Source organism: Clostridium rectalis (assembly GCF_900626095.1).
In the GTDB taxonomy this organism is placed as follows: Bacteria; Bacillota; Clostridia; order Clostridiales; family Clostridiaceae; genus Clostridium_AS; species Clostridium_AS rectalis.
Genome location: NZ_UYZZ01000013.1, coordinates 1 through 56038 on the forward strand (window position 1 = coordinate 1; position 56038 = coordinate 56038).

45 protein-coding genes are annotated in these 56038 nt (G+C 28.5%); 36 read left to right on the forward strand and 9 right to left on the reverse strand.

What is annotated here, in order from left to right:
* Positions 1 to 119: 119 nt before the first annotated feature.
* Positions 120 to 2870, reverse strand: coding sequence for a hypothetical protein (locus EJL03_RS14825; protein WP_125154755.1), 2751 nt, complete (start codon positions 2868 to 2870; stop codon positions 120 to 122).
* A gap of 385 nt (positions 2871 to 3255) precedes the next feature.
* On the opposite strand from EJL03_RS14825, the gene EJL03_RS14830 reads away from it, so the two are divergent.
* From EJL03_RS14830 to EJL03_RS16215, 3 genes are all read left to right on the forward strand, one after another.
* The gene (locus EJL03_RS14830) at positions 3256 to 5619 is read left to right on the forward strand and encodes a glycosyltransferase (protein WP_125154756.1); all 2364 of its coding nucleotides are present in this window, start codon (positions 3256 to 3258) and stop codon (positions 5617 to 5619) included.
* Between the two features lie 2 nt (positions 5620 to 5621).
* Entirely contained in the window at positions 5622 to 6086 is a 465-nt protein-coding gene (locus EJL03_RS14835; protein ID WP_243108731.1) for a class I SAM-dependent methyltransferase, read from the forward strand.
* Between the two features lie 560 nt (positions 6087 to 6646).
* Positions 6647 to 6802, forward strand: a complete 156-nt coding sequence (locus EJL03_RS16215) for a hypothetical protein (RefSeq protein WP_164509114.1) — start codon at positions 6647 to 6649, stop codon at positions 6800 to 6802.
* Positions 6803 to 7260: 458 nt separating this feature from the next.
* Here the strand turns inward: EJL03_RS16215 and EJL03_RS14840 are convergent, their stop codons facing one another.
* From EJL03_RS14840 to EJL03_RS14850, 3 genes are all read right to left on the reverse strand, one after another.
* Positions 7261 to 8895: an ABC transporter ATP-binding protein gene (locus EJL03_RS14840; protein ID WP_125154758.1), complete on the reverse strand. Its 1635-nt coding sequence runs from the start codon at positions 8893 to 8895 to the stop codon at positions 7261 to 7263.
* A 331-nt stretch (positions 8896 to 9226) separates the two neighbouring features.
* Positions 9227 to 9445, reverse strand: coding sequence for a DUF2922 domain-containing protein (locus tag EJL03_RS14845; protein ID WP_125154759.1), 219 nt, complete (start codon positions 9443 to 9445; stop codon positions 9227 to 9229).
* Positions 9446 to 9494: 49 nt separating this feature from the next.
* Complete coding sequence (locus EJL03_RS14850) at positions 9495 to 9716, reverse strand: DUF1659 domain-containing protein (RefSeq protein ID WP_164509115.1); 222 nt, start codon at positions 9714 to 9716, stop codon at positions 9495 to 9497.
* Positions 9717 to 9839: 123 nt separating this feature from the next.
* Here EJL03_RS14850 and EJL03_RS14855 point away from each other — a divergent pair, with 123 nt between their 5' ends.
* The 9 genes from EJL03_RS14855 (at position 9840) to EJL03_RS14895 (ending at position 24085) form a co-directional block, all read left to right on the forward strand.
* Positions 9840 to 11153, forward strand: coding sequence for an efflux RND transporter periplasmic adaptor subunit (locus tag EJL03_RS14855; RefSeq protein ID WP_125154761.1), 1314 nt, complete (start codon positions 9840 to 9842; stop codon positions 11151 to 11153).
* A gap of 12 nt (positions 11154 to 11165) precedes the next feature.
* Positions 11166 to 11873 carry an ABC transporter ATP-binding protein gene (locus EJL03_RS14860; protein ID WP_125154762.1) on the forward strand — a complete coding sequence of 236 codons (708 nt, stop codon included), beginning with the start codon at positions 11166 to 11168 and terminating at the stop codon, positions 11871 to 11873.
* Entirely contained in the window at positions 11874 to 13082 is a 1209-nt protein-coding gene (locus EJL03_RS14865; protein WP_125154763.1) for an ABC transporter permease, read from the forward strand.
* A gap of 21 nt (positions 13083 to 13103) precedes the next feature.
* Positions 13104 to 13871: a response regulator gene (locus tag EJL03_RS14870; protein ID WP_125154764.1), complete on the forward strand. Its 768-nt coding sequence runs from the start codon at positions 13104 to 13106 to the stop codon at positions 13869 to 13871.
* On the forward strand, positions 13858 to 15078 hold the full coding sequence (locus EJL03_RS14875; RefSeq protein ID WP_125154765.1) for a TolC family protein: 1221 nt from the start codon (positions 13858 to 13860) through the stop codon (positions 15076 to 15078). Before EJL03_RS14870 ends, EJL03_RS14875 begins: the two co-directional genes overlap by 14 nt.
* A gap of 13 nt (positions 15079 to 15091) precedes the next feature.
* Complete coding sequence (locus EJL03_RS14880; RefSeq protein ID WP_164509116.1) at positions 15092 to 16231, forward strand: TolC family protein; 1140 nt, start codon at positions 15092 to 15094, stop codon at positions 16229 to 16231.
* A gap of 564 nt (positions 16232 to 16795) precedes the next feature.
* Positions 16796 to 19810 (forward strand): YhgE/Pip domain-containing protein, encoded by a 3015-nt coding sequence (locus tag EJL03_RS14885; protein ID WP_125154767.1) that lies wholly within the window; start codon positions 16796 to 16798, stop codon positions 19808 to 19810.
* Between the two features lie 102 nt (positions 19811 to 19912).
* Positions 19913 to 21991: a leucine-rich repeat domain-containing protein gene (locus tag EJL03_RS14890; protein ID WP_125154768.1), complete on the forward strand. Its 2079-nt coding sequence runs from the start codon at positions 19913 to 19915 to the stop codon at positions 21989 to 21991.
* Between the two features lie 12 nt (positions 21992 to 22003).
* Entirely contained in the window at positions 22004 to 24085 is a 2082-nt protein-coding gene (locus tag EJL03_RS14895; protein ID WP_125154769.1) for a leucine-rich repeat domain-containing protein, read from the forward strand.
* Between the two features lie 417 nt (positions 24086 to 24502).
* On the opposite strand, the gene EJL03_RS16670 is transcribed toward EJL03_RS14895, so the two are convergent.
* The 3 genes from EJL03_RS16670 to EJL03_RS14910 all read right to left on the reverse strand — a co-directional run bounded on the left by EJL03_RS16670 (position 24503) and on the right by EJL03_RS14910 (position 28967).
* Positions 24503 to 25150 carry a collagen-like protein gene (locus EJL03_RS16670; protein WP_164509117.1) on the reverse strand — a complete coding sequence of 216 codons (648 nt, stop codon included), beginning with the start codon at positions 25148 to 25150 and terminating at the stop codon, positions 24503 to 24505.
* A gap of 521 nt (positions 25151 to 25671) precedes the next feature.
* The gene (locus tag EJL03_RS14905; protein WP_125154794.1) at positions 25672 to 27021 is read right to left on the reverse strand and encodes a sodium-dependent transporter; all 1350 of its coding nucleotides are present in this window, start codon (positions 27019 to 27021) and stop codon (positions 25672 to 25674) included.
* A gap of 563 nt (positions 27022 to 27584) precedes the next feature.
* On the reverse strand, positions 27585 to 28967 hold the full coding sequence (locus tag EJL03_RS14910) for a tryptophanase (protein WP_125154770.1): 1383 nt from the start codon (positions 28965 to 28967) through the stop codon (positions 27585 to 27587).
* 430 nt (positions 28968 to 29397) lie between these two features.
* Here EJL03_RS14910 and EJL03_RS14915 point away from each other — a divergent pair, with 430 nt between their 5' ends.
* From EJL03_RS14915 to EJL03_RS14975, 14 genes are all read left to right on the forward strand, one after another.
* Positions 29398 to 30081, forward strand: coding sequence for a helix-turn-helix transcriptional regulator (locus EJL03_RS14915; protein ID WP_125154771.1), 684 nt, complete (start codon positions 29398 to 29400; stop codon positions 30079 to 30081).
* 237 nt (positions 30082 to 30318) lie between these two features.
* Positions 30319 to 30477: a hypothetical protein gene (locus tag EJL03_RS16225; RefSeq protein WP_164509118.1), complete on the forward strand. Its 159-nt coding sequence runs from the start codon at positions 30319 to 30321 to the stop codon at positions 30475 to 30477.
* A 150-nt stretch (positions 30478 to 30627) separates the two neighbouring features.
* Positions 30628 to 31032, forward strand: a complete 405-nt coding sequence (locus EJL03_RS14920; protein ID WP_125154772.1) for a hypothetical protein — start codon at positions 30628 to 30630, stop codon at positions 31030 to 31032.
* Positions 31033 to 31097: 65 nt separating this feature from the next.
* Complete coding sequence (locus EJL03_RS14925) at positions 31098 to 32189, forward strand: ABC transporter permease (RefSeq protein WP_125154773.1); 1092 nt, start codon at positions 31098 to 31100, stop codon at positions 32187 to 32189.
* A gap of 7 nt (positions 32190 to 32196) precedes the next feature.
* Complete coding sequence (locus EJL03_RS14930; RefSeq protein WP_125154774.1) at positions 32197 to 33438, forward strand: FtsX-like permease family protein; 1242 nt, start codon at positions 32197 to 32199, stop codon at positions 33436 to 33438.
* 2 nt (positions 33439 to 33440) lie between these two features.
* Complete coding sequence (locus EJL03_RS14935; RefSeq protein WP_125154775.1) at positions 33441 to 34109, forward strand: ABC transporter ATP-binding protein; 669 nt, start codon at positions 33441 to 33443, stop codon at positions 34107 to 34109.
* A gap of 178 nt (positions 34110 to 34287) precedes the next feature.
* Entirely contained in the window at positions 34288 to 34899 is a 612-nt protein-coding gene (locus EJL03_RS14940) for a CPBP family intramembrane glutamic endopeptidase (RefSeq protein ID WP_125154776.1), read from the forward strand.
* Between the two features lie 293 nt (positions 34900 to 35192).
* The gene (locus EJL03_RS14945) at positions 35193 to 36245 is read left to right on the forward strand and encodes a BtrH N-terminal domain-containing protein (RefSeq protein ID WP_125154777.1); all 1053 of its coding nucleotides are present in this window, start codon (positions 35193 to 35195) and stop codon (positions 36243 to 36245) included.
* Between the two features lie 344 nt (positions 36246 to 36589).
* Positions 36590 to 36913: an ArsR/SmtB family transcription factor gene (locus EJL03_RS14950; protein ID WP_125154778.1), complete on the forward strand. Its 324-nt coding sequence runs from the start codon at positions 36590 to 36592 to the stop codon at positions 36911 to 36913.
* A gap of 45 nt (positions 36914 to 36958) precedes the next feature.
* Positions 36959 to 37330: an arsenite efflux transporter metallochaperone ArsD gene (gene arsD / locus EJL03_RS14955; protein WP_125154779.1), complete on the forward strand. Its 372-nt coding sequence runs from the start codon at positions 36959 to 36961 to the stop codon at positions 37328 to 37330.
* Between the two features lie 182 nt (positions 37331 to 37512).
* On the forward strand, positions 37513 to 39258 hold the full coding sequence (arsA, locus tag EJL03_RS14960; protein ID WP_125154780.1) for an arsenical pump-driving ATPase: 1746 nt from the start codon (positions 37513 to 37515) through the stop codon (positions 39256 to 39258).
* Between the two features lie 90 nt (positions 39259 to 39348).
* Positions 39349 to 39765 (forward strand): arsenate reductase/protein-tyrosine-phosphatase family protein, encoded by a 417-nt coding sequence (locus EJL03_RS14965; RefSeq protein ID WP_125154781.1) that lies wholly within the window; start codon positions 39349 to 39351, stop codon positions 39763 to 39765.
* 44 nt (positions 39766 to 39809) lie between these two features.
* Complete coding sequence (gene arsB, locus EJL03_RS14970; RefSeq protein ID WP_125154782.1) at positions 39810 to 40871, forward strand: ACR3 family arsenite efflux transporter; 1062 nt, start codon at positions 39810 to 39812, stop codon at positions 40869 to 40871.
* Between the two features lie 585 nt (positions 40872 to 41456).
* The gene (locus EJL03_RS14975; protein WP_125154783.1) at positions 41457 to 41993 is read left to right on the forward strand and encodes a DUF7010 family protein; all 537 of its coding nucleotides are present in this window, start codon (positions 41457 to 41459) and stop codon (positions 41991 to 41993) included.
* Positions 41994 to 42239: 246 nt separating this feature from the next.
* On the opposite strand, the gene EJL03_RS14980 is transcribed toward EJL03_RS14975, so the two are convergent.
* Both EJL03_RS14980 and EJL03_RS14985 read right to left on the reverse strand, forming a co-directional pair.
* A complete protein-coding gene (locus EJL03_RS14980) occupies positions 42240 to 43535 on the reverse strand; it encodes a hypothetical protein (RefSeq protein WP_125154784.1) in 1296 nt (431 codons plus the stop codon).
* A gap of 221 nt (positions 43536 to 43756) precedes the next feature.
* The gene (locus EJL03_RS14985; RefSeq protein WP_125154785.1) at positions 43757 to 45052 is read right to left on the reverse strand and encodes a hypothetical protein; all 1296 of its coding nucleotides are present in this window, start codon (positions 45050 to 45052) and stop codon (positions 43757 to 43759) included.
* 193 nt (positions 45053 to 45245) lie between these two features.
* On the opposite strand from EJL03_RS14985, the gene EJL03_RS14990 reads away from it, so the two are divergent.
* The 10 genes from EJL03_RS14990 (at position 45246) to EJL03_RS15035 (ending at position 55906) form a co-directional block, all read left to right on the forward strand.
* Positions 45246 to 45443 carry a hypothetical protein gene (locus EJL03_RS14990; RefSeq protein WP_125154786.1) on the forward strand — a complete coding sequence of 66 codons (198 nt, stop codon included), beginning with the start codon at positions 45246 to 45248 and terminating at the stop codon, positions 45441 to 45443.
* Positions 45418 to 46434: a LytTR family transcriptional regulator DNA-binding domain-containing protein gene (locus tag EJL03_RS14995; protein WP_125154787.1), complete on the forward strand. Its 1017-nt coding sequence runs from the start codon at positions 45418 to 45420 to the stop codon at positions 46432 to 46434. The genes EJL03_RS14990 and EJL03_RS14995 overlap by 26 nt, the downstream gene beginning before the upstream one ends.
* 248 nt (positions 46435 to 46682) lie before the next feature.
* Entirely contained in the window at positions 46683 to 47528 is an 846-nt protein-coding gene (locus tag EJL03_RS15000) for an ABC transporter ATP-binding protein (RefSeq protein WP_125154788.1), read from the forward strand.
* Positions 47528 to 48259 (forward strand): ABC transporter permease, encoded by a 732-nt coding sequence (locus EJL03_RS15005; protein WP_125154789.1) that lies wholly within the window; start codon positions 47528 to 47530, stop codon positions 48257 to 48259. The genes EJL03_RS15000 and EJL03_RS15005 overlap by 1 nt, the downstream gene beginning before the upstream one ends.
* Positions 48260 to 48616: 357 nt before the next feature.
* Entirely contained in the window at positions 48617 to 49285 is a 669-nt protein-coding gene (hypB, locus tag EJL03_RS15010) for a hydrogenase nickel incorporation protein HypB (protein ID WP_125154790.1), read from the forward strand.
* A gap of 28 nt (positions 49286 to 49313) precedes the next feature.
* The gene (locus EJL03_RS15015) at positions 49314 to 51977 is read left to right on the forward strand and encodes an FAD-dependent oxidoreductase (RefSeq protein ID WP_125154791.1); all 2664 of its coding nucleotides are present in this window, start codon (positions 49314 to 49316) and stop codon (positions 51975 to 51977) included.
* A 9-nt stretch (positions 51978 to 51986) separates the two neighbouring features.
* Positions 51987 to 52346, forward strand: a complete 360-nt coding sequence (locus EJL03_RS15020) for a hydrogenase maturation nickel metallochaperone HypA/HybF (RefSeq protein WP_125154792.1) — start codon at positions 51987 to 51989, stop codon at positions 52344 to 52346.
* Between the two features lie 339 nt (positions 52347 to 52685).
* Positions 52686 to 53585, forward strand: a complete 900-nt coding sequence (locus tag EJL03_RS16675; protein WP_279222091.1) for a collagen-like domain-containing protein — start codon at positions 52686 to 52688, stop codon at positions 53583 to 53585.
* Between the two features lie 178 nt (positions 53586 to 53763).
* Positions 53764 to 54894, forward strand: a complete 1131-nt coding sequence (locus tag EJL03_RS15030) for an ABC transporter permease (RefSeq protein WP_125154793.1) — start codon at positions 53764 to 53766, stop codon at positions 54892 to 54894.
* Between the two features lies 1 nt (position 54895).
* The gene (locus EJL03_RS15035) at positions 54896 to 55906 is read left to right on the forward strand and encodes an ABC transporter permease (RefSeq protein ID WP_206427382.1); all 1011 of its coding nucleotides are present in this window, start codon (positions 54896 to 54898) and stop codon (positions 55904 to 55906) included.
* The last annotated feature ends 132 nt before the right edge of the window (positions 55907 to 56038 follow it).

The following is a 56038-nucleotide window of genomic DNA, read 5'->3' on the forward strand; positions in this document are numbered from 1 at the left end:
ATATGACTCCTAATGAATTTTACCACCTCTATTCTGGAGAACAGCTAACTGATATTGAGGTAAGGGTGTAATTATAAGAAAAGGCGAGAATTAATTAGATATTGTCCAAAATAAAGGGGTTAATCCGCTAAAGTAGCATATGCAGCTTTATTTGCACCTGCACTTAGTGTATATATAGTAACAGTTACAACCTTATTCGTTGCAGTATTATTAAATAATCTAGTTGTAAATCTGTCTGCCGATCCGTATAAAGCCACTGGTCCCGTTGTTTTATTTGGAGATAAACCTAAGGCAATTTCAATAGCAGCAATTTCAGATTTAATCTCTGCTAGACCAAAAGTTGGACTTAAAACAGTAGTTTCTATATTAGCTACTTCTGTTTTGATTTCAGCTAAACCAAAAGTAGGGCTTAACACAGCATTTCCTATATTTGCTAAGCCATTAGTTGAGTTTATTACAGCATTTTCAATAGCAAATACTTCAGATTTTATCTCAGCTAAACCAAATGTAGGACTTAACACAGCGCTTCCAATGTCAGCTAAGTTATTAGTTGAATTTAATACAGCATTTTCGATAGCAAATACTTCAGATTTTATCTCAGCTAAACCAAAAGTAGGGCTTAAAACAGCGCTTCCTATATTTGCTAAGCTATTAGTTGAGTTTATTACAGCATTTTCGATAGCAAATACTTCAGATTTTATCTCAGCTAACCCAAAAGTAGGACTTAACACAGCGTTTCCTATATTTGATAAGCTATTAGTTGAATTTAATACAGCATTTTCAATAGCAAATACTTCTGTTTTCATTTCAGCTAACCCAAAAGTAGGGCTTAATAGAGTATTTTCAATAGCAGCGACTTCGGATTTTATTTCGGCTAAACCAAATGTAGGACTTAATACAGCGTTTCCTATATTTGCTAAGCTATTAGTTGAGTTTATTACAGCATTTTCAATAGCAAATACTTCAGATTTTATTTCGGCTAACCCAAATGTAGGACTTAACACAGCGTTTCCTATATTTGATAAGTTATTAGTTGAATTTAATACAGCATTTTCAATAGCAAATACTTCTGTTTTCATTTCAGCTAACCCAAAAGTAGGGCTTAATAGAGTATTTTCAATAGCAGCGACTTCGGATTTTATTTCGGCTAAACCAAATGTAGGACTTAATACAGCGTTTCCTATATTTGCTAAGTTATTAGTTGAATTTAATACAGCATTTTCAATAGCGGCAACTTCAGATTTTATCTCAGCTAAACCAAATGTAGGACTTAACACAGCGCTTCCAATGTCAGCTAAGCTATTAGTTGAGTTTAATACGGCGTTTTCAATAGCAGATACTTCAGATTTTATTTCGGCTAACCCAAATGTAGGACTTAACACAGCGTTTCCTATGTCAGCTAAGCTATTAGTTGAGTTTAATACGGCGTTTTCAATAGCAGATACTTCAGATTTTATTTCGGCTAACCCAAATGTAGGACTTAACACAGCGTTTCCTATGTCAGCTAAGTTATTAGTTGAATTTATTACGGCGTTTTCAATAGCAGATACTTCAGATTTTATCTCGGCTAACCCAAATGTAGGACTTAACACAGCGTTTCCAATGTCCGCTAAGTTATTAGTTGAATTTAATACAGCATTTTCAATAGCAAATACTTCAGATTTAATTTCGGCTAAACCAAATGTAGGGCTTAACACAGCGTTTCCAATGTCAGCTAAGTTATTAGTTGAATTTATTACGGCGTTTTCAATAGCAGATACTTCGGATTTTATCTCGGCTAACCCAAATGTAGGACTTAACACAGCGTTTCCAATGTCCGCTAAGTTATTAGTTGAATTTAATACAGCATTTTCAATAGCAAATACTTCAGATTTAATTTCGGCTAAACCAAATGTAGGGCTTAACACAGCGTTTCCTATGTCAGATAAGTTATTAGTTGAGTTTATTACAGCATTTTCAATAGCGGCAACTTCGGATTTTATCTCAGCTAATCCAAATGTAGGGCTTAAAACAGCGCTTCCAATGTCAGCTAAGTTATTAGTTGAATTTAATACAGCATTTTCGATAGCAGCGACTTCGGATTTTATTTCGGCTAAACCAAATGTTGGACTTAACACAGCATTTCCAATGTCTGCTAAGCTATTAGTTGAGTTTAAAACAACGTTTTCAATAGCAGCGACTTCGGATTTGATCTCAGCTAACCCAAATGTAGGGCTTAAAACAGCGCTTCCAATGTCAGCTAAGTTATTAGTTGAATTTAATACAGCATTTTCAATAGCGGCAACTTCGGATTTGATCTCAGCTAACCCAAATGTAGGGCTTAAAACAGCGCTTCCAATGTCAGCTAAGTTATTAGTTGAATTTAATACAGCATTTTCGATAGCAGCGACTTCGGATTTTATTTCAGCTAAACCGCATGTAGGACTTAAAACAGCATTTCCAATGTCTGCTAAGTTATTAGTTGAATTTAATACAGCATTTTCAATAGCGGCAACTTCGGATTTTATCTCAGCTAAACCAAATGTAGGGCTTAAAACAGCATTTCCAATGTCTGCTAAGCTATTAGTTGAATTTATTACGGCGTTTTCAATAGCGGCGACTTCGGATTTTATTTCAGCTAACCCAAATGTAGGGCTTAAAACAGCATTTCCAATGTCTGCTAAGCTATTAGTTGAATTTATTACAGCATTTTCGATAGCAGCAACTTCAGTTTTAATTTCAGCTAACCCAAAAGTGGGATTATTTAAAATATATTTTAGAAGACACTGAATATATTGCAATTCTCTTAATAGTTTACATGGAAAGCAATTTTTATTACTATGGTTTAAGCAATCATTTTTTGTTGAGGAGTTTTTATCGTTATTTATCATTATATATCGCCAACTTTCATTAATTATAAATTTATTTATATACTCATAATATGTACCATGAATAAATTTGCCAGTATATTTATAAAAAAATTGCAAACAGCCAATATTTATTTAATAGTACAAAATATAATTTGCTATTACAATTTAACTATAATAAAGAAACAAAAATTTGATTGAAACATATAATGTTTTATGTATATGGTAAAAAACAAAGGACTTAAATATATTTTGTATAAAAATTGGGAGTTTTTATTGAAATACTATAACAGTAAAAAGAGTTTGAGACTTTACTAATATTAGATAAGTATTGGGGATGTGTTGAATTATTCAAGTTGTTACAAATAAGTCTTTGGTATCATAATATTATAAATTCTGAGGTGATAAAATGAAAGGTTTAGAACAATATAGATTAAAAACAAAAAAAAAAATAGAAGAACTTATTAATAGTAACGAATTGGATGAAGCAGAGAAGGTAATTTTAGAATATGAAGAAAGTATAGAAGAAGATGTTGATATAATTTCTATGAAGTCAATAATATTAATTATGAAAGGAGATTTAAATAAAGCTGAAAAATTGTTGATTAAATCTCTAAATAAATATGGTGAGACTTATTCTTTGTTATTTAATTTAGCTTATCTTTATGAGATGAAAGATAATTATCAAAAAGCATATTATTATTATGTTAAAGCAGATAAAAAATGTAACAACAAAGAGATACGAAATAATATTGAAAACAATTTAGATAAACTAAAATTTAATTATAATATTTGTGAATATATATGTCAAAGGCAAGTTTTAGTAATATCTCATATATTTCCGCCAATGAGTGGTTCAGGAGTTCAAAGAACATTAAAATTTGTGAAATATTTGAGGGATTTTAATTGGGAACCAGTTGTAGTTACTGTTGGTGATACAGTATACAATTATTTAAAAGATGCTACATTGGAAAATGAGATACCTAAAGATTTACAAATAGTAAAATTTGATGAAAAACTAAATTTTAATGGAAGAGAAGTAACTAACATAATTGAAAATTATACAAAATTAATTAAAAATGAAGATATAATATTACAATACAAAAGTATAATAAATAAATTTAGTGAAGAAAATGACTATGAAAACATATTTAAAACACTTCTATTACCAGACCACTTAAGCTTTTGGTCTATGGATGTTATTAATAAAATCGATGAATTTGTAGATTTTAATTCCATAGATATTATATATTCCACATCTGGACCATATTCAGACCATATTATAGCATATTTTCTAAAAGAAAAATATGATAAACCATGGGTTTGTGATTTCAGAGATGAGTGGACTAATAATCCATATGCTAACTTTGATAAAAATTATTTGGGTTATAAAATGATTTTACAAATGGAGAAGAGTATATTAGAAAAGTCAAACAAAATAATAACAAATAGCCCATTAGCTCGAAAAAACTATATAGAAATCTTAAATGTACCAAAGGAAAAAATAATTACTATAACCAATGGATATGATGAAGAGGATTTTAAAAATATACAACTAACTAAAGAAAAAAATAATAAGTTTACAATTACTCATAACGGAATGTTGTATATGGTGAGAACACCAGATACATTTTTGATGGCAGTAAAAAAATTAATTGATGAATCAAGAATTAATAAAGACAAAATTGAAATAATATTTTCTTATATAGAAAATAAAGATAGTTGGGTAAACTACTTAAAAGAAAATAATATGGACTCTATTGTTACTTTTAAGGATTATATGAGTCATAAAGATAGTATAAATTTGTCAATGAATTCAGATATGTTATTGTTAATAGTTGGATTAGATGAAGAAAATAAAAGAATCTATACTGGAAAAATTTTTGAATATTTGAGAATGAATAAACCTATACTTTCATTATCTCCCAAACATAGTGTAGTAGAAGAATTATTAAATGAGAATCAATGTGGTGAAAATTTTGAATTTAAAGATATCATTGGTATCAGTGAATATATTTTTAAAAAGTATAAAGAATGGGAAAATGGCATTGAAAGTAAAAATAATAATAATCAGCTAATAAAAAAATATGAAAGAAGAGAATTGACACAGCAATTATCCAGTGTATTTGAAGAAGTACTATTAAGTGAAAAGTACGATATAAATAAGGAGATTTCATTATTATATTCATCAAAAAAATATAAGGATATATTTGATTGGATAAATAGAAATTATACTAATAGTGAGATGTATTTAGAAGTTATTGAAGTGTGTAGATTTTGGATAAATAAAATAGATAATAAAACTGGATCTATATATTTTATAATGGGATATATATATAATAATTTGAAGGAATTTGACAAGGCAATTAAATATCATAAAATGTCATTAAAATTGGATAGTAAATTAGCAGATATAAAATATAATGAGTACCAGTACAAAATAAATTATGATGAAACATATACAAATTGTATTGGATGCAATTGTAAAGAGTACGAAATTATAAATGTGGTTAACCAGTCTTTATTGGAAACAAATTTAGGATTGATTAATCCTTTAAGAATATGGGTTAAGTGTAAAAAGTGTGGTTTGATTTATACAAACTTAATGCCAAGTGAAAAGAGTATGGACGAATTTTATTTTAAAGTATGGAAAGAAAGAAGGAGAGGTGGTAAATATACTAACGTTGAAAACTCTATAGAATTTTTAATTTCCATGTCAAACAAGAGATTAGAAAAATTAGAAAATATATATAAAAAAAGGGGACTATTTTAGATATTGGAACTGGTGTAGGAGTATTTACAGGTGTAGCTAAAGAAAGAGGATGGCAAGTAGAGGGATTAGAGTTTAATAAAAATGATTGTAAGTTTGCTAAGAAAAATTTTGGAATAACATTACTTCAGGAAAACTTTTATGATTTTTCTTATGATAGAAAATACGATGTTGTCACTATGTTTGAGGTAATAGAACATTTAAGGACTCCATTAAAGGACTTTAAAAAAATAGGAGAATTAGTTAAAAAAGATGGAATGTTTGTTATAGCAACACCAATTGTTGATTCATTACATGCCAAAAAACAGGGTTTAAATGCTGCTAACTGGTATGTAGTAGCACATCTTTCTTATTTCTCTTTTGATGTTTTAAAGAATTATCTTAACTTAGCAGGATTTAAGATAATTGAAATAAATTATTCACCAGAGGGGTTTGGAAGACTTGAGTTTTATTGTAGCAAATTGTATTAATTACTCTGATAATAAATACTATTATATTAAAATAAGTGCTTTTCTATTTAATAAAACATAATATAAAACAATTAGAAAACTAAATAAGAATTAACTTTATAGGGGACGTGTGTAAAAAGGGATAGTAGATTTATGCATTTTAAAAATTAAAAAAATGGTAAAAACTAAAAGGGAAAATTAACTCCTTATAGAAATATAAAATAGAGTGCAAAATAAATTAAGTTTTTATTCCACAGATGCATTAAAAAAATTAGAAATTATTTTTTATTCCATGACTATCATCCCTAAAACTTATGTATTTTATAGTGAAAGTAAGGAACGAATGATAAGAATTTTTAAATCTTTAGAGGGTGAGTCTTTGATAAAGTGTTAGAATTTTTTATAACCAAGCTTAGTCTTAGTTATATATTTAAAAGGTGAAGACATTTAAATAGTTAGTTATGGCATAGAAGCTGCAGAAAGAAAGGTGGTGAGATAAAAGTTTTAAACTAATGGTGAGTAAAGCTATTACTTATAAAAAATTTAGTGGAAAATTATTATAAAAATATGGGGGGAATAAATTGATTAAGAAAGTAATAGTGGTGATGTTATGTTCACTACTGTTAGTAGGAGGCACAATAAATGTTAAAGCGGGAAGTAGAATGTCAAATAGAAGCAAAAATACTACTCGTAAGGAATTGTCTATAAATAATATATGGTATGATGATATGAAATAAATAGTTATAGGGTTTACTAGTGGTAGTATTAATTTTTATTGGGTTAAATTAAAGACTACTATGAGTAAGTAAAAATACTATGGGTTAAATTAGAGACTACTATGGGTAAGTTAGAAATAACTATGGGTTAAACTAAAGACTATTATGAGATATAAGTTTATGAAATAAACTTAAAGCATTTTATAAATAGAAAGAAAATGAAAAATACATTTTGTAAAGCTTTTTATAAAATTATTATAAGAAAATAGGAATTATATGTATAGTTATTATAAAAGTACACTGTAATAAAATTTGAAGATAATAAAAGACAGTGTTATAAACCAACGTTTAATATATTATAATTATAGCTTCATTTTAATTAGATATTTTTATATGATTAATAGTTTAAAAAGTTAGAGGAACATTTGAGTACCTCTAACTTTTTTAGTTTAAGATAATGTTTTTGTGATTTTTTTGTATTATATTTCTATAATTTTATCTATAAAATCAATTCCCTCGGTAATATGAGAGATGATGATTAGTATTCCGTCAGTTTTTTTGTTTCTTAAGACATTTAGTATTATCTCTCGTGTTTCTGTATCCACATTTGATATAGGCTCATCTAAAATAATTACATCTTTATTTGAAACCATTGCTCTTATAAAGGATATTACTTGAGCTTGTCCACCTGAAACTCCTACGGTGTTTTGACTTATTTCTGTATCCAAGCCTTTAGGGAGTTTATTAATATATTCCGTTAATTTAAGGTCTTTTATAACCCTTTTTACATCTTCACGATTTTTATTTTCTTCACCGTATAATATATTTTCAAGCACTGTCCCTTTGAACAAAAATATATTTTGGGATACAATTCCTATTTTACTTCTTAAACTATGAGTATTAATCTTCATTATATCTAAATTATTATAAAATATATTACCTTCTGTGGGGTTATATAATCCAAGTAAGAGTTTTATAAAGGTTGATTTTCCAGAACCATTTTCCCCTTTAATAAGTAGTTTATTTCCTCTTTGTATTTTTAGGTTTAGATTTTTAAGTATAAGTTTTTCAGAGTTTTTGTAAGAGAATGTTAGGTTGTTTATAGTAATACCTTGAATTGTTTCATTTAAACAGATATTTTTACCGCCTTGTTCATCTTCCATGTTAAGTAGTTCGTATATTCTTTCAATGCTTAAACATACTGGCTTTATTGTAGTACCTAAAGTGGCTAAGGATTGAGTGCTAGAAAAGACTTTAGCTATGTATAGTGAAAAGGAAGTATATAGTCCTACAGTAAATTTTCCTTTTAAAATTAAAAGTCCTGATAAAAATAGTATTAGAAGAGTTCCGAAATTATTAATAATTGTAATGTTTTCTATAAACATTAATATAGATTTACTTTGTTTTGTACTATCTTTTATAAGATTATGTAATTTATTTTTAAATTTTGAAAGGGTAGTATTTTTCCCGTTAAGTATTTTTATATCTTCAATTCCATTTAGGATTTCAAAAGTATCCCCATTTAAAACTGCACTAGATTCTAAAAGTTTTTCTGTGTTTTTCATAAAGCCATCTGCGGATTTTTTTGATGCAATAAAGAAAATTGGAGTTAATAATAAAACTATTATAGATAACTTATAATTAATAATAAACATAGTTATTAAAGCTAAAATCGTATCAATTAAGCTTAAAAAAATGCCCACAATTTGTGGAGAAAATATGCTTCCTACAGAACTACATTCTGATATTCTAGCTTCAATATAGCCTTTTTGTGTAGTTGATAAATAATCCATTGGTAAATCCATTACTTTACTCATTACAGAATATCTCATTTCATTGACAACTAAATTGCTAATTTTAACAAACATGTACTGTGAAACAATAGAAATAATGTATCTTAATATATAAAGTATTGCAATTATAAAAATTAGTTTATAAAATTCATTATAACTTCCTTTAACTATAAGGACCTTGTCCATTATTCGTCCTATTATATAGGGTATTGGGGTAGATATAATTGAGCTAAAAATCATACCAATAATCCCTAAAGTGAAAATTGTAGAGTATTTTTTTATAAAAGGTATTAACTTTTTTAAACTGCTAAATTTGCCCATATCATTTCTCCTTACATTTATTTTCAAACTTATATTTTATTTATAATCTATTAAAATTAATGTTATCTAGGCTAAATTAAAACCTATGTATTTACTTTAATAAATTAAGTTATATGTAACATGGGATTATTTTACTAATGCTATCCTGTTTAATTATACTGTATATAAATTTATATGGCAAAAGTTAAAGTCAACCTTATTTTATGAAGAATAAATTTTTTTATATAAATGATGGTTTTATTATTTAAGTATTAAAGGCTGCTTTTACTGAATTTAAAAGCAGCCTTTAAAGTTATTATAATGAATTTTTCATTTAAGAAGTTTTAGATTTTTATTTAAGCTGAAATTCTTCTATAGTTCTATGGACTAATCTAGCAGAATCCTTTACTAAAAGATCTCCGCCCTTTGAAGTAAATACATTTTTAGCTATTATTTCATCCATTGCTTTATTTATTTCATCTATGTTTATTTCAGCTTTTACATTATTTAAAGTTAAATTTGTTTTTTTACCTTCCCCATTTAAAAATGACATTACTAAATTTCTAGACATAAAAACACCTCCAAATCATTAAATTAGTTACTAATAAAATAAAACATAGTTATTTTACAAGTAGGCTATCATCTTGTTTCTTAATACTAGTTATTCCAAATTCCATTAGGGGATTAAAAGCATCTGATATCTCGTATAGAGCTTCATCGGAGGCATCTAGTTTTAAGTTTGAAAACTTTTGTCTTTTTAAGATGTCCTTTCCTTCATTATCTACTCCTACTACATATTCAATAATCATACTAGTTTTAAGTTTATGTGATTGAACAGCCATATTTATCACTCCTTTCATTATGTATATATGCAGTTTTGAGAAAATGGAAAAAATATTGGTAAAAAACTGTGGAAATAGATTATAATATAAATGTTAATAGAAATTTAATAAAGGAGAGAAGGCATGGAGAACAAAAGAAAACTAAGCAAAAAAATGATTATTTTAATAGCTGTTTTAATAGTTATAATAAGTATAGGAGTTTATACTTATATAGGTGCTAAAAAAGGGGATATTAAACAGGTTAATGCATCAAAGGTTACTAAACAAAATCTTGTAGAAAGCGCTACAGCAAATGGAAATATAGAAGCAAATTATAGGAATGATATAGTATTAAATCCTGCTCAAAAGGTGGTTAAAGTACTTGTTAAGGAAGGCCAGCAGGTTAAAAAAGGTGATATATTGGTGCAGCTTGATGCTACAGATTATAAAAGTCAGTTAGATAAGCAAAATATAAATCTTCAAAATGCGAATACCACATTAAATCAACTTCAAGGAGCTTCAGTAGCAAACGAGAAGAGTAATGCTGAAAACGCTATCTCACAGGGACAAATTACTCTTGATAACGCAAAGAATAATTATCAGGATTCACTTAAAAAGTTTCAGCAGGCAAAGTCATTGTATGAGGGTGGATATATTTCAAAAAATGAATATGAGGCAGCACAAAAGGCAGTTAAGGATGCAGAAAATGCAGTAAAAGCAGCAGAACTTGCACTTAAAAATTCTAAAAATGCACTATCAAATATTGATACAACTACAGGGGATAAAGTTACAAATCAGAAAAACCAAATAGCTTTAATTAATGCGGATATTAAAAGTTTAAATGAAAAAATAGAACAGTGTAATATAAGAGCAGGAGTCAATGGTAAAGTAGTAAAAATAGATGCTAAAGGAGATCAATACCCTAAAACAGGAGATACTATTATAATAGATGATACTTCTAAATATAAATTAACTTTGGACGTTAATCAGTATGATGCAGTTAAAATAAAAAAAGGGCAAAAAGCTAATGTAAAGATAAAAGGAATAGATAAAAAATATACAGGAACAGTTTCAGAAATAGCAGAGGTGGCTCAGGCAAAAACAAATATGGCAGGGGGATCAGATCAAGAGTTTAAAGTAAATGTAAAGATAATTTTAGATAATTCAGATGGATTAATAAAAGGAGGATATGAGGCAGAAGGAGAAATTATTTTAAATGAAAAAGAGTCTGCTTTGGCCATTGGTTTTGATGCTATAAAGAATGAAAAAAGCACTAAGAGAAAATATGTATATATACTAGATGGAGAAAATAAAGTTAGAAAAAGATATATAACTGAAGGACTGGAAACAGAATATGATGTTGAAATTATAGATGGACTAAAAGAAGGGGAAAAATACATAATAAACCCTCCTGAAAATATTGCTGAAGGTGAAGTAGTAGAAGAAATCAAAAAGTAGGAGGGATTAAAGTTGATAATAAAACTTGAAAATCTTAGAAAAGTTTATGATACAGGCGCTATTAAACTGGAAGCTTTAAAGGGAATAAATCTTTCTATAGAGGAAAAGGAATATGTTGCCATAATGGGAGCCTCAGGATCAGGAAAATCAACGCTTATGAACATTTTAGGGTGTCTTGATGGACTTACCTCTGGGAAATATTATCTAGATGGAGTAGATGTATCTTCTCTTAAGGATGATAGTTTAGCGGAGATTAGAAATAAAAAAATAGGATTTGTATTTCAGGCATTTAATTTACTTCCAAAGCTTACTGCTATGGCAAATGTAGAGCTTCCTATGATGTATGCAGGAGTACCTAAGGGAGAAAGAGAGAAAAAGGCGAAGTTAGCTTTAGAAAGAGTAGGACTATCCCATAGAATTTATCATAAACCTAATGAACTTTCTGGTGGACAGAAACAAAGAGTTGCTATAGCTAGGGCACTGGTAAATGATCCTGCAATAATTCTTGCAGATGAACCTACAGGAAATCTTGATAGTTCTTCTAGCGAGGAGATTATGGCAATATTTCAAGATCTTAATTCTGAGGGGGTTACTATAGTTATGGTAACTCATGAAGAAGATATTGCAATGCATACTAAAAGGGCTATAGTATTTAAAGATGGAAATATAATTTCAGATAATTTAGTAAAGGATAGAACAATATTGGGAGGGCAGAAGTAGATGAATATTTTAGAGGGTTTTCAATCTGCCTTTCAGAGTGTAAAGGCTAATAAATTAAGATCATTTCTTACAATGCTTGGAATTATTATAGGCATAGCCTCTGTAATTACTATAGTTTCTATAGGAGACGGAGCAAAGGCGTACATAACGGGAGAATTTGAGGATATAGGTACAAATCTTATAAATATAAAGATAAATTCTTCCACAGGAGAAATAGAAAAAAGAGATTATTTTACCATGGATGATATAAAACTTTTAAAGGATAAGGTGGGAGAAGTAACCCATGTAATGCCTGAAGTAGGATCTATGGGAACCTTAAAAAATGAGAATAAGTTTAAACAGGTGAGAATAGGAGCTACCACTCCAGATTCTTCCAAAGTATATAATATTAAAATGATAAGTGGAAGGTACTTAAGTGAACATGATTTAGATACGAGAAAGAGTGTAGTAGTAATAGATGAATTTACTGCTTTAAAACTTTTCCGTGATACGGATGTAGTGGGAGAAAAGGTAAAACTTAATGTGGGAGACAAGTATATAGACTTAAGTGTAATTGGAGTGTGTAAAGATCCCAATGGAAATATCTCTGCTGCTTTTGGAGATAATATGCCAGGTCTTGTTTTAATGCCTATAACTATAGGAGATAGAGTACTTAGAAATACTGATATAGGAAGTCTTTCCGTTATACTTTCCAATATGGATAATGCAGAAGATGTAAGTAATAAGATGGTAAGACTTTTGGAAAATAAACATAAGAACAAGGATAAGTATTCTGCACAACAGGGATTTAAGGAGCTTGAAACAATAAATAATGTTTTAAGTATTTTAACTGCGGTTTTAGGAGCTATTGCAGCAATTTCTCTTTTAGTAGGTGGCATAGGAGTTATGAATATAATGCTTGTATCAGTTACTGAAAGGACCAGAGAAATAGGTATAAGAAAGGCTATAGGTGCTAAGACAAAGGATATTAAATTGCAGTTTTTAATGGAGTCTGTGATACTTTGTTTAATAGGTGGTACTATTGGAACAGTACTTGGAGTATCTTTTGGCAAAATAGCAAGTAGTATTATACAAATAAATTCACCTATTTCTTTAAAAGTAATATTAATATCATTTGGTTTTTCATCGGCAGTAGGTATATTCTTTGGTCTTTATCCTGCTAACAAAGCAGCAAAACTTGATCCTATAGAAGCATTAAGATACGAATAAACTTTGTTGGGGGGAATTCTTATGGCAAATGTATTAGTTGTTGATGATTCAGCTATAATGAGGGTGAATATAAGATCTATACTTAAATCTGGTGGACATAATGTAGTTGCAGAGGCAGAAAACGCTGATCAGGCATATTTTGAGTATAAAAAGTTTAGACCAGAGCTTATTACTATGGATGTTAATATGCCTGGAATGAATGGGATTGATGCAACTAAGAAAATCATAAAAAAGTTTCCAGAGGCTAAGGTGATTATTGTAAGCTCTTTAGAACAGAAAAATTTAGTGGTAGATGCATTAGAGGCAGGAGCAAAACACTATGTTTTAAAACCTATTACATCTGAAAAACTTTTGGAAAGAATCGATCAAGTTTTAAATGCTATGCCTGAGAGAGTAGAAAAAAAGTCCTTAGATGATGAACTTACAAGAATTAAAAAGGGAAAAAAATACTTTAAAATAAAAAACAATAAGGGTGTATTCGTAATAGAAATTAATTCTGATATGAATTTAAGTGGCTTAAAACTTATAGATGAAGCAATATATGGATTATTATTTGTAGAACCTTTAAATATAGTATTTGATTTTGGGGATATTGAAGCCATAGACATGACAACTTATAACGGAATAGTACAGCTTACTAAAAGGCTTTATGAGGCAAAGGCTGCAGTAAGAATTATAGTTAGAAATAAACAGCTTGCTAAGTTTATTATGCATAATACTATTAGTTCTTACGCGGAAATTTGTACGGATTTAGGAGAAGAGAAGGAGGAGGGGAATGAAGAAGATTAAGATTTTTTCTGTGTTATTAGTATTTTTTATTTGTATTTATCCTAAAGGTCTTGTATTTGCAAATGGTAACTCCTTAGATTTAGAAAAAATTATAAAAAATGCAGTGGAGAGTTCATATAGTGTTAAAGCTGTGGAAAGTGAACTTATAAAGGCAAGAAATAATTATAAAGATGAACTTAGTTTAAGCAACAACTTAGAAAAAAGGCTTAGGGATAATGATAGGTTTATTAGTCTTAAAAATAAAAGTCAGCGTACAAAAGAAGAAGAAGAAGAATATCTTTCATATGTAATGATTTATGGGGAACCTATGGATGATAGTGAGATTGTAGAAGCAAATAAAAGTGTGATAACAATACCTGTAAAAAATGAATATTACATATATCAGTGTAAAAATAAGCTGCAAGTTACTAAAAATAATGCTTTACAAAAAATATATGAAAAGTATTCATATATTTTAAAAGATAGGGACAACCTACAAATATATAAGGAAAAATTTAATTCAGCTGAAAATGACTTTAATAAGATAAAAATTCAAAGTGATTTAGGAATAATTTCAAAACTTGAAGAAAAGGAAAAGGAAAGTAATTTTTTAAGGGAAAAAGAAAATTATGAAAATGCTAAAAGAAAGTTTAATCTTTTAGTTATGGAGTTTAATAAAGTTATTGGAGCACCTATAGATACTGAATATACAAACTATTTAAAAGATTATTATATGGGGTATATTGTGGTAAAACCCTATGAAGACTACATATTAGATGCATTAAAAAATAGAGCGGAAGTACTAAATGGAAAAGAATATGTAGATACATTAAGATATGCTAATAGTGTGGCTGTTAATTTGTATCCGAAGTATCATAGAGAAAGGGATATAGCAGAATTTACCTTAGAAAATGCAGAGGATCTATTAGAACTTAAAAAACTAGATATAAAAATGGAAGTTAAAAAATTATATGATGATCTTAAAGTTAAGTGCAAAAGTTTAGAAAGTTATAGGGAAAGCTACAATGAAGCAAAGTCACAATTAGATGAGTTAAGTTTAAAGTATACTATTGGAAATGTTAGTAGAAATGATTTTGAGAATAAGAAAATAGAATATGAGGAAAAAATTTTAAAGTATAAAAATCTGCAAAGGGATATATGGCTTGCACAGCTTAAATTAGATAATGCATGTTCATTAGGCACGGATGCAGAAAAAACTATATATTAAGGGGGGACAGTCCTTGAAAAATATTAAAAGATTATCCATAGTATCTATGGCGATAATTATAGCCATAGCCTCTTCAAATAAGGTTTTTGCAAAGGAAGAAAAAGAACTTAAATTATCTCAACCTAAGGTACTTAGTTTAACTTTACAAGAGGCTTTTGACAAGGTTAAAAAAGATAATGTAGAGTTAAAAATGTTAGATGAAAAAATTACTATTTTAAACAGAATGTATGATAGAAAGCATGCAAAAGCTATAGAGGCGGATAACTCTGGAAGGTCAGATGTAGAAACCAAAAAAACTGCACTGCTTTATGCAAGTAGAGCAGCTGAAGATGTAGATAATGCAGAGAAGGATAAAGATAATAGAATAAAAGAACTGAAAAGAGAAGTGGAAAAAGAGTATCTTAATATAGTTAATTGTAATAAAGAAGTAGAAAATACAAAAAAGACTTTAAGAAATTTGCAAAGGGAAATTGAAAAAGTTAATGCTAATATAGATCAGGGAACAGCGGTGGAAAATGCACTAACACCATTGAAATTACAAAAGATGCAACTTGAAACTTCACTAAATCCCTTAAAGGCACAAAAAGAGGAATCGGAAGTTAGATTAAGACAGTATTTAAATGTGGATGAAAATACTACATTGAATTTTATTAATAATAAAAAAGAATTTATTAAATATGATGATAGTAAAATAAATCTGGTAATAAAAGAAGCTTTAGCGGGCAATTATGACTTGAAAAAGATGAATAAGGAATTGGAGTTTGCTAAGTTAGAAGTAGAAATTTACGAAAAATACGGAAGAAATGTTTTAGATGCAGAGTCAAGCCAAAAGATTAGAGTTAATGATTTAGAGAATTCACTTTGTAATTTAAGATCAAATGTGCAAGTAAATATGTGGAAGGTGTATTTTGATTTAAAGAATAAGGAAGCTTTAGTAGAAATAGAAAAACTAAATTTAGATAATTCAGCATCTAAATTAAAAGAAGCAGAAACTAAATATAAAAATGGTCTTATTGATGAATTACAGTTTGATTTAGCAAAGCTTTCCTTTGAGAAACAAAATATAGTATTTGAGAAAGCGGTTAATGATTACATGATAAATGTAGATGGCTTTAAAGATTTGTTAGAACTTGAAAGTATTAAAATTAAATAAACAATAGTGAGAGTAAAAGATGGAAAGTATTAGGAAAATCTTTAGAATTTTAATTAAAAAAACCTAAATTATAGGTGGATTTAAATTGAGATGAAAGGATTTCCTGAAAAGGGAATTCCACTTTTACTCTTTATTATTAACATTTTACTTTTGTAAGTTTTAGCTATTAATTGGTAATTTTGAACAAACCAAGTTAAAGTCTTGGCACTACGACAACGATGCTATGTCTGAATATTTTAAAAAAACTATGGTGTGGTTTTTTATTCTAATTTTACCATGATAATTATTGGGGTTAAATTTAAAAATTAACAATTTGTTTTCCAATAATATGTTGACATACTGCCAAAAAAGTTGTTTAATAAAACTGACCAGTCAGTATTAAAATTGTAAACCTTGATTAAGGGACTCTTAGTTTCAGATAGATTTATCTATTAAAGTATTCCCTTACTGAAACATAGATGAACTTATCTAGGAGGAAACTTGCTCTTAACTGTTGCTTAAAAATAGTGACAGTAATTGAGCAAGTAGTCTTAAGATAAAATTTAACAAAAAGAGGGAGAGGGCATGAAATTTCTAAAGGTACTATGGAGTGATATTCGAACTATTTGTAAAAGTAAGCTTATATTGGCCGCGCTAATTGCAGTATTAGTATTACCCCTTATGTATGGCGGTCTTTATCTTGCGTCCTCTTGGGATCCTTATGGAGCAACACAACATCTACCTGTTGCAGTAGTTAATCTCGATGAAGGTAGTGAGATTGATGATTCCTTTGTAAACTATGGTGATGATGTAGTTGACAACCTAAAAGAAAATGATGACTTAGGGTGGCAATTTGTAAAAACTGTAGAGGAGGCTAAAAAAGGTCTGGAGGGAGATAAATACTACGGAATGGTAGTAATTCCTAAAGACTTTTCAAAAAAAATTACAGACCTACAAGATGGGATGCTAGAGAAACCCAGATTTATATTTATGGGAAACAAAAAGAAAAACTACATAGTAGGATTGATATGCGATAAGGCAGCCACAGCTCTTGACGAAAGTCTATCCAGAAATGTAGCAAGTAATTTTGCAGATATAGTTATAGATAAAGTATACGATGTAAGGGATGGATTAGAAGACGCTGCTAATGGTACTGCCATAGCAAAAGATGGAGTTACAGAGCTTAAGGACAAGGTACCCGTACTTGAAAACGGAATTAGCAAACTATTTGATGGAGCTGATACACTTAATTCAAAACTTGATGATGCAAGAGATGGAAGTGAAACTCTTAAAGATGGTGTAGGAACCTTAAAGGGGAAAATGCCAGATTTAGTAGATGGAGTTAATAGACTTTTTACAGCTTCAGATAATATGACTAAAAGTATAGGTGATGCTTATGATGGTAGTGTTAAATTAAAAGGCGGTGCTTTAGAGTTAGAAAGCAAACTCCCAGATCTTACAGATGGTGTAGATCAACTAACAGATGGTTCTGAATCATTAAAAGAAGGTTTAGGACAAGTTAATGACAAAATGCCAGATCTTTTAGATGGAGTAGATAAACTAAAAGATGGTGCTGGGGACTTAAGAGATGGACTTAAAAAAGCAGTAAATAGTATAACAGATAAGCTTGGGGAAATAGAAGATAAAAAAGAGAAAGATAAAGAAAATAAAAAATCATTAAAGGTAAGCAAAGTTTTTAAAGAAGATAAGGAAGATAAAAGTTTAAAGGACCAGGCAGCTTTAAAAATTGCTAATGAATTAAAACCTATAATTCCTTCACTTATTAGTGAAGATAAATTACCTACTATGGTAAAAGGACTTATAGGTATGGAATCTGTATTAGCAGGAGTAGAAGATAAGGTTCCAAAAGATCAAAAATCTAGTATAAATTCTTTAAAATTAAGTATTATACAAGATAAAGAAGATATGACAAAGCTTACTAAAGCACTTAGAAACATTAATGATTCAAATAACATAAATGAAGCTGTAATGGATCTTTCAAGACTACTTGTTAGGAAGGATTTAGATAATAAATATTCAGTGCTGGAAAACACCATTAGAGACTCAAATAAATTTGGGGAAATAGTAAAGATTTATACTGGCTCAATGGGTATTAATATAGACAATGTGCCTATAGAAAAATTACCAGATGAATTAAAGCCTGTAAAGATAGTATATGATGGTTCTAAAAAGATTTCTACTATATTAACAGTAAAATTACAACAGGAAAAAGATACTATTAAAAAGTTAAAAGATGGACTTAATATGTATCAGTTAATGTATGTGGCAGATGAATATGATGAAAGTACAGTAAAAAATCTAGGTAGTATAGTAAGTGGATTAAATAAGCTTTATGAAGGATCAGAAAAACTTTATAAAGGATTAGATGAGCTTTATACTAGTTCAGAATCCTTGAGTAATGGACTCTCATTACTTCATACAGGTTCTAAGGATTTAGAAGATGGATTAGGTAAATTTTCTGATAATGTACCTGCACTATCAAATGGAGTTTCCATGCTTTCAGATGGTACTAGAGATTTAAGTGATGGACTTTTTAAGCTTAATAAGGGATCTGATACCTTTACAGAAAAGGTAGGGGAACTGAGAGAAAAGGCTCCAGACCTTGAAGAAGGTGTAAGTGAATTATATGATGGTACTTTTGATTTATCTGATGGACTTGTAAAACTTCATGATGGGTCAGGAAAACTTAGAGATGGACTAGAAACCCTTAAAGATAAAATGCCAGATTTAAGAGATGGAGTGGATAAACTTTATGAAGGTTTAGCACTGCTTAAAGATAAAATGGCAGAAGGAGCAGAAAAGGTTGCAGATAAGTTAGTTAACTCAAGTAAGGCAACTGGAGAATTTATAGGAGAACCAATAGACTTAGATGATACTCCACTATATGAAGTGGATAAGTATGGTGTAGGATTAGCTCCTTACTTTATATCACTTGCTTTATGGGTTGGAGCGTTATTAATGTTCTTCGTAGTTTCAGACAAAGTACCAAAGGGTATTGGCGCAAGACCAACTACTGTAGTACTTTCTAAGTACTTAGCTTATTGTGTTATGGGTGCAGTACAAGCCATATTAGTAAGTTTATTTGTTATGAAATTAGGACTTGTTCCCGTTCACACAACAATGTATTTTGTATTTAATGTGTTCTTGTCCTTTGTATTCGTAGCTGTAGCTCAAAACTTTGTATTTATATTTGGAGATGCAGGAAAGATGCTTGTAATAGTTGGACTTTTATTACAGTTAACATCTTCTGGTGGTACATTCCCAAAAGAATTATTACCACCATTTTTCCAAAAATTAAATCCTTATATGCCATTTACTCACTCTATTGCAGCAATGAAGGAAATAAATTCAGGAATGGATGTGGCAGAATTCAAGAAGGAAACTATGTTCTTAGTTAAAGTACTAGTAGCATTCTTAACTGCAACTATGTTATTTAAGCGTATATCAGATAAGATTAGAGGAGATGTTGAAATAGAAGGAGAAAGAGCAAGGGCTATAAGTGAAATAGAAGCGGAAATAGAAGCTGAAGCAGAAAAAGCTGTGGATGTAGATGATAATGGAAAAGGACTAGGAGTATAAGTAATAAAAATACCAGTTATAGTATAAAAATATGTGCTATAACTGGTATTATTACCAATTTAATAGAAATTTTAACTAAATTTTACAGGAGAGGTGAAATAAATGGATAAAAGAAAGTTAGCTTTAATAGTAGCTATTACTACTGTTACAATATCTACGGAACCATTATTTACAGCTAATGTATATGCCATGGAAGGGAATAATAAAATTTTAGCTACTAGCTATACTGATAGTAAAAATATTACCTTTGAAGATAAAAATTTAGAGAAAGTTATAAGAGAAGAGCTTGATAAACCGGTGGGAAAGCTTACAGATAATGATCTTTCACATATTATCAACTTAGAGATAAGAAATAAAAATATCAAAAGTCTTAAGGGAATAGAAAAATTAACTAGTATGCAGTCTATAGATGCAACGGGAAATAAAATTAAGGATATTTCTTATATAAAGGAATGTACAAATTTAAGAAAAGTTAATTTATCTTCAAATGACATAGAGGATATATCTGCACTTTCAAAGTTAACTATATTAGAAAAGCTTTATTTAAAAGATAATAAAATTAAAAATTTAGAAGCTTTAGAGGATTTAAAAGAACTAATTGAGCTGGATTTAAGTAAAAATGAGTTTAAAAATATTGAGTATATAATTCATTTAAGAAATCTTGAAACTTTAACTTTATCAGATAATGAACTTACAAGTAAGGATATTGATAAAATAGGATCACTTAGAGATAGTTTAAAGAATCTTACTTTAAGTAAAAATAAGATTACTGATTTGGAAGCTATAAGACTTTTAAATAATTTAACTAAGCTTTATATTGACGATAATGAAGTTACTGATGTGTATCCACTTAAAAATATGTCAAGCCTAGAAAGACTTAATATAGATAAAAATAAAATAAGCAATCTTTTTGAACTTGAGGATAATCATTATTTAGAATGGGTTAAGTATAGAGGAAAAGAAATAACAGACATAGGAAGTTTAGGCCATATAATAGAACAGGCTAATGTGGACGTTAATTTTCAAGATAAAAATCTTGAAAAAGAAATAAGAAAAAAGATAGAGAAACCTATAGGACAGTTAAAGCTTGCGGATGTTGAATTTATAAAAAACTTAAATTTATTTGGTAAGAATATAAAAAATCTTTCAGGTATGGAGTATTTAAGGGGACTTAAGTCATTAAACCTTGGTAAAAATAATATTAGGGATATTGAAAATCTTAGAGACTTAGAGGATTTAGAGAACTTATACCTTTATAAAACAAAAATTAATGATATTGAGCCTTTAAGGGATCTTGAAAATTTAAAAAATTTGCAAATAACTAATACAAAAATATCAGATATAGTAGCTTTAAAGGATTTAACAAATCTTATTAGTTTAGACTTAAGCGAAAATCAGATAACAGATGTGGAGGACTTAAAGGATTTAAGGAGTCTTCTAAGTCTTAACATAAGTAAAAATCATGTTAAGGATATTAGCATGTTAGTAGAACTTACGGATTTAACAAAGCTAGATGTAAGTGAAAATAATATATCTGATGTTAGTATTATTAAATATATGCCAGATTTAAAGAGATTTTCAGCGGATAAAAATAAAATTAAAACTATAGAAGATATTAAGTGTGCCAAGGATTTAGAATGGCTTTCAGTAAATGAGAATAATATTTCTAATTTATCTGGACTAGAGAATTTAATTGAGGTTAAAGAAATACATGCAGATAAAAATAAAATATCTAATATAAACTCACTTAAAAATCTTATAAATCTTGAAACTCTAAGCCTTATGGAAAATAAGGTAGAAAATATAAAAGCATTAGAAAATTTAAGTGATATTAAGAATCTATATTTATATGAAAATAAGATAAAGGACATTAGCCCAATTAAATCTATGGATGGAATGGTAAGGTTATTCTTAGATAAAAATGAGATAGTAGATGTATCTCCACTGGCAAAAATGGAGGGACTTAAGGTATTATCTATAGGTGAAAACAAAGTAAGGGATATTTCTGCCTTAAAAAATCTACAAGACCTTGAGACTTTAGATGTATCAGACAATGAATTAAGGGATATTACTGTGGTTAAATCTCTATCTTCATTAGAGAAATTTATGGTTAAGGATAACGATAATGTACCTAAGTATCAGATTAATTCTCTTCCAAGAGAAATTGACGTAACACACTAAGGGGGTAATTTTGTGAATAAGAAAAAGATTTCTCTTATTATAGCTGGCTTTTTAGTTTGCGTTTGTAGTGTTACTGTGCTAGCAAGTTCTAATATAAAAATATTTGGTAAAAATATTTCATTAAATACTGCACAGGCATCACATTCATTTAATTCAGATGATGTTAAGTTTCCGGATAAAAACTTTGATGAGGCTGTAAGAATAGCTATAAATAAGGTGGATCAAAAGATAAGTAAAAATGATTTATTACACGTAAATAAACTTACTTTAAGAAGTAAAAATATAAAGGATATTGCTGGACTAGAACTTTTTGAAAATCTACAAGTTTTAGATTTAAGTAACAATGATATATCAGATTTAACACCACTTTCAAATTTAAAATATTTAAAGCATTTAACAATGTATAAAAACAATATATCAAATGTTAGTCCTTTAAGTGGACTTGAAAGCCTTGAAAGGTTAAATTTAAAGGATAATAAAGTAAAGCTAATAGATGCATTAGGAGAACTTAAAAATCTTAAGGAATTAGATTTATCTAAAAATAAGGTATCCAATCCTAAGCCTTTAAATAAGCTAGAGAAATTAGCCGTTATAAATTTAGCAGATAATAAAATAAAGGAAGGGGAAGACTTAGAACAATTAAAGTGTGTAGATACTTTAATACTTAACAAAAATACCATAAGTGATGTAGAGCCATTAAGCAAAATAAAGACTTTACAAAAACTTTATTTAGATGAGAATTTAATAAAGAGAATAGAGCCTCTTAAAAATCTTCCAAAGCTTAAAAGGTTAAGTGTAAATAAAAATGAAATAAAGGATATGGCAGTGCTTAAAAATTTCAAAAGTATCCAATATGTTAAATATAGAAATACAGAATTATTTGATATGTCAGGGCTTAATGCACTAGTTTCTGATCCAAATAAAATAGTTAAATTTGCAGATAAGAATTTGGAAAGAGAAGTAAGAAAGAAAATTGAAAAACCTAAAGGAGATATAAAGAAAGCTGAACTTGATAGAGTTACAGAGCTTAATTTATGGGATAAGAATATAACTAATCTATCTGGTATAGAAAACTTTATGGATCTTAAAATCATAAATCTTGGCAAAAATAACATTACAGATTTAACTCCAATTGGAAAAGTTGAATCTCTTGAAAATTTATATTTAAATAAAACTAATATAAGTACTATAGAGCCTTTGAAAAATTTAAGTAATTTAAAGACTTTAGTTATAAATAATACTAAGGTTTCCAGTTTAAAACCTCTTAAAAATTTAGTTAACTTAAAGAGTGTAACTTTAGGAGAGAATAATATTTCATCTTTAGATGGTTTACAAAGTCTTTATAACTTAGAGTCACTTGATATTAATAAAAATAATATTAAAGGTTTAGGGGAGCTTAGAGAACTAACTGAATTAACGACTTTAAATGTTAATGAAAATGCTGTATCAGATTTAAGTGTTTTATCAAACCTTAAAAATCTTGAAAGAGTTTCATTTAACAAAAATAGTGTTTCATCTTTAGGATCACTTGCATCTTTAACAGAGCTAAAATGGATTACCGCTCGTGAAAATAATTTATCTAGTTTATCTGGTATAGAAAATCTTGTAAACTTAAAGGAAGTTATTGTAGATAGAAACCATATTACAGATATAAGTGCTGTATCAAAACTTGAAAATATAGAAACATTAAGCTTTAGAACTAATAATATTTCAGATGTAACTGCACTTAGTGGATTAACATCACTTAGAAATTTATACTTATATGAAAATAATGTTTCAAGTATTGCGCCACTTTCAAAATTAGATGGACTTGCTAGATTATATGCAGATAAAAATAATATAAGTGATATTACTCCTGTAGCTAATATGAAAAATCTTCAGATTCTATCTTTAGGTGATAATAATATATCAAACATTTCACCAGTTGCAGGATTAAATAGACTTGAAACACTTGATGTATCTGATAATAATATCACAGATATAAGCTCAGCTATAAACCTACCAAGTCTTACAGATTTAATACTTACAAATGACAATAAGATTCCTCAGGGGCAGCTGGATTCAATACCAGATTCAATAAGTGTAACTAAATAAAAAAATATTGAAATAATAAAGTATAAGGGATTATTTCTTTAAGAAATTAAAAATGCTATATACAGGTTTTAAAAAATATTTTTAAAACTTAAATTTAGGAGGGTATATTGTATTATAATTTTTAAAGGGACAGTCCCTTATTTTTATGCTACTTCTCTAATAATATTATATTTGTGAAAGTGGAAGTGAAAACTTATTATAATGCTAATAAATTTTTAAAATAGAGTTTTATTTAAAGCGTAATTATTTCCCAGGAAAGCTTTAATACCAAAGTTTATAAAAAAGATACAAATCCAACATGTATTTTATAATCTTAAAAGCTAGTTGGTTTTGTATCTTTCTATAATATAGTTATTATAAAAATTAAATTATTAGGATAATATGGCATTACATAACAAGTCTTTTAAGATAACTGTTTTATACAACTCGTTGAACCATTAAAATAGCTCCCGAACCTGTAACAGAAAAGAAAAATGTTGTAGGGTTATTAGATGACGACATCTGAATTGTTAGTTGATCACCAGTATCCAGCAAATAATAATTTGAAGGAACAAATGTGGTTGTGGTATCACCGGTTGATAGCAAAGCCTGATTTGTGTTTATCTGTGCTGATCCGTTAATGGCTAAGGAAGTAAATACGACGTCATCTGGAGAAGTACTACCTGCTACATGTACATCTACACGATATATGCCTCTTTCTACAATAGTTATGGTATTTGCTGTGGAGTAGTCCACATTATTGGATTCATTGCTTTGGATAGTTAAAGGTACAACAGTAGGTGTTGTAGTTAAAGCCATAGTACCAACTGCTATCATCAAACCACCAAAGGCACTTACAAATCCACCAGTTGGGCCGGTGGGACCAGTAATCCCTTGTAAACCGGTAGCTCCAGTAACCCCTCTTAAACCTGTGGGACCGGTAATTCCTCTTATGCCGGTAGGTCCAGTAGCTCCTCTCAAACCTGTGGGACCAGTAATTCCTTGTACACCAGTAGGCCCAGTTGCACCCCTAGGGCAGGTGCATTGACCACAAAATGGTATACATATTTTACATCCATTACTCAAATAAATCCACTCCTTATTTTAATGATATTATTGTATTTCGTTATAAATATTAGTTAGTATTACTATATAATATGATTGATTTTAATTTTGGGTATAGCATAATTAAATTACATATTTTAAATAAATATAAAAGAATGGATGTTAATGAATTCAGCCTTTTTAAAGGATGTTTGGCTACATAGGGCATATGCTATTGTTAGATTATATATTAATTGGGGCTCTTTATTTACAAGGTAGAGTTGAAGGGGTGATAGATTTTTATATAAAATATGGATATGATTTCCTTAAAGTATTTAGAAGAACTTTTAAAAGTGTACATAAAAAAGTGCATTTATGATTTTTAGATTTCTTTAATTATTATTACATAATTTACAAATAAATCCAAATTAAATTTAAATACAGATATAAAAAATCCCCCATGTAATTGCATGGGGGATTTTCTAATGTTGAACCTTATAAGGAAGTTTAGTTCTTTACTTTAAGTAAAGTGTTCCTTCAAAGGGGATAGCTTAATTTATATTTTATCCAATACCACCGTAAAATATACCAAGAATATAAACAATTATTGAAAGACCACAGAATACATATTTTGTCATAGGTTCAAACCAAGAACCTAATTTTTTCTGACAGCCTAATTCTACTTCAGATCTGGCAAACTCTGAACCGCAAACCCAGAAAAACATAACTGCTGCAAGGATTGCCCCAAGAGGAATAACATAAATAGACATAATGTCCATCCAAATGGCAAGTTTATTTGAATCTTCAAGTATTATTCCTGAAAAAAGCCCAATTATTGCAATTACAAGTACTGCAGCTTTTCTAGAAAATTTAAATCTTTCTTGAAGGGTTTCAATGGAAGCTTCAAATAAATTCATTAATGAAGTAACTCCAGCAAATAAAACAGCTATAAAGAAAATAATTGAAAATAAATTTCCAGCAGGCATTTGCTTAAATACACTAGGCATAATAATAAACATAAGAGGTGGTCCAGCAGCAGGATCCATTTTAAATGCAAAAACTGAGGGAATTATTACTAATCCTGCAAGTATGGCTGAAAGTGTACCAAATATAGCCACATATTTTGCGCTGTCAACTATATCTTCTGTTTTCTTTAAATAACTTCCATACACTACGGTACCGGAACCTGCTAAAGAAAGTGAAAAGAATGCTTGCCCTAAAGCAAATACCCAAGTTTTGGGGTTAGCTAAAAACTCCCATTTTGGAATAAGTAAATATTTATATCCCTCAATAGCTCCAGGAAGTGTGGCCACTCTAATAGCAAGAATAAGAAACAGTATAAAAAAAGCTGGCATCATAAATTTATTTACTTTTTCGATCCCTTTGGATACTCCTGCAATCATGATTACAAATGTAAGTATAAGGGATATAATATGCCAGGAAAGAGAGCCATATTTCCCGGAGATTGCTGCGAAATATGCACTACTATCGGGAGCATTTATCATTGAACCTGTAATAGAGCCAATAGTAAACCTAAATATCCAACCAACCACAACAGAATAACCAATAGCAGTACCTAAAGAGCCTATTATAGGAATAAGACCAATAATATCACCATGTTTTTTACCACGCATCCCCATAGCTTTTTTAAAAGCACCTAAGGGACCTGTTTGCATAGCACGACCAAAGGACATTTCTCCAATAACTCCTGTAAAACCAATAACTATTATAAATATAAAGTATGGTATCAAAAAGGCTGCACCACCAAATTGACCTACGCGATAGGGGAACATCCAAATACTACCCATGCCTACTGCAGAACCGATACAGGCTAAAATAAAACCGGTTTTAGAATTAAAAGTATCCCTATTGTCAAGGTTTGCGCAATCGTTTTCAGAGTTATTATTTTTCATACTACCACCACTCCTCAATTTATTAAATCTTAATACTTTTAGAACTAAATTTTCACTCTAAAAATATGGCCAGAAATTACCCTAAGATATACCTTATTTATTAATCTAATGTGTTTACTTAAGTTAATAAAATGATTTATCTTGGGATAAAAATTTCTAAGCTTATATAGTTGGTAATTAAGCTTAAAGACTTTATATTTTAAAGTTTTGCATTTTGTATTTAAGGTAAGATAAACTAAAACGTGAAACTTCTTTGGAGTCTAAGATTTTTATGGTGGAATTTTTATTGTAAATATATTTGTATAAAATATGATGAATTCAAAATCTGAATTGAAAAATTTACCTATTGTATAACTAAAAGGGGAAAGAGCTAAAAGTGTTTATTAACTCTTTTCCCCTTTGAAAACAAATTATATATATTTTAAATTTATTTAGGTGACTGTAGATATGACTATAAAGTATGTTATAATTATATTATAAGGTATATAAATTTATTAAAAATCTTTTTTATTTATATTAGCACTGGCAGTAATATTTATTTCTGCCAGTGATTTTTATTTATACTATTTTATTGGTTCTAAACTTGCTTGGAAGTGACGAAGTATTGGTGGTTCCCAAGTTATTTTATACCCTTTAACAGTATCTGCTTTTTCCTTTATTGAGATTAAAGCATCAGCCATAATATCAATATGAGCTTGAGTGTAAACTCTACGTGCAATAGCAAGTCTTGTAAATTCAAAATTTGCTTCAAGTTGTTTTCCAGTATCAGGATCATTACCTAACATAAATGAACCAATATCACAAGTACGTATACCAGCTTCTTTATAAAGTTCTATTGCTAGTGCGTGTCCTGGGAATTCATAGTATGGAATATGAGGTAACATGCTTTTAGCATCTACAAACACACCATGTCCGCCTACTGGTGCTTGATAAGCAACTCCAGCCTCATCAAGGCGTGCTGCAAGATATTCCATCTGTCCTGCCCTATATTTTAAGTAATCTTCATCTATTCCTTCATAAAGTCCTATAGCTAAACTTTCTAGGTCACGACCGGATAGTCCTCCGTAGGTAATAAACCCTTCAAAGGATATTGTACGACCTTTACAAAGTGAGAATAAGTTTTCATCTTCTTTAATTCCGATTAATCCACCCATATTTACAATAGCATCTTTTTTAGCACTCATAGTAAACATATCTGCATAACTAAATATTTCTTTAATTATTTCTTTTACAGACTTATTTTCATATCCGGGCTCACGTCTTTTTATAAAGTATGCGTTTTCTGCAAAACGTGCTGCATCTATACAAAGTTTAATATTATGTTTTTTACAAATTTCAGAGGTTTCTTTCATATTTGCAATTGATACAGGCTGGCCACCAGCAGAGTTATTAGTTATAGTCATAACTACAACACCGATTTTATCTGCTCCATATTTTTCTATTAATTTTTGTAGTCTTTCTGTATCCATATTTCCTTTAAAAGGTACTCTTAAGGATGGATCAGCAGCTTCTGGAACAACACAATCAATTGCTCTTGCACCACTTAACTCAACATGGGCTCTAGTGGTATCAAAGTGCATATTTGATATAGAATATTTTCCTTCTCCTAATAGTAGCTGAAAAAGAACTTTTTCTGCGGCACGTCCTTGATGTACAGGTTGGGCATATTTATATCCAAATATATCTTTTACTGCATCTAATAATTTATAGTAGCTTTTTCCACCAGCATAAGCTTCATCACCTTTTATTACACCAGCCCATTGATCTTCACTCATAGCATTTGTTCCACTGTCTGTTAATAAATCAATGTATACATCTTCTGCTCTAAGATTAAAAGGATTATATTTTGCTTCTGCAATTCTAGCTTCTCTTTCCTCTCTAGTTAGCATTTTAATAGGTTCAACCATCTTAATTCTAAATGGTTCAGCTACATATTTAACTTTCATAATAAAACCCCCCGTTTTTATATTTATTTAATTTTAAATGTTTTAAACAAAATAGGTAATTTAAAATTTGTGTGTAAGTTATTTGTGAATTTATTTTATAGAAAATATAGAAGCATTATTTGAATTGTAAATGTTTACCATGGTTTAACTATATCACTGTTATAATTTTTAGTCAATATGATAAAAAATTTTAATTGTAAATAAAAGCTAAATAAATAAAAAACGTTTACAAAGCTAAATTTACCTATATAAATGGGATTATACAGGTAAATATTAGAAAAACATGATAATTATAAAAATAATTTATTATCATATTAATAAGTTTTCCTTATATTGTAATAAACTTATTTTCATGATATTCTATGTTATATAGATAAAAAATAATAGATTATGTAAATAATACATGGGGTACAAAAAGGTGGTGTATATAATGCAGGAACACAAACTAAATAAATATATTAAACTGGTTGAGTTTTTAGGAAAAGTTTTAGGGCCAGATTATGAAGTGGTATTACATGATTTAAAAAATAAAACTTCATCTATTATAGCAATAGCAAATAACCACATCAGTGGTAGAAGTGTTGGTGAACCTTTAACGGATATTGAGTTTAATGCTATAGCAATGAGTAATTATAAAAATAGTGATTATCTAATAAATTTTGATGCTGCATCTAAAACAAAGAATGTTTTAAGATCCTCTACTATGTTTATAAAAGATGAAACAAAAGAGCTTATTGGCATGCTTTGTATAAATTTTGATGATAGTAGATATAGGACTTTAAGTGAAGAAGTTTTACAACTTTGCCATCCTAATGAGTTGATTATGGAAAATAGTATATACGAATCTGTTAATTCAATTTTAAATGATTCACAAGAAAATTTTTCTGAATCCATAGGAGAGGTTACAGAAAGTGTTTTATCTGAAACATTGCAGGGAAATATTCCAGTAGATAGATTAACACAAGAAGAGAGAATAAATATTGTGGATATTTTAAATCAAAAAGGAATATTTATGCTAAAGGGTGCAGTTAGTGAGGTGGCAAATAAACTAAAGTGCTCTGAGCCAACTATTTATCGTTATTTAAGTATGTTAAATAAGGACAAACATAATTAGTTTTATAAACAGGTTTTTTTACTTAAGATAAGCTTATGATGAGAATTGATAAGTTTTACTTTTAAGACGTGGCTATGATTTATAAGGGAATGTAGCCACTTTTTATTTAAATAAAGTTAAAGTAAAAATTATTTTAGGATTTTCTACTAAGAAAGTCCTTTTTAAATTTACAATAGAAAATAATAAAGTCTTTCAATAGTATTAGTACATTAAAAATTGTAAAAAAGGAGGAAAACAATGCATGTTAGCGGATCATTAATAAATGAATTTATAAGCACAGTAGTTAATATAGTAGCGTTTACAGTTATTCCACTGATATTTTATTTAGCAAAAGAAAAAACATTTATTGGGTTTATTCATTCATTGGGTATATATAAAGTTGAAAAAATAATTTAATGCATGTTATTAATATATTATAAAAATCACAATAGTATATGTTAAAATGACTATTTAAGTAAAGAATTTGAAAAATCACAAAATATTATGATACAATTAACAATATAGAGGTTTATATTAGGTTGAAATTTATAGGAGGGGTATGAGGATATGAATCTTAAAAAAATAGCTTTATGTACCATTATGACAATAGGTATAGGTTCAATTACAGTAATGGCAACGGCAGATAGTAAAGGAGATACTTTTAAACTAAACAAAACAACAGTTAAAGGGTATGAACAAATGGATAGTTCCGGTAAGGGTTATGCAAGCACTACAATTAAGAAATATTCAAAAGGATATGAAGAGGGTAAGCCAACTGTAGGAGCTAATCTTTACAATATATCAGGAAATGTTTTAGATTTTGCTTATAGCCAAGGAGTAGCAGGTAAAGGTAAAACAGTGTATACAAGATGGTTATCTGATCCAAGTAATGCTACCGGAATATCATCTAATCATTCTACTCATTATAAAATAGATACAACTAAATCATTGCCTTATTTAAGCAGACCTTAAATTAATATTTAAAAAACAGTTGAAAATACTTAAAGTGTTTTCAACTGTTTTATTAGGGGGATTTTATGTATAGGTTTCAGGAGATTTTATATAAACCATTTTCTACATTTATTATAGTATTAAGTTTTGTAGTTGGTATATGTTCTTTTCAGTTTTGTATACTGCTTTTTAACACAAATTATAATTATTATTCTAAGTCTAAAAATTTAATTAAAAATACAAATACAATGAGTATTAAAACCAATAATAAAACTGTAGATGAAATAATAGATTTTCTAGATAACTGTAATATGAATCTTGGATATATATTGGATGATAGTTATGAGTATCAAAATAATAGTCAGATGGTGAAAATATTAGGATTAAATAAGTATTATGATTTATATAAGATTATTTCTTTAGATGAAGGAAGAATGTTTTCTAATGATGATATAAATAATAATAGGAATGTAGCTATTATAGGAAATGAATTAAATCATATTACATATATGAAAAAAAACAAAAAATATTTGCAAATCCATAATAAAGAATTTGAAGTTATAGGAGTATTTGATAAAAAGAATATAACCTCATTTTGCTTTTCTGTATTTATTCCTGTTAAAGCAATACCGGATAATTTAAAGACTAAACCTGTAAATGAATGTAAAGTTTATTTTAATAAGAAACAAAATTTACATAGTTTGTATAAAGATCTTCAATTGAAGGATAAAAATTTTAAGCTAACTCAATATTATGATAAAGAATTATCTTTTAAAAATGTGTTGAAAAATTCGTATTATCAAAATAAAAATGAGTTTAAATATATAATTATTGCTCTTTTAATTAGCTTTATCAATTTAATTACCTTTTCATTTATATGGACAACAGATATAAAAAAAGATTTATTAATAAAAATTATATTTGGGGCAACAAAACAGCACATTATAAAATTAATAACATTTCAAATACTGATAATATCTTTTATAGGATGGGCTATAGCATCTTTAATAAGTTATTTTAGTATTGGATTTTTAGATAATTATTTTAATACAAAATTATTATTTAATACAATAAATTTTGTATTTAGTATAGGATTTACGACTTTAATGATATTGTTGTCTTTATCTATAGTATTAATAAATGTTTTTAATAGTAATTTAAGTGAAGGAATAAGGTAGGAGTTATATGGAATTATTAAATTTAAGTATCACTAATATAAAAAAAAGAAGAGCAATATATATTTTAATATTATTACAAATGACATTTTATATTTATACTGTTATGAGTTTTTTTAATTTATATGAATTTAGAAATGAATTTATTAAAAAGTTAGATACTAGCATAACCTCTGAGGGTAGATACTACTTCTTACCATATCAAAGTGAATTTTATGTTGATGAAGAACAGAGTAAAGAAGATAAATTAGAGTTATTGAACTTTATTAAAAGTGACCACAGAGTATTAGGCATTGGAAGTTTTAGAACGGTACTATTGCCTTCCTATAATATAAATAATTTTGATAAAATATTTGAAAGTTTTAAAGTTGAAAATTTCCAAAATAACAATGGAAATGTAATTTTACTTAAAATTGATTATGACTATTTTAAGCTTATGAATCTATCTTGTGTAAAGGGTAATATTTTTAAAAAAGAAGATTTTTATAATGATAATGTTATTTATCCCATTATAGTAGGGCATAATTTTAAGAAATATTATAACTTAGGTGATGAATTACATATTGATGAAAATTTAAAATACAAAATCATAGGATTTCTTCCCAAAGATTACACGGTATATCTAAGTTCTACAGTGATGAATATGGAGAATGCAAATTCTATAATTATATGTCCAGAGGATATACAATTAAAAGATAATGCAGGTATTTTGAAGGAAAAATTTTTTGGTGGAATACAGTTTGTATTTAGGAATAATGTTGATTATGAAAAATCAATTAATGACTTTTATAAAAAAAGTAATGAGCTTAATATAAAAATTAATTTTATAAAATTTAAGGATAATGTCCATCATTTTTATAATGCACTAGAACCAACAATAAAAATAGAATTATTTAAGGTTATAGTTTTTTTTATATTAACCTTAGTGGGAGTAATATCTTTACTACTTTATTTGTTAAACATAAGAAAAAAAGAATTTGGAGTGTTAATTTGCACTGGAATAAAATTGGGAAAGTTATTATTTTTAATTTTATGTGAATGGTTTATTTTAATATTAATTTCTTATTTTATATCATGTGTATTGTTTATAAATTTTGAAACCTCATTAAATGGATGGTTCAAATATACGTACGGAATGCATAATTTAGGAATTACTTTTATTGTAACAGTGTTAATATTTGCAATAGCATCTATTATACCTATCAGAAAAATATTAAAGGTACAACCTAGAGATCTTATAGGGGGAATTTAATAATGGGAGTATTAAAACTTAATAACGTAACAAAAATCTATGGGGAAAAGGATACAACTGTATATGGGTTAAATAATATAAATTTAGATATATTTGAAGGAGATATGGTTTCAATAATGGGACCTTCCGGTTGTGGCAAAAGTACCTTATTAAATATTCTAGGCTGCATAGATTCCCCAACTCATGGAGAATATCTAATTTATGACAAGAAAATATCCTTTAAAAACTTTAACAACCTTGCTAAAATTCGTAATGAAAAAATAGCTTGTATATTTCAAAATTTTGCTTTAATAAAAGAACTATCAGTAATTGATAATATTACAATACCACTTAATTTTCGTAAAATCTCTGCTAATATAAGAAAAGAAATAGCTTTAAAATATTTAAAAAAATTAGATATGGAACAATTTTATAACATAAAAGTAAAAAATCTTTCAGGTGGACAACAACAAAGAGTTGCTATTGCAAGAGCTTTAGCACAAGAAACCAATATTTTATTAGCAGATGAACCTACAGGGTCTTTAGATAGTAATAATGCAAAAAATATCATGGGGATTTTGAGAAAATTAAATTCAGAGGGAAAAACTATAATAATAGCTACTCATGACAATCTAGTTTCTTCTTTTTGCAATAAAAAATTAGTTATGAGGGATGGAAGGTTCATATTTTAAATTTTAAATAAAATGATTTATAAAGAGTAAGCTTTTTAAAATTCTATTTAAATAAAGTGAAAGTAAAAATTATTTTAGGATTTTCTACTAAGAAAGTCCTTTTTTAATTTACAATAGAAAATAATAAAGTCTTTCAATAGTATTAGTACATTAAAAATTGTAAAAAAGGAGGAAAACAATGCATGTTAGCGGATCATTAATAAATGAATTTATAAGCACAGTAGTTAATATAGTAGCGTTTACAGTTATTCCACTGATATTTTATTTAGCAAAAGAAAAAACATTTATTGGGTTTATTCATTCATTGGGTATATATAAAGTTGAAAAAATAAATTTTTTAAAGGTAGTGTTTATCATAACTTTGGTATATTTAATAACATTAGCAGCAAATTTAATTATCATATTAACAGGAAATAGTGGACGAAACTCTGTAGATATGCTTGAATATAAGCCTTTGGTGTTATTTTTATACCTTTTATTATACGGTATAAAAACTGGGGTAGCTGAGGAGATTTTTTTTAGAGGATTTATTGCAAAGAAGTTCATAAATAAATTGGGATTTTTTAAGGGGAATATTCTTCAGGCAATTGCTTTTGCAAGTCCTCATTTTGTTATAAGAGGTACTGCGTCTAAAGTGGATATAATCTTTAGAATCATAAATGCTTTTTTGTTAGGATATGTATTTGGATATATTACTTATAAAAAGTGTCAGGGAAGTATTATTCCCTGTATAATTTCTCATATTTTTATTAATATGCTTTCAAGTTTTATATTATTAATAGTTATATAAGATATAAATATAAGTATAATAGATAAAATATTTAGGTGGTTTTACCCGAGATTGTAATAAGCAATTGCTTGGAGAAAGTAAAGTACAAGCATTAAAAGGTATGGGATAGAGCATATAAACAGTAAAGAGTTTTTTAAACAAAATAATGAATCCTTTAAAAATGTGGTGATAGTTATTTATGCTTTCATTTAATTTTGTAATGAAAATAGTATACTTTTAGAGCTAAGTTATTGACTCTAGTATTAGGTGAGAGTTTAAAATCTAATTAATATAATGTGAAAGGAAGATTAATTATGAAGATTTTAAATTTGCCTCACAGAGTTGTTGATTATTTATGTCCTGTTAATGGTCTATGTGATATTTATCAGTGGAAAACTGGGAAAAGGATACCAGAGGAGCTCATACATTATTCTTCAACAGGGTTTATGTTAATGTCTGAAAAAAATATGAATCCACCGAAAAGGATATTCTTATCAAGTTGTGGTATTGGTAAGGCACAATATGATATTTGGAAGGATTTAATGGGGTATACCGTTATTGCAGATGAAGGAAAAGAGTTTAAAGGTACTATAGAAAAAGTAAAAGAGCTCATAGATAAAGACATTCCGGTAATTATATTTGGATTAGATATGTATTATTTAGAGTATTTAGAAAAATTTTATCATAAGATCCATATTCCAGGTCATGTAATTTTAATGGTTGGGTATGACGAAAATTATATTTATGTTTATGATAATTCAAGAATGGGTACTAACAAAGTATCCTATGAGAATTTAAAGTTAGCATGGGAGAAAGGTTATATTGGCATCAGCAAAAAAAATGCATACTTTGGAATCAATTTTACTAATATAAATTGGGATAGGAAAAATATTCTAAATACTGCTTTTGAAAATAATGCAAGTGGTTATCTTAATTCTAATGTGAGTTTTATGGGATTGGGTGGATTTGAAAAGTTTATTAAAGAATTTGAAACATGGAATACAGTATTTAATAAGGAAACATTAAGGAAAATATATATACACTTAATTACTTATACTGGCAGTATACTTCCGGGTCTTCCAAAAGAGTTAGATGAAAATAATGGTGAAATCGGAAATAATCCCCATAGGGCTAGTAGAGATAGATTTGCAAAAGCATTACTAGAAAATTGTGATGAGTTAGGGGATGAAAATTGGAAAGTTGCATCAAAATTATATGAGAAAAGTGGGATAATTATAGAGAAAATCATTAAAGGATTAACTGAGGATATTATTTTAAATTCTTATAATAATATAAATAAATATATAAAACTATTTACAAAACTAAAGTCTGTGGAAGAGAGAGCCCAGAGATGTTTTTTAAAATAAAAAGTTTAAATAAAGATATAACCCCTCTTAATAATGATTTTCTAATGGTTAATTAATTTTGTATTTTAAATTCTAATAATAATATTAAAAAAATAAAAGTTTTAAGTAGAAAACATACTATAGAATCTAATGTTTTATAGTATGTTTTTTTATTATTTTATGTAAAGAATTAAATTGCTATTTTTAGTGGAACATTTATAATATTATTTGCATAATATGCTTCTATATAGATGAATATATATATTTATAAATACAATATGGTATATTAAAAGGGAAACTATTGACTATATATAGATAATTGTCTATACTATACATAGAAAGTTATCTATATAGGAGGAAGAAAAATGGGCTTGAATTATGAAGAAAACGCGAGAATTATTAAAGGATTATCGGACCCAAATAGATTAAAAATAATTGATATATTGTCTTGTAAAGAAATGTGTGCTTGCGATATATTAGAGTATTTTGATTTTACACAACCAACACTTTCCCATCATATGAAAGTTTTAATGGAGTGCGGTGTTGTTAAGTCCAGAAAAGAAGGATTATGGACACATTATTCATTAAATATTACTAACTGTAATAAACTAGTTTTATTTTTTATGAATCTAATAACAGATACAGAGGATTGTATATGTAAAAATAAAAGCAAATGTGATTGCAAATAATAAAGGTGCTATTAAGTATTTTTAAAAATATAAGGAGTGATTGTTATGAAAAAAATGATAATTTTTGATCCAGCTATGTGCTGCTCAACAGGAGTTTGTGGACCATCTGTAAATCCTGAATTATTAAGAGTTTCAACAGTAATAAATAGACTTGAAATTAATGGGGTGTTAGTAAAAAGATATAATTTAACTAGTAATGTGCAAATGTTTGTTGATAGTAAGGAAATAAATAAATTATTAAATGAAAAGGGTGTAGAAGTTCTTCCAGTTACAATGGTAGATGGTGTTGTGGTAAAAACAAAGACTTATCCAACAAATAAAGAGTTTTGTGAGTTTTTAGATATACCACAGAATTATTTAAAAACTACTATAAAAAAACCATCTAAGGGGTGCAATTGTAAAGGTGGCTGCTGTTAAATAAATTATAAAGTTAATAGTTAGTTTTTATGATTCTAAAGGTGGCTAAATTTAAAAAAATTATTAATTTAATAGATTAGTTTTGTAATTCAAAAGGTGGCTGCTGTTAAATAAAATTATAAATTTAATAGTTTGTTTTTTAATTGTAAGGGCAGCTGCATTTAAAGAGAAAGAGGGATAAAATGTTTAAAAATTTTAATATAGATGATATATTCTTAACAAAATATTTGTTTTTTACAGGGAAAGGTGGAGTTGGTAAGACTTCAACAGCCTGTGCTGTAGCAGTAAATTTAGCGGATAAAGGTAAAAAAATAATGCTAGTTAGCACAGATCCAGCTTCAAATCTTCAAGATGTATTTAATAGAAAATTAAATAATAAGGGAGTAAAGATAAAAGAAGTTCCTAATCTTGTAGTAGCAAACTTTCAGCCTGAAAAGGCAGCTGAGGAATATAGGGAAAGTGTAATAAAGCCTTATAAAGGGAAACTTCCAGAAGCAGTTATAAAAAATATGGAGGAGCAGCTTTCAGGTTCATGCACTATTGAAATTGCTGCATTTAACGAATTTTCATCATTTATAACCGATGAAAAAACATCAAAAGAATATGACCATATTATATTTGATACAGCACCTACAGGGCATACCCTAAGGATGCTACAGCTTCCTTCAGCCTGGAGTAATTTTATTAGTGAAAGTACACATGGTGCCTCATGTTTAGGGCAGCTTTCAGGTCTTGAAGACAAAAAGGAAGTCTATAAAAATGCAGTAAATACTCTAGGGGACAAAGATAAAACTACACTTATACTTGTATCACGTCCAGAATTATCACCTTTAAAAGAAGCGGAAAGAGCATCTAAAGAGCTTCAAAATATAGGGGTAAATAATCAAGTGTTAGTTATAAACGGAGTACTAGAAGAACAGGAAGACTATCTATCTAATGCTATCTACAGTAAACAGCAAAAAGCATTAGAAAATATGCCAGAAGGACTAAAGGGTATTAAAACTTTTAAAATTCCTTTAAGACCATATAACGTAACAGGATTAGAGAATGTAAGGGCATTTTTAAAGGATAATATTATTAAGTATAGCCATGAAAAGTTAGAGACTTCTAATCTACCTAAATTAAATAAGGTAATAGAAGATTTATATAATACTAATAAAAAGGTTATATTTACCATGGGTAAAGGTGGTGTAGGTAAAACTAGTATAGCTGCTGCAATAGCTGTAGGATTAGCTAAAAAAGGGAAGAAAGTACATTTAACAACTACGGATCCCGCGGCTCATTTAAAGTTTGTATTAGATGAAGGATATGGAATTACCATAAGTCATATAGATGAAAAAAAGGAATTAGAAAAATATAAAAAAGAGGTATTAAGCAAAGTAGAAGATAGTATGAGCGAAGATGATATCGCTTATGTAAAAGAAGATTTAAGATCACCTTGCACTCAAGAAATTGCAGTATTTAGAGCCTTTGCAGAAGTGGTGGAAAGGTCAGAAAATCAGGTTGTAGTTATAGACACAGCACCAACAGGCCATACTCTACTCCTTTTAGATTCTACTGAAAGTTACCATAAAGAGATTCAGCGTTCGCAAGGAGATATTGAAGAATCAGTTAAAAAGCTTTTGCCTAAGCTTAGAGATGAGAAAGAAACAGAAGTAATCATAGTAACATTAGCTGAAACAACTCCAATTTATGAGGCTTTAAGACTTCAAGAAGATTTAAATAGAGCTGGGATATTTAGTAAATGGTGGGTTGTTAATTCTAGTATTTATGCAGCAGATACAAAAAATCCTATTTTAAAGGTAAAGGCAAATAATGAGGTAAAGTGGATTAATAAAGTAAATGAAATATCTAAAGGAAATTTTGCAGTTATAAAGTGGATTTTAAAAGAAGTTAAAGGAGAAACACTTAATGATTTAATGAACTAGGGATAACTCCACTTTAAAATCTAAAGATCAATTTTGAGTAAACTTATATATAAACATGATTATATATCAAATTTAGCGGAGGATAATTTTATGAAACCAAAGGTAGCATTTATATGTGTTCATAATTCTTGTAGATCTCAAATGGCAGAAGCATTAGGTAAAAAATTTGCAACAGATATTTTTGAATCCTATTCCGCCGGCACAGAAACCAAAGAGCAAATAAATCAAGATGCAGTAAAAGTTTTAAAAACTATGTATAAGGTAGATATGAATAAAGAATATAGACCTAAACTATTAAAGGATATACCAAAAGTTGATATTGTAATAAAAATGGGATGTAATGTTATATGCCCTTTCCTTCCTTGTAAGTATACAGAAGATTGGGGATTAGAGGATCCTACAGGCAAAAGCCATGAAGAATTTATTAAAAGTGCAAAAATTATCGAAGAAAAGATTAAAGATTTAAGAGAAAGAATAAAAAACAATGAAATTGATTTAATAGAATAATTTATGAATTTTAAACTATGAATTTTTATAGAGGAGGATAAATTATGCCCTTAAAAAGTAAAGAAAAAAATAAAGGATTAGGTATCTTTGAAAGATATCTTACTATATGGGTGGGACTCTGCATTATAATAGGAATACTTATAGGACAATTTATTCCTAAGGTACCTGAAACTTTAAATAAATTTGAATACTACAATGTATCAATACCAGTGGCTATTTTAATTTGGCTTATGATATATCCAATGATGTTAAAAATTGATTTTAATAGTATAGTAGGTGTAACTAAAAAACCTAAAGGGTTAATAGTTACCTGCGTTACTAATTGGCTTATAAAGCCTTTTACAATGTATTTAATATCCTCATTTTTCTTAAAGGTTGTGTTTAAAGCATTTATTCCAGGAAATCTTGCCACAGAATATTTAGCAGGAGCAGTACTTTTAGGAGCAGCACCCTGTACAGCTATGGTATTTGTATGGAGTTATCTTACTAAAGGAGATCCTGCCTATACCTTAGTTCAAGTGGCTATAAATGACCTTATAATATTAATAGCTTTTGCTCCAATTGTGGCATTTTTATTGGGAGTAAGTAATGTTACTGTTCCCTATGGCACATTAATTTTATCAACTATATTATTTGTAGTTATACCTCTTACAGCAGGATATTTAACAAGAAAATCTGTTATAAAAAATAAGGGAATAGAGTATTTTAATGATGTGTTTTTAAAAAAATTCGATAATATAACTATTATAGGATTGCTTTTAACTTTAGTTATTATTTTCTCATTCCAAGGAGAGATTATACTAAATAATCCACTGCATATTTTACTAATTGCGATACCCCTTACAATTCAGACATTTTTAATATTTATTATTGCTTATGGGTGGGCAAAACTATGGAAATTACCTCATAATATTGCTGCACCAGCAGGGATGATAGGAGCAAGCAATTTCTTTGAACTAGCAGTTGCTGTTGCAATATCATTATTTGGCTTAAAGTCAGGAGCAGCCCTTGCTACTGTGGTAGGGGTTTTAACTGAAGTGCCTATAATGTTAACTTTAGTTAAGATAGCAAATAATACAAGAGGTTGGTTTTCAAAAGAATCTTAAGAAAAATACTAAAAAAAGCAAACCAATATATAATACAGAAATTATCTACTGGCACTTAGTTTATGTGTAAAGAATAGGCATTAGAGTTCTATATTATATATAAGTAAAATTTTTAGGAAGAGTACTATCTTCAGAGGAAATAAAAAAATATCTTATATAAAAAATTGGATTTTATATAATATTGTATTATAAAGTTAAGGTGATAATAGGAATAAGTATTAGATAGTTAACCTTTTAAAATAATATGACACCTATAGATTAAACACATAAAAGTTAGTGTATAATCTATAGGTATTTTTCTACGATGAATTTTTAATAGAAAGGTATTGATATTAAAAATTAATTTCCAAATAAAATATGGAAAACTAAACTTATGTTAAATATATATATATAATCTGATATAATTTCTATATAGTAATAGATATCAAAATAAGATTATTATTGTATTCAAATCATCTTTATACATTAACGTAAAATTTATGTTAATGTATAAAAACAAATTAAAGTAAAATTAAATCTAATATAAATTTAAAAGAGGAAGCAGAAAAGATATTAGATAAAGGGAGTTTAGAGGAGGTAGAGAATATGGGTTTAGAAGAATTGCGTTTAGGGTGTGCTATTAAACAAAAGAAGGGCTTACATTTTATTTTAGCTTCAGTTGTTAGTTGGTGTGCTATACTAATTATTCATTTATCAAAATTACCTATTTCAACTAAGAATTTATTTACATTTTATGCTACGGCGCCAGTAGTGCCCTTGGCATTTTTTATATCTAAGATAATAAAAGTTGACTTTCAGAATAAAGAAAATCCTTTAAATAAATTGGGAGTGCTTTTTTCTGTAAACCAAATGTTATATTTACTCATTGCCATGTGGGTATATCCTAATATTCCCCAAAAAATGCTTATGGTTATAGCTATAATTTTTGGAGCACATTTACTGCCCTATAGTTGGCTTTATAAATCCAAATCCTACGGGGTATTATCTTTTATAATACCAATTTTATCCTTAGTAGTTGGAATAAATTTTAAGCCTTATATTATTGCACTAATGATGATTTTAATAGAAATTTTATTTAGTGTTAGCTTAATAATTGAAAATAAGAGTCTTTCTAAAGGATAAAATCTTATATGGATTTTTAATAAGGGAAAAATAAGTAGCGAAAATTTTAATAGAGTAATGCTAGGGTTTTTAAATAGTTTTTATATATTAACATGAAAAGGGGATATATCATGGCAATTGCAAATATAAAAGCCACTTTAAATGGAGACATAAAAACAGTTTATGAAATAGAGAAAAGATAGATACAATGAAAAAGGAAGTTTTTAATTTTAATTAAAAGCTTCCTTTTATTAAAAAATCAACTATTTACCACAATTCATTCCAGCTTATGGAACAATCAAGCTGAACATCATTGGAGGATGTGGCCTGTAGGGTTAAAGTTTCACCAGGAGCAAGAATAATATTTAATGAGTTTAAAAGTAGTTGAGTTCCTGAATTTGTTGGTGTTTCAAAAGTGAAAATCTGAATTCCGGAAGTTGCAGAAGTTTGTGTTGTAGAGTATTGTATAACACTAGTGTTTGAATTAATTGGGGTATAGGTTAAAGTAGTTCCAAAAGTAGCATTTCTAATTAATTTAAAAGTTACGGCTCTGTTTCCTGAACTACTAGTAGATATAAAATCTAATTGTATACGAGTTCTATTAACTTTGCCAGCAAAGGTTGAAGTGTTTAAAAGTGTAAGAACATTTCGATTTGTTGGTGAATTTAATGAAACAGAACTAGGAATAGAATTTTTAGTAACGATTGCTTGTGAGTACCCATCTCCTTCACAAAATGCCATTGCAGAGGGAGTTTTTAAAACTATATTAGAAGTATTACCACTATTTAAAACTTTAGCTACTAAAGGAAAACTAGGATTATAAACCGATGGCACTGTAGCTGTATTAGGATACTGAATTCTATGAACTAAAATAGGTTGACCAGTTATAGTAGAGGTAATATAAAAACTTATTACACCAAAACCAAGCCATTGATACTCAATAGAATATACATTACCTTTTGTGGGGTCAAGAGTCATTTGTGAGGGGCCACTTCCATCCATCTTGTCTATATTCCAATTGGTTTTTGAAATCCAATCTAATGTTCCATTTTGTATACGAAGAATTGAAAAACTTGTACCATTGTATCCAAAATAAAAACCATCTGTATCATCGCCTAAACCTATAATTTGTTGGCTATTTAAAACTCCTTCTGTAAATACTGCAGTAAAACGTGCTAATGCTCCTAATCCAGGTGAGTAGCGCAAAACCTTTCTTGTTTCTATTTTTGCAGAGCCATTGCTAGATGTAGTAGTACTTAATATAGCCATACTATCACCTTGTGTAATGGTTCCACTATTAGCGGTGGTAGATATTATATAATCAGAATTTATATTATAATTAAAAGTCCAACCAGCCATAGGAGTTAAATTTGTACTTCTTAAATCATTAAAGGCTGTTAAAGGAATATTATAAGGGTTATTTGTTCCATCCGTAGCTGATAATGTGGTGAGTAAATTACCATTAGAGTCAGTTTTAACAGCTTCAGATTGATTTCCATTAGAACCATATATTTGTGTTTGAAAGTTCTGGGGGTTTTCAGAAAAAACCACTGAATTAGACATATAATCAACTCCACATTTGTATTAATTGATTAATATTTTATATTATAGTATATTAGCATACTATTAAGTCTGCTACGAAATTAAGAATATAGTAATTTAAGAATTTAATAAATGGTATGTGGATTTAAAATTATTCAATGAAATAAGTTATTGTATGAAATATAAATAATAGGAAGCTTCAAATCTATAATGAAAGCTTCCTATAATTTAAAATTTATTAATTACCACATTTCCTCCCAACTGAAAGAACAATCAATTTGGTTGGTACCGGTTGATGTGGCTTGTAATGTTAAAGTTTCTCCAGGAGCAAGAAAAATGTTTAGAGAATTTAAGAATAACTGACTTCCTAAATTTACTGGACTTTCAAAACTAAAGATTTGGATGCCTCCAGTTGCGGTAGTTTGTGTTGTAGAGTATTGTATAACACTAGTATTTGAATTAATTGAGTTATAACTTAGGCCAGTTCCAAAAGTGGCATTTCTAATTAATTTAAATGTGACAGCTGCTAACCCTTGGATACTGGTGGAAACAAAATCTAGTCTTATACGAGTTCTATTAACCTTACCTACAAAGGTTGAGGTGTTTAACAAGGTTAATGCGTTTAGGTTTGATGGGACTAATGAGGAAATAGAATTAGAAATAGAATTTCTAGTAATTATAGCTTGAGAGTAACCATCACCTTCGCAAAAAGCCATCGCAGAGGGAGTTTTTAAAACTATATTTGAAGTATTACCACTATTTAAAACCTTGGCCGTTAAAGGAAAGCTAGGGTTATAAACTGATGGAACTGTGGCAGTATTAGGGTACTGAATTCTATGAACTAACATAGGTTGACCAGTTAAAGTAGATGTAATATAGAAATTAATTACACCAAAGCCAAGCCACTGATACTGGATAGAATATACATTACCCTTTGTAGGATCAAGAGTCATTTGTGAAGGACCACTGCCATCCATTTTATCTACATTCCAATCATCTTTTGAAATCCAATTTAATGTTCCGTTTTGTATACGAAGAATTGAGAAAGTTGTACCATTGTATCCAAAATATAAACCGTCAGTATCATCACCTAAACCTATAATTTGTTGACTGTTTAAAGCTCCAGCTGTAAACACTGCAGTAAAACGAGCTAATGCGCCTAATCCAGGAGAATAACGCAGAACTTTTCTAGTTGCTATTTTTGAAGAACCATTATTAGAAGTATTAGTGTTTAGTATAGCCATGCTATCACCTTGAGTTGCGGTTCCCCCATTAGCCGTAGTGGTTACTATATAATCAGAATTTATATTGTAATTAAAAGTCCAACCAGCCATAGGAGTTAAATTTATACTTCTTAAGTCATTAAAGGCTGTCAAAGGAATACTATAAGGATTATTTGTTCCATCAGCCTCTGATAATGTGGTGAGTAAGTTACCATTTGAATCAGTTTTAATAGCCACAGGCTGGTTTCCATTAGAACCATATATTTGGGTTTGAAATTGTTGTGGATTTCCAGAAAAAACCACTGAATTTCCCATAGAATCAACTCCACATTTGTATTTTGTAATTAATAATTTATAGTATAGTATATTAGCATCCTGTAAACTTTGCTACGATAATAATATATTATATAAATTAGATGTTTTTAAAATAATTTATTATATAAAATAGTTATCTAGAATAAAGAGTAAAAGTTTAATGGCTCTGTAAAGTAAGTTGAAGTGGGTATTAATGCATCATAGAGGAAAGGACTATATTTTAGATGCTATTTTAAAGATACCGCAAATTTTGTTATTAATGCATCATAGAGGAGAGGACTATAGTATAAGTAAAATTGTCTACGTTATGTTACTTATCTCTTTTATGATAAAATTAGTATATGAGAAGTGGAAGGATGTTTTATATGCTAAAAATCAAAGGTTTATATAAAGAGCAAAAAAATAATGTAATAAAAGATATAGACATTAATATAAAAAAGGGTAGCTCTATAAGTATAGAATGTAGTAATGAGATAAGTGATTTACTGGTAAACTTAATCTTAGGAAAAGATGTACCTGCAAAAGGTGAAATATACATAGAAGATATGAGAAATTTAGATTATATTAAGACAAGTGTTGGTAGTATAGGAGTTATTTCAAGGGAAGAGGCTTTTTACGATAGAATGACTATAGAGGAGTATATGGAGTTTTTTAATGATATTTTATTTTCAAAACTAGATGTTAAGGAAATAATGTTAAAACTTGCATTACTAGACATTGGTAATAAAAAAATAAAAAATTTAAATTATTCTCAAAAAAGAAGATTAAGTTTTGCAAGAGAGATATTAAAACAGCCTAAATTTTTAATATTCCAAGAGCCAATTCTTAATATGGATAGGGATGGAGCAAAGGTAATAATAGAAAATATAGAAAATTTAAAGGAAAAGGGAACTGCTGTACTAATTACTTCTGTGGCATTTAAAGATACACTTATACTTAGTGAAAAAGCATATAGATTAAACATTGATGGATTAGTAGAGTTAGATAACAGCATAGAAGAATCTAAGGACGATAAAGAAGAGATTGGGGATAAAAAACCAGTATACAAAATTGAAAAGATTCCCGCAAAAGTGGAAGAAAGAATTCTGCTATTTGATCCTACAGAGGTGGATTACATAGAAAGCCAACAGGGGGTTAGTAATTTAAATATTAGAGGGGACAAGTTTCCCTGTACAATGTCACTTTCAGACTTAGAAGAGAGATTAAGATATTTTGGATTTTTTAGATGTCACAGATCTTATCTTGTAAATTTACAAAGGGTTAGAGAAGTAGTTACTTGGACAAGAAATAGTTACACTTTAAATTTAGATGACAAAGTTAAAAGTTCTATTCCTTTGTCAAAAAGAAGATTAGATGAATTAAAGGATATATTAAATCTATAAAATTTATAGTATATTTAAAAGCTTAAAATTATAAAACTAAGACTATAAAGTTACAAGTTTAAAAGTTATGCATAAAAGATTCGTTCCACTTAGAGATAATTATGATCCATTTAACTTTATAAAGTCAGAATTTAGCCCTTAAAATACTCCATTTAGCCTTTTACAGATTCCTTTCTTATATATTTTATAGTTAATACATTCAATTTTTAGGATAATTAAACTATTAAGCAAAGAGAGGAGTCTTAATAGTGAAAAATATTATTTCTATGAAAAATGTAACAAAATATTTTAAAGATAATAGAGCCTTAAAAAATTTAACCTTTAGTATTGAAGAAGGTGAAATTTTTGGCTTTTTAGGTCCAAGTGGAGCAGGGAAAACCACTACTATTAAATTATTAACATCTCAGTTAATACCAAATAGTGGTGAGATTAGGGTGTTTGGAAAGGATGTGTACCTTAATAAGAAAGAAATAGTTAAAAATATTGGAATATTATCAGATACCAGTGGAATGTATGATAGATTATCTGTTTTAGATAATCTTATGCTTTTTGCAAATATAAATGATGTTCCAAAGGAAAATGTTTTAGAAATATTAGATAGGATAGGTATGAAAGATACTATAAAAAGGGAAGTAAGGAAGCTTTCAAAGGGTATGAAGCAAAGGCTTATGTTAGCCAGGGCAGTACTTCATAAACCTAAATTATTATTTCTAGATGAGCCTACTTCTTCATTAGATCCAGGAACTACTTTAGAAATTCATAAATTACTTAGAACACTTAATGAAGATGGAACTACAATATTTTTGACTACTCATAATATGTTTGAAGCTGAAAAACTATGTCACAAGGTGGCATTTTTAAATGAGGGTGAAATAGTGGATATAGGAAATCCACAAGCTTTAAAATTAAAATATATTAATGATGATATTAAGGTAATTTTAAAGGATGATAAAAGAGAAATTATAGTAAAAAACAATCAGGAAGGTGCTTTGAAAATTAGAAATTGGATGGAAAAGGGACAGTTAATTGCAATTCACTCTATGGAACCAAGCTTAGAAAGAATATTTTTGACTCTAACAGGGAGGGAATTATAATGAATTTTTCAATGAGAAGAGTAAATGCGTTACTTAAAAAAGAAATAAAAGATTTTATAAAGAATATAAATGTGTGGGTGATGTGCTTTTTACCAATAATGTTTAGTATTATAAACTCAAAATTATTGCCAAGTAATTCTACAAATCCTCTCATGAATAAAGCGAATATATTAATTTTATGTGTAGGCATGAATATTGCATTAATATCTAGTATGGTTATATCTATGCTCATCGCTGAAGAAAAAGAAAAGAATACATTAAGAACACTTATGCTTTCTTCTGTATCTCCATGGGAATTCTTAGCTGGAAAGGTTCTTATAACTTTCTTGGTTTCAGAAATTGTAAATATAGTGATATTTCTATTTATTGGTTGTGATATTCAATATCTAGGCAAATATATATTTATAACTACATTGGTACTTTTTAGTATGATAGAAATTGGATCTATAATCGGAATTTTATCTCCAAACCAAATGACTACAGGAGTATTTAGTATACCTGTTATAATGATTTTTTTTGTAATACCTATGTTTGCAGGAGCTAATAAAATTATGAAAATCATAGCAGATTTTTTACCTAACTATAATATGAATATTATGATAGTAAGGATATTTAAAGGAGAAAGCTTTGGAAGTGAATCTACCTACAACATAGCTATAATTTTAGTTTGGATAATAATTGCTGCCCTTGTTTTTGGTTTGGTATATAAAAAGAGAGGATTAGATGAATAAACAAAATAGCTTTTAAGTATGCAATTTAATAGCCAAATAATAAGTCATAAGGAGATATAAGTAGAATATGGGAAAGAAGAATTGAATAAATTTTACAGTTATATAGGATATACTTAAAAATTATGAAAGAAGGGCCACACTGCCACGTAAATCTTAAGATAAAAGGATTTATAGGTTATGTGGTCATTTTCTTTTAAAATAAAATAAAAAATTATCCATATGATAAAAACTTGAAATAGATGTTTGGAATCGTTTTTAAAAAAGGAATTATAGTAAAAAAGGTGAAGTAATATAAAATAATAGCTATTTAAACTCAGAATTTAAGGGACTATGCCATAGGAAGGGAGTAATAAAATTATGAACCAATTTAAAACAATTGAAATCAAAGAAAGTATTTATAAAAATAATGATATGGAAGCAGAAAAACTAAGAAATAAACTAAAAGTAAATAATAAGTTTTTATTGAATTTAATGAGTTCACCAGGCGCCGGAAAGACAACAACTCTTTTAAGAACTATAGAAAAATTAAAAAATTCAATAAAAATTGGAGTTATGGAAGCAGATATTGATTCAGACGTAGATGCAAAAACAATATCTAAAACTGGAGTGAAAACTATCCAATTGCATACAGGGGGTATGTGTCATTTGGATGCAAAAATGACTAGTGAGGGACTTGATAATTTAGGAATTTTAAATTTAGATCTTATCGTTTTAGAAAATGTGGGTAATTTAGTATGCCCAGCTGAATTTGATACTGGGGCAACTAAAAATGCCATGATTTTGTCTGTGCCTGAAGGGGATGATAAACCTCTTAAATATCCTCTTATGTTTAAAGTTTCTGATGTATTATTAATAAATAAAATTGATACATTAGAGTTTTTTGACTTTGATATGGAAGTTATTTATAAAAGAGCTAAAAAACTTAATCCAAATATTAAGATATTTCCTATTTCAGCCTGTAGCGGAGAAGGAATTGAAGCTTGGACAAATTGGCTAAAGACTGAAGTGTTAGAAATTAAAAGATAAATATAAAAATAACAGGGGGAAATTTAAAATGAGAGGGAAAATTATTAAGATGGCACAACATATAAGTGGCTTAAAAATAAACTTTACAGAAGATGATCCACGATACTATGTATTTGCTGATTTAGTAACGGACGAACAAGCGGATGTTGTTCTTGCTATGAAAAGAAGAAAACAAGAATCAGTAGAAGATATTGCATCTAGGGTAAATAAAGATTATGCTGAAACTTTTAATATTTGTATGCAACTTACTGATATGGGCATTATCGAAGTTAAGCCTCAAGGAGATGGAACAGATAAATTTGAACTTCCAATTTATGTCCCAGGAATCTATGAATTAATGATGCTTAATAGGGAACAGGCTAATGCACACCCAGAGATAGCTAGGGCATTTGAACAATATACAAGAGAAACTGTTGAACCTGTAACTACAATTATGCCAATGGGGAATGGCGCAATGCGTGTTATACCTGTAGAATCAGCTATTCAAGCAGAAACTAGAAAAGCACCTTATGAAGAAATATCCTATTGGTTAACTAAATATCAAAACCACATTGCTATTGCACCATGTCAATGTCGATTAGTTCGCACTCAAATGGATGAAGGTACTGGTAGTATAGCTGAAGAATTGTGTATTATACTTGGTGCTACTGCTGAATCCGCTATTATGACAGGAAAAGCAAGACCTATTACAAAAGAGGAAGCAAAAAAAGTTATTTTACAAGCTGAGAAAAAAGGTTATATGCATCAAGTTACAAATATGGATGGAACAAATAAAATTTGGGCAATTTGTAATTGTCAACGTGATGTTTGTTTAGCTTTACGAACTTCCCAATATTTTAATACTCCAAATATGTCTCGTTCTAATTATATAGCAAAAGTTGATACTGAAAAATGTGCAGCCTGTGGACAATGTGTAGAAACATGCCCTGCTAATGCTGTTAAGTTGGGAGAAAATTTATGTACTAAAAAGCCAATAAAATATCCATTTACCCCACTTCCAGATGATCATAATTGGGGACCAAAGCGTTATAACCCGGATTTCAGAGAAAACTTTGAAAATGTTTATGATTGTGGTACCTCACCTTGTAAAACAAAATGTCCAGCCCATATTTCAGTTCAAGCTTATATAAAATTAGCAGCACAAGGAAAATATATGGATGCTTTAGAATTAATCAAAAAAGAAAATCCATTCCCCGCAGTGTGTGGGCGTATTTGTCCACATAATTGTGAAAGTGAATGTACTAGAGGTAATATTGATGAACCTGTTGCAATTGATGAAATAAAAAAATTTATTGCAGATAAGGAATTAAAGGAAGAAACAAGATTTGTTCCAGAAAAATTACATGATTTTAGTCATATTAAAATTGCAGTAATTGGCTCTGGGCCAGCAGGTCTTTCTTGTGCATATTATTTAGCTTCAAAAAGTTATACAGTTACAGTTTTTGAAAAAGAAGAAAAATTTGGTGGAATGTTAACCTTAGGGATTCCTTCTTTTAGACTGGAAAAAGATGTTGTTGAAGCAGAAATCCATGTATTAAAGGAGCTGGGAGTTGAGTTAAAATGTGGGGTGGAAATAGGCAAAGATATTACAATAGACAAATTACGTGATGAAGGATATAAGGGTTTTTATATTGCCATTGGTGCTCAAGCTGATAGAAAACTAAATATTGAAGGGGAGGATAGTAAAGATGTTATAAATGGAGTAGATTTTTTAAAGGATGTGAATTTGGGTAAAGAAATTAAGACAGAAGGTAATATTATAGTAATAGGTGGGGGGAACGTAGCAATAGATGTTGCGAGAACCACTCTTAGAACAGGAGCTAATACAGTAAATATGTTTTGTTTAGAGGGTGATTATGAGATGCCTGCTGAATATGTTGAAGTTATGGAAGCTAAAAAGGAAGGAGTCATTGTGAACAATAGCTGGGGTCCAAAAAGAATTGTTATTGAAGATGGTAAATTGAAGGCTGTTGAGTTTAAACGCTGCATAAGTGTTTTTGATAAAGAGGGAAAATTTAATCCTGAATATGATGAATTGGATATTAAAACCGTAAAAGGGGATAAAGTATTGTTATCTATAGGGCAATCTATTTTATGGGGTGATCTTTTAAAAGGGAGCAAAGTTAAATTAAATCCTAATAACACAGTAAAGGCAGATGAATTAACTTTTCAAACAGGTGAATCAGATATTTTTGTTGGCGGTGATGTTTATACCGGCCCAAGATTTGCTATAGACGCTATTGCAGCAGGAAAAGAAGGAGCGGAATCATTACATCGCTACGTTCATCCAGGGCAAACATTAACACTTGGAAGAAACAGAAGAATGTTTAAAGCACTTCATAAGGATAATTTAAATTTACAGGGCTATGATAGGGCTAAACGTGAAAAGGTTTTTTATGACTCATCAAAGGAGAAATCTTTCTTAGATCCACGTCTAACATTTACAGAGGAGCAACTAGAAAATGAAACAAAGCGTTGCTTAAAATGCGGTATTGCCCATGTGGATGAAAATAAATGTATAGGCTGTGGTGAATGCAATACAAGATGTAAATTTGATGCAATCACATTATTTAAAAAGTTTCATGCCCATAGCTTTGGTTATGAAAATATTAAGCCCCATGCAATCAAAAGAGCAATTAGTATAAAATTTAAAAGAGCTTTAAATCCAAATAAAGATAGTGTAGATAAGTAGGTAAATATTATGCATGAAGTAACTATATTAGTAGAATTAATAAAAATGGTTGAGGATGCAGCAGTTGAAAATAAGATTAAAAAAATAGATACTATAGTTGTGCAAATAGGAGAAATGTCTTCAATTGTACCTAGATATATGATGGAATATTTCCCTAATGCAGCCTATAAAACTCTTCTAGAAAACTCTAAATTAAAAATTGAAATAATTAAAGCAAATGCTTTATGTCATCACTGTAATAAGGTTTTTAAAATTGTAAAAAACAAAGGAAAATGTCCTATCTGTCAAGGGCAGGATTGGGAAATGTTAAGTGGAATGGAATTTATTTTAAAAGAAATTATTATAAGAGAACCTTTAGCTATAAAATAGTGATTTTTAACTCTTAAAACCTGGTTACTTAAGGTTTAAGAGTTATTTTTTATCCTTATTTATAAATTAACTAAATAACATTGTTTAAGTCAATAATATGAGAGTAAAGTGATACTCTTAGTAATAGGCTAATAGATTTAGTTTTATAACTAAAAAGATGTTTTTTTATGTCAAATATAAAAAGAATTCATATTATATACTATTGGAATTTCTTAAAAAATATTTATAAATTAATATTAAAAATATTTTAATATGTAAAATAAAAGTGACATATATTTAAATTTTTAAGGTAGCTATAATAAGTTTCTTATTTCTGGACTTAAGATTATTTTATTAATTTTGGAAGGTGATAATTTTGAAAAAAACTCTAAGAAATTTATATTTGTACCTACATGTGGTAGATGTACTTGCCCACGTGGAGTAACAGGGCCGCAAGGTATGACCGGTTCAACAGGTCCCCAGGGTATAACTGGCCCAACAGGATTACAGGGAATAACAGGAGCACAAGGAATAACTGGTCCAACAGGACTACAGGGAATAACAGGTACAACAGGACCACGAGGTGTAACAGGTCCAATAGGTCTCAGGGGGGTAACAGGAATAACAGGAGCACAAGGAATAACTGGCCCAACAGGACTACAGGGAATAACAGGTCCAACAGGACCACAAGGTGTAACAGGTGCAATAGGTCTCAGGGGAGTAACAGGCCCAACAGGACCTCAGGGAGTAACAGGAACACAAGGTATAACCGGTCCGACAGGACCTACAGGACCTCAAGGTGTAGGTCTTCGGGGTGTAACAGGTCCAACAGGTCCAACGGGTTTACAGAATATTGCTCAAAGTTTTGCTAGAGCATTAGGTCCCACACCACAAACTGTTGCAAATAATGGGTTAGTTACATTTTCAACAGTTACAAGATCTTCAGATATTACAATAAATGGGGCAAATAATACTTTTACACTAGCAAGAGCTGGACTTTATTTAATACAATTTAGTGCAGGAATACCAGCTGATCAACCAACTCCAAATAGATTTGCCATTGTCACTAATGGTACAGTACAACAAGGTGTTACAAACTTTTATGATACTGGAATTTTAAGTGCTTTTTGGCAGGGAGTACTTCCAGCTAATGCTCAAATAACTGTAATTAATACTTCTGGGGGGTCAAGAGTTATACAAGGTATAAACACCACCTCATTAAACTTTGTAATTACTAGAATTGCAGATACTAGTTTTTAGTAAATTTAAATTTAGAAAAAACCAGGTTTTCCTGGTTTTTTCTATTTAAATATTTATTATCTTAGTTTACGATATTAATTTATAAAATTTTACAATATATATATAATATATTAGAATTAATATATATTACAAGAATTTTCTGTTTCAAATATTGTAAGTTAAATAGTGGAGTAAAGATATGTTAAGATTAGTTTTAAAGAAAATAAAAAGAAATTTTTCATATTATTTATTAATATTTATTGGTTATTTTTCTGCCTTATTAGTTATTTCAGTTGGTTTTGTATTCTTAAAGAGCAGTAAGGATATGACTATTGAGTACACATTTGGGAAAATTGAACACCAAAGATTGATTTCCATAAATGTTAGTAAACCTAATAGTACAAATTATGATACTTTAGTGAATGTTTTAAAAAAATATTCTAAAACAACTTCAATTAGAATTAATGGTCTAATTGAAAAAGTTTCTATGGATGAAAAAATCTTTGAAGTCCCTGTTCAGCCTATTGTATTTAGTAAAACTCCAGAGTGGATTCCAGAAATTTTAAGTGGTAGATATTTATATCCAAATGAGAGTAGTTCAAAAGCTAAAATTGCAGTTATTGGTAAAGGTGTAGAGAACAACAAATTAAGTAAAAATAATTATATAAATTTAGGGAAAGAAAAGTTTAAGGTTGTAGGCAAAGTAGGGGGGAGGAGTAAGTTTTCAAATTACCTAGGTTCTGTTTTTATACCCTTAGAATCTTTACCTGATAAAATGAAAGAGAATATTGAAGCAATTTCAGTATATCTATTAAAAAATAGCGACAATCCTGAAAAGGAAATGAATGAAATATTAGATGATTTAAATAAATTATCTAATATTAAGGCAAAGGAAGTAGAGATTAAAAATAATTTATCTGAATTTCATAACACACTACTTATGACTACATTAGTAAGCTGTTTAATCATATTAGTAGCAGTAGGCAATATAAGTATTTTAATATTTTACTTAATGTTAAAAAATAAAAAGAATATTTCAATTAGTATTGCATTAGGTGCAAATAGAAAAATGATTTGGAAACAAATATTTATGGAGTTAATGTTAGTTTCGGTTTGTGCTATTGTTTGTTCAATAGCAGCAATAAATCTTTTAACACCATTTGCAAAGGATAATTTAACAGATATTTTAAATATAAAAGATATAGAGTTTAGTTATTTAACTATATTAGTAGCATCTATAGTTACTATGTTAATGAGTTTTCTAATATCGATAATAAGTGTAAAAAAGTTTTTTAATTTAAACCTTACAATGGAATTAAAAGGAGAATAGTATGTGTAGATTAAAAGTATTGATTAAATCTATAGTAAAGCAAGGTTTAAAGTTTAAATTGGTTTTTTTTCAATTAGTTATAGTGTTTATATCATTGAACTTTGCGTTTGTATTAATAAATAAAAATAGAGATGTAAAGAGTAATATTAACAATTTAGTTAATAAAGATAAATCAATAATGTATAGAATTTTAGTAGGCTCGCAAAATAAAGATTCCATAAATCCAATTAATAAAGTATATAAAGAAATTTCTAATAATAAAATGGTGGATAAAATAGGAAGTTATGAGATAAGTAAATCTTTAATGGATGATTGTGAATTTAAAGCTATTTTCCTAAACAAAGACGCATCAAATCTGTATAATATGAACGTTTCTAGTGGTAGTAATAAAATTTTTCAATATCAAAAAGTTGGAGACGAAATACCGATTATTATAAGTAATAATTTATCAAGCAAATTAGATGTGGGCAGTATTGTTAGAATTAAACTTTACCAAAATAGTAGATTGAAAAATTTTAAAGTTATTGTAATAGGAATACTAAATAATAATGCTTATTTTTGGAATACACGAATAGGTGATAATTCGTCAATTGTATCTTTGAAAGATTCTATTATTATACCCTTTCATAAGGATTATTTTTATGATGAGGCACTTGATATTTCTATGAAATCAAGATATACAGTTGTTTCTATAAAAGAAGAATTTGATTTAAATGAATTTACAACATACTTATCAAATTTAAATTCTAAGAATATAATGATTGATTATATTAAAATCAACGATTTTATAACTCAGATATATAATATTAATAAACCCTGGATAATAATTACATTAATATTTTCACTATTATTATCTATCTTATCAGTAATAGGTTTTATAGGTATATTAATAAGTTATATTACTTTTAGAACCAAGGAATACGGCATTAGATTTGCATTGGGGTCATCTAGTAGGGAATTAACAAGGTTAATATGTGGAGAGATATCTTTGTCATTACTCTTAAGCCCCTAAAAACACTTGGACAATTGCTTATGCATTAGATATAATGAAGAAAAGTAATTGGAGGTAACTTGTGAGAGGTAGAAGTTATACAAAAGAATTAAAAGAATCAATACTAAATGAGGTTAAAGAAGTAGGCAATGT

Excerpts from the sequence above, each read along its gene's own strand:
- EJL03_RS14825 (WP_125154755.1), bottom strand. The coding sequence starts at position 2,870 with ATGATAAATAACGATAAAAACTCCTCAACAAAAAATGATTGCTTAAAC.
- EJL03_RS14830 (WP_125154756.1), top strand. The coding sequence starts at position 3,256 with ATGAAAGGTTTAGAACAATATAGATTAAAAACAAAAAAAAAAATAGAA.
- EJL03_RS14840 (WP_125154758.1), bottom strand. The coding sequence starts at position 8,895 with ATGGGCAAATTTAGCAGTTTAAAAAAGTTAATACCTTTTATAAAAAAA.
- EJL03_RS14845 (WP_125154759.1), bottom strand. The coding sequence starts at position 9,445 with ATGTCTAGAAATTTAGTAATGTCATTTTTAAATGGGGAAGGTAAAAAA.
- EJL03_RS14850 (WP_164509115.1), bottom strand. The coding sequence starts at position 9,716 with ATGGCTGTTCAATCACATAAACTTAAAACTAGTATGATTATTGAATAT.
- EJL03_RS14855 (WP_125154761.1), top strand. The coding sequence starts at position 9,840 with ATGGAGAACAAAAGAAAACTAAGCAAAAAAATGATTATTTTAATAGCT.
- EJL03_RS14865 (WP_125154763.1), top strand. The coding sequence starts at position 11,874 with ATGAATATTTTAGAGGGTTTTCAATCTGCCTTTCAGAGTGTAAAGGCT.
- EJL03_RS14870 (WP_125154764.1), top strand. The coding sequence starts at position 13,104 with ATGGCAAATGTATTAGTTGTTGATGATTCAGCTATAATGAGGGTGAAT.
- EJL03_RS14875 (WP_125154765.1), top strand. The coding sequence starts at position 13,858 with ATGAAGAAGATTAAGATTTTTTCTGTGTTATTAGTATTTTTTATTTGT.
- EJL03_RS14885 (WP_125154767.1), top strand. The coding sequence starts at position 16,796 with ATGAAATTTCTAAAGGTACTATGGAGTGATATTCGAACTATTTGTAAA.
- EJL03_RS14890 (WP_125154768.1), top strand. The coding sequence starts at position 19,913 with ATGGATAAAAGAAAGTTAGCTTTAATAGTAGCTATTACTACTGTTACA.
- EJL03_RS14905 (WP_125154794.1), bottom strand. The coding sequence starts at position 27,021 with ATGAAAAATAATAACTCTGAAAACGATTGCGCAAACCTTGACAATAGG.
- EJL03_RS14910 (WP_125154770.1), bottom strand. The coding sequence starts at position 28,967 with ATGAAAGTTAAATATGTAGCTGAACCATTTAGAATTAAGATGGTTGAA.
- EJL03_RS14915 (WP_125154771.1), top strand. The coding sequence starts at position 29,398 with ATGCAGGAACACAAACTAAATAAATATATTAAACTGGTTGAGTTTTTA.
- EJL03_RS16225 (WP_164509118.1), top strand. The coding sequence starts at position 30,319 with ATGCATGTTAGCGGATCATTAATAAATGAATTTATAAGCACAGTAGTT.
- EJL03_RS14920 (WP_125154772.1), top strand. The coding sequence starts at position 30,628 with ATGAATCTTAAAAAAATAGCTTTATGTACCATTATGACAATAGGTATA.
- EJL03_RS14925 (WP_125154773.1), top strand. The coding sequence starts at position 31,098 with ATGTATAGGTTTCAGGAGATTTTATATAAACCATTTTCTACATTTATT.
- EJL03_RS14930 (WP_125154774.1), top strand. The coding sequence starts at position 32,197 with ATGGAATTATTAAATTTAAGTATCACTAATATAAAAAAAAGAAGAGCA.
- EJL03_RS14935 (WP_125154775.1), top strand. The coding sequence starts at position 33,441 with ATGGGAGTATTAAAACTTAATAACGTAACAAAAATCTATGGGGAAAAG.
- EJL03_RS14940 (WP_125154776.1), top strand. The coding sequence starts at position 34,288 with ATGCATGTTAGCGGATCATTAATAAATGAATTTATAAGCACAGTAGTT.
- EJL03_RS14945 (WP_125154777.1), top strand. The coding sequence starts at position 35,193 with ATGAAGATTTTAAATTTGCCTCACAGAGTTGTTGATTATTTATGTCCT.
- EJL03_RS14950 (WP_125154778.1), top strand. The coding sequence starts at position 36,590 with ATGGGCTTGAATTATGAAGAAAACGCGAGAATTATTAAAGGATTATCG.
- arsD (WP_125154779.1), top strand. The coding sequence starts at position 36,959 with ATGAAAAAAATGATAATTTTTGATCCAGCTATGTGCTGCTCAACAGGA.
- arsA (WP_125154780.1), top strand. The coding sequence starts at position 37,513 with ATGTTTAAAAATTTTAATATAGATGATATATTCTTAACAAAATATTTG.
- EJL03_RS14965 (WP_125154781.1), top strand. The coding sequence starts at position 39,349 with ATGAAACCAAAGGTAGCATTTATATGTGTTCATAATTCTTGTAGATCT.
- arsB (WP_125154782.1), top strand. The coding sequence starts at position 39,810 with ATGCCCTTAAAAAGTAAAGAAAAAAATAAAGGATTAGGTATCTTTGAA.
- EJL03_RS14975 (WP_125154783.1), top strand. The coding sequence starts at position 41,457 with ATGGGTTTAGAAGAATTGCGTTTAGGGTGTGCTATTAAACAAAAGAAG.
- EJL03_RS14980 (WP_125154784.1), bottom strand. The coding sequence starts at position 43,535 with ATGTCTAATTCAGTGGTTTTTTCTGAAAACCCCCAGAACTTTCAAACA.
- EJL03_RS14985 (WP_125154785.1), bottom strand. The coding sequence starts at position 45,052 with ATGGGAAATTCAGTGGTTTTTTCTGGAAATCCACAACAATTTCAAACC.
- EJL03_RS14990 (WP_125154786.1), top strand. The coding sequence starts at position 45,246 with ATGCATCATAGAGGAAAGGACTATATTTTAGATGCTATTTTAAAGATA.
- EJL03_RS14995 (WP_125154787.1), top strand. The coding sequence starts at position 45,418 with ATGCTAAAAATCAAAGGTTTATATAAAGAGCAAAAAAATAATGTAATA.
- EJL03_RS15005 (WP_125154789.1), top strand. The coding sequence starts at position 47,528 with ATGAATTTTTCAATGAGAAGAGTAAATGCGTTACTTAAAAAAGAAATA.
- hypB (WP_125154790.1), top strand. The coding sequence starts at position 48,617 with ATGAACCAATTTAAAACAATTGAAATCAAAGAAAGTATTTATAAAAAT.
- EJL03_RS15015 (WP_125154791.1), top strand. The coding sequence starts at position 49,314 with ATGAGAGGGAAAATTATTAAGATGGCACAACATATAAGTGGCTTAAAA.
- EJL03_RS15020 (WP_125154792.1), top strand. The coding sequence starts at position 51,987 with ATGCATGAAGTAACTATATTAGTAGAATTAATAAAAATGGTTGAGGAT.
- EJL03_RS15030 (WP_125154793.1), top strand. The coding sequence starts at position 53,764 with ATGTTAAGATTAGTTTTAAAGAAAATAAAAAGAAATTTTTCATATTAT.
- EJL03_RS15035 (WP_206427382.1), top strand. The coding sequence starts at position 54,896 with ATGTGTAGATTAAAAGTATTGATTAAATCTATAGTAAAGCAAGGTTTA.